General features: G+C 71.2%; 46 protein-coding genes, 1 pseudogene and 1 riboswitch (2 of these 48 cut by a window edge). Of the genes and pseudogenes, 26 read left to right on the forward strand and 21 right to left on the reverse strand.

All coding sequences use genetic code 11. From position 1 onward, the window contains the following. Positions 1–526, forward strand: partial view of a deoxyribonuclease IV gene (locus JIG36_RS06530; protein WP_203375139.1) — the 3' portion only. The gene continues 323 nt to the left of window position 1, outside the view; 526 of the gene's 849 nt are visible here — the last part of the coding sequence; its start codon lies off the left edge, out of view; it ends in the stop codon at positions 524–526. Here JIG36_RS06530 and JIG36_RS06535 read toward each other — a convergent pair. Next, the gene (locus JIG36_RS06535) at positions 510–1103 is read right to left on the reverse strand and encodes a TetR/AcrR family transcriptional regulator (protein ID WP_203375140.1); all 594 of its coding nucleotides are present in this window, start codon (positions 1101–1103) and stop codon (positions 510–512) included. The genes JIG36_RS06530 and JIG36_RS06535 overlap by 17 nt on opposite strands. Before the next feature lie 68 nt (positions 1104–1171). Between JIG36_RS06535 and JIG36_RS06540 the strand changes: the two genes are divergently transcribed. From JIG36_RS06540 to JIG36_RS06550, 3 genes are read left to right on the forward strand one after another with little or no spacing between them, the layout of a single operon-like run. After that, positions 1172–1528: a cupin domain-containing protein gene (locus JIG36_RS06540; RefSeq protein ID WP_203375141.1), complete on the forward strand. Its 357-nt coding sequence runs from the start codon at positions 1172–1174 to the stop codon at positions 1526–1528. Positions 1529–1549: 21 nt separating this feature from the next. Next, entirely contained in the window at positions 1550–2026 is a 477-nt protein-coding gene (locus tag JIG36_RS06545; RefSeq protein WP_203375142.1) for a hypothetical protein, read from the forward strand. A gap of 60 nt (positions 2027–2086) precedes the next feature. After that, positions 2087–3283, forward strand: a complete 1197-nt coding sequence (locus JIG36_RS06550; RefSeq protein WP_203375143.1) for an MFS transporter — start codon at positions 2087–2089, stop codon at positions 3281–3283. On the opposite strand, the gene JIG36_RS06555 is transcribed toward JIG36_RS06550, so the two are convergent. Continuing rightward, positions 3270–4871, reverse strand: coding sequence for a tetratricopeptide repeat-containing protein (locus JIG36_RS06555; protein WP_203375144.1), 1602 nt, complete (start codon positions 4869–4871; stop codon positions 3270–3272). The two genes, JIG36_RS06550 and JIG36_RS06555, sit on opposite strands and share 14 nt — an antisense overlap. 55 nt (positions 4872–4926) lie before the next feature. Beyond that, complete coding sequence (locus tag JIG36_RS06560; protein WP_203375145.1) at positions 4927–6279, reverse strand: FAD-dependent monooxygenase; 1353 nt, start codon at positions 6277–6279, stop codon at positions 4927–4929. 36 nt (positions 6280–6315) lie between these two features. On the opposite strand from JIG36_RS06560, the gene JIG36_RS06565 reads away from it, so the two are divergent. Next, a complete protein-coding gene (locus JIG36_RS06565) occupies positions 6316–6885 on the forward strand; it encodes a TetR/AcrR family transcriptional regulator (RefSeq protein ID WP_307872594.1) in 570 nt (189 codons plus the stop codon). A 22-nt stretch (positions 6886–6907) separates the two neighbouring features. Here the strand turns inward: JIG36_RS06565 and JIG36_RS06570 are convergent, their stop codons facing one another. The 3 genes from JIG36_RS06570 to JIG36_RS06580 are packed head-to-tail and all read right to left on the reverse strand — an operon-like array spanning position 6908 to position 10331. Continuing rightward, positions 6908–7654: a succinate dehydrogenase/fumarate reductase iron-sulfur subunit gene (locus JIG36_RS06570; RefSeq protein ID WP_203375146.1), complete on the reverse strand. Its 747-nt coding sequence runs from the start codon at positions 7652–7654 to the stop codon at positions 6908–6910. Next, positions 7654–9600, reverse strand: a complete 1947-nt coding sequence (locus JIG36_RS06575; protein ID WP_203375147.1) for a fumarate reductase/succinate dehydrogenase flavoprotein subunit — start codon at positions 9598–9600, stop codon at positions 7654–7656. Before JIG36_RS06575 ends, JIG36_RS06570 begins: the two co-directional genes overlap by 1 nt. Positions 9601–9602: 2 nt before the next feature. After that, entirely contained in the window at positions 9603–10331 is a 729-nt protein-coding gene (locus JIG36_RS06580; RefSeq protein ID WP_438870701.1) for a succinate dehydrogenase cytochrome b subunit, read from the reverse strand. 71 nt (positions 10332–10402) lie between these two features. Here JIG36_RS06580 and JIG36_RS06585 point away from each other — a divergent pair, with 71 nt between their 5' ends. Beyond that, complete coding sequence (locus JIG36_RS06585; RefSeq protein ID WP_438870706.1) at positions 10403–11326, forward strand: LysR family transcriptional regulator; 924 nt, start codon at positions 10403–10405, stop codon at positions 11324–11326. Here the strand turns inward: JIG36_RS06585 and JIG36_RS06590 are convergent, their stop codons facing one another. Next, positions 11327–12043 (reverse strand): maleylpyruvate isomerase family mycothiol-dependent enzyme, encoded by a 717-nt coding sequence (locus tag JIG36_RS06590; protein WP_203375150.1) that lies wholly within the window; start codon positions 12041–12043, stop codon positions 11327–11329. Positions 12044–12251: 208 nt separating this feature from the next. On the opposite strand from JIG36_RS06590, the gene JIG36_RS06595 reads away from it, so the two are divergent. Both JIG36_RS06595 and JIG36_RS06600 read left to right on the forward strand, forming a co-directional pair. Continuing rightward, complete coding sequence (locus JIG36_RS06595) at positions 12252–13004, forward strand: class I SAM-dependent methyltransferase (protein WP_203375151.1); 753 nt, start codon at positions 12252–12254, stop codon at positions 13002–13004. A gap of 175 nt (positions 13005–13179) precedes the next feature. Next, positions 13180–14898 carry a substrate-binding domain-containing protein gene (locus JIG36_RS06600; RefSeq protein WP_203375152.1) on the forward strand — a complete coding sequence of 573 codons (1719 nt, stop codon included), beginning with the start codon at positions 13180–13182 and terminating at the stop codon, positions 14896–14898. Between the two features lie 13 nt (positions 14899–14911). Here the strand turns inward: JIG36_RS06600 and JIG36_RS06605 are convergent, their stop codons facing one another. From JIG36_RS06605 to JIG36_RS06640, 8 genes are all read right to left on the reverse strand, one after another. Beyond that, a complete protein-coding gene (locus JIG36_RS06605) occupies positions 14912–16342 on the reverse strand; it encodes a phytoene desaturase family protein (protein WP_203375153.1) in 1431 nt (476 codons plus the stop codon). Positions 16343–16382: 40 nt separating this feature from the next. Continuing rightward, positions 16383–17477: a glycosyltransferase family 2 protein gene (locus JIG36_RS06610; protein ID WP_203375154.1), complete on the reverse strand. Its 1095-nt coding sequence runs from the start codon at positions 17475–17477 to the stop codon at positions 16383–16385. Continuing rightward, entirely contained in the window at positions 17474–18346 is an 873-nt protein-coding gene (locus tag JIG36_RS06615; protein ID WP_203375155.1) for a carotenoid biosynthesis protein, read from the reverse strand. Before JIG36_RS06615 ends, JIG36_RS06610 begins: the two co-directional genes overlap by 4 nt. Before the next feature lie 142 nt (positions 18347–18488). Beyond that, positions 18489–19067 carry a GNAT family N-acetyltransferase gene (locus JIG36_RS06620; RefSeq protein WP_203375156.1) on the reverse strand — a complete coding sequence of 193 codons (579 nt, stop codon included), beginning with the start codon at positions 19065–19067 and terminating at the stop codon, positions 18489–18491. A 16-nt stretch (positions 19068–19083) separates the two neighbouring features. Then, positions 19084–19749: a monooxygenase gene (locus JIG36_RS06625; RefSeq protein WP_203375157.1), complete on the reverse strand. Its 666-nt coding sequence runs from the start codon at positions 19747–19749 to the stop codon at positions 19084–19086. Further along, positions 19749–20237 carry a YbaK/EbsC family protein gene (locus JIG36_RS06630; RefSeq protein WP_203375158.1) on the reverse strand — a complete coding sequence of 163 codons (489 nt, stop codon included), beginning with the start codon at positions 20235–20237 and terminating at the stop codon, positions 19749–19751. Before JIG36_RS06630 ends, JIG36_RS06625 begins: the two co-directional genes overlap by 1 nt. A gap of 10 nt (positions 20238–20247) precedes the next feature. Continuing rightward, complete coding sequence (locus JIG36_RS06635; RefSeq protein ID WP_203375159.1) at positions 20248–21510, reverse strand: ferredoxin reductase family protein; 1263 nt, start codon at positions 21508–21510, stop codon at positions 20248–20250. A gap of 75 nt (positions 21511–21585) precedes the next feature. Beyond that, positions 21586–22380 (reverse strand): SDR family NAD(P)-dependent oxidoreductase, encoded by a 795-nt coding sequence (locus tag JIG36_RS06640; protein WP_203375160.1) that lies wholly within the window; start codon positions 22378–22380, stop codon positions 21586–21588. 42 nt (positions 22381–22422) lie between these two features. On the opposite strand from JIG36_RS06640, the gene JIG36_RS06645 reads away from it, so the two are divergent. The 13 genes and pseudogenes from JIG36_RS06645 (at position 22423) to JIG36_RS06710 (ending at position 39741) form a co-directional block, all read left to right on the forward strand. Further along, entirely contained in the window at positions 22423–23352 is a 930-nt protein-coding gene (locus tag JIG36_RS06645) for a bifunctional helix-turn-helix transcriptional regulator/GNAT family N-acetyltransferase (RefSeq protein WP_307872595.1), read from the forward strand. 39 nt (positions 23353–23391) lie between these two features. Further along, positions 23392–24501, forward strand: a complete 1110-nt coding sequence (locus tag JIG36_RS53920; protein ID WP_203375161.1) for a sensor histidine kinase — start codon at positions 23392–23394, stop codon at positions 24499–24501. Further along, on the forward strand, positions 24501–25169 hold the full coding sequence (locus JIG36_RS06655) for a response regulator (RefSeq protein WP_203375162.1): 669 nt from the start codon (positions 24501–24503) through the stop codon (positions 25167–25169). Before JIG36_RS53920 ends, JIG36_RS06655 begins: the two co-directional genes overlap by 1 nt. A gap of 103 nt (positions 25170–25272) precedes the next feature. Further along, positions 25273–26250: an NAD(P)-dependent alcohol dehydrogenase gene (locus tag JIG36_RS06660; protein WP_203375163.1), complete on the forward strand. Its 978-nt coding sequence runs from the start codon at positions 25273–25275 to the stop codon at positions 26248–26250. Positions 26251–27173: 923 nt separating this feature from the next. Then, the gene (locus JIG36_RS06665) at positions 27174–27575 is read left to right on the forward strand and encodes an SAV_6107 family HEPN domain-containing protein (RefSeq protein WP_203375773.1); all 402 of its coding nucleotides are present in this window, start codon (positions 27174–27176) and stop codon (positions 27573–27575) included. 342 nt (positions 27576–27917) lie between these two features. Further along, positions 27918–28559, forward strand: a pseudogene (imuA', locus tag JIG36_RS06670) (DnaE2-dependent mutagenesis accessory factor ImuA'); the annotation flags it as partial. 388 nt (positions 28560–28947) lie between these two features. Continuing rightward, positions 28948–31638: a DNA polymerase Y family protein gene (locus JIG36_RS51615; RefSeq protein WP_236046288.1), complete on the forward strand. Its 2691-nt coding sequence runs from the start codon at positions 28948–28950 to the stop codon at positions 31636–31638. A 134-nt stretch (positions 31639–31772) separates the two neighbouring features. After that, positions 31773–35138 carry an error-prone DNA polymerase gene (locus tag JIG36_RS06685; RefSeq protein ID WP_203375164.1) on the forward strand — a complete coding sequence of 1122 codons (3366 nt, stop codon included), beginning with the start codon at positions 31773–31775 and terminating at the stop codon, positions 35136–35138. Positions 35139–35170: 32 nt separating this feature from the next. Continuing rightward, a complete protein-coding gene (locus JIG36_RS06690) occupies positions 35171–35560 on the forward strand; it encodes an SSI family serine proteinase inhibitor (RefSeq protein WP_203375165.1) in 390 nt (129 codons plus the stop codon). A gap of 32 nt (positions 35561–35592) precedes the next feature. Continuing rightward, positions 35593–36339, forward strand: coding sequence for a methyltransferase domain-containing protein (locus tag JIG36_RS06695; RefSeq protein ID WP_203375166.1), 747 nt, complete (start codon positions 35593–35595; stop codon positions 36337–36339). Positions 36340–36402: 63 nt separating this feature from the next. Continuing rightward, positions 36403–37563 carry an alkaline phosphatase family protein gene (locus JIG36_RS06700; RefSeq protein WP_438870707.1) on the forward strand — a complete coding sequence of 387 codons (1161 nt, stop codon included), beginning with the start codon at positions 36403–36405 and terminating at the stop codon, positions 37561–37563. A gap of 392 nt (positions 37564–37955) precedes the next feature. Then, positions 37956–39251 (forward strand): DNA polymerase IV, encoded by a 1296-nt coding sequence (gene dinB, locus JIG36_RS06705; RefSeq protein WP_203375167.1) that lies wholly within the window; start codon positions 37956–37958, stop codon positions 39249–39251. 100 nt (positions 39252–39351) lie between these two features. After that, the gene (locus tag JIG36_RS06710; protein WP_203375168.1) at positions 39352–39741 is read left to right on the forward strand and encodes an SCO2097 family morphological protein; all 390 of its coding nucleotides are present in this window, start codon (positions 39352–39354) and stop codon (positions 39739–39741) included. A 415-nt stretch (positions 39742–40156) separates the two neighbouring features. Here JIG36_RS06710 and JIG36_RS06715 read toward each other — a convergent pair whose 3' ends face one another. The 3 genes from JIG36_RS06715 to JIG36_RS06725 are packed head-to-tail and all read right to left on the reverse strand — an operon-like array spanning position 40157 to position 44942. Next, a complete protein-coding gene (locus tag JIG36_RS06715) occupies positions 40157–42595 on the reverse strand; it encodes a transglutaminase TgpA family protein (RefSeq protein ID WP_203375169.1) in 2439 nt (812 codons plus the stop codon). After that, entirely contained in the window at positions 42592–43890 is a 1299-nt protein-coding gene (locus JIG36_RS06720; RefSeq protein ID WP_203375170.1) for a DUF58 domain-containing protein, read from the reverse strand. Before JIG36_RS06720 ends, JIG36_RS06715 begins: the two co-directional genes overlap by 4 nt. Positions 43891–43892: 2 nt before the next feature. Further along, positions 43893–44942 carry an AAA family ATPase gene (locus JIG36_RS06725; RefSeq protein WP_203375171.1) on the reverse strand — a complete coding sequence of 350 codons (1050 nt, stop codon included), beginning with the start codon at positions 44940–44942 and terminating at the stop codon, positions 43893–43895. Between the two features lie 313 nt (positions 44943–45255). On the opposite strand from JIG36_RS06725, the gene JIG36_RS06730 reads away from it, so the two are divergent. Beyond that, positions 45256–48129: a M36 family metallopeptidase gene (locus JIG36_RS06730; protein WP_203375172.1), complete on the forward strand. Its 2874-nt coding sequence runs from the start codon at positions 45256–45258 to the stop codon at positions 48127–48129. Between the two features lie 237 nt (positions 48130–48366). Continuing rightward, on the forward strand, positions 48367–51168 hold the full coding sequence (gene leuS / locus JIG36_RS06735; RefSeq protein WP_203375173.1) for a leucine--tRNA ligase: 2802 nt from the start codon (positions 48367–48369) through the stop codon (positions 51166–51168). Positions 51169–51271: 103 nt separating this feature from the next. Here leuS and JIG36_RS06740 read toward each other — a convergent pair whose 3' ends face one another. The 3 genes from JIG36_RS06740 to JIG36_RS06750 all read right to left on the reverse strand — a co-directional run bounded on the left by JIG36_RS06740 (position 51272) and on the right by JIG36_RS06750 (position 54083). Beyond that, entirely contained in the window at positions 51272–51964 is a 693-nt protein-coding gene (locus tag JIG36_RS06740; RefSeq protein ID WP_236046070.1) for a TVP38/TMEM64 family protein, read from the reverse strand. Positions 51965–52115: 151 nt separating this feature from the next. Next, positions 52116–52826 carry a type 1 glutamine amidotransferase gene (locus JIG36_RS06745; RefSeq protein WP_203375175.1) on the reverse strand — a complete coding sequence of 237 codons (711 nt, stop codon included), beginning with the start codon at positions 52824–52826 and terminating at the stop codon, positions 52116–52118. 36 nt (positions 52827–52862) lie between these two features. Continuing rightward, positions 52863–54083 (reverse strand): Mur ligase family protein, encoded by a 1221-nt coding sequence (locus tag JIG36_RS06750; protein WP_203375775.1) that lies wholly within the window; start codon positions 54081–54083, stop codon positions 52863–52865. A gap of 459 nt (positions 54084–54542) precedes the next feature. After that, positions 54543–54722, forward strand: a riboswitch (cyclic di-AMP (ydaO/yuaA leader). A gap of 6 nt (positions 54723–54728) precedes the next feature. Between JIG36_RS06750 and JIG36_RS06755 the strand changes: the two genes are divergently transcribed. The 3 genes from JIG36_RS06755 to rsmH all read left to right on the forward strand — a co-directional run. After that, a complete protein-coding gene (locus JIG36_RS06755) occupies positions 54729–55535 on the forward strand; it encodes a C40 family peptidase (protein WP_307872596.1) in 807 nt (268 codons plus the stop codon). Positions 55536–56250: 715 nt separating this feature from the next. After that, positions 56251–56682: a division/cell wall cluster transcriptional repressor MraZ gene (gene mraZ, locus JIG36_RS06760; protein ID WP_203375176.1), complete on the forward strand. Its 432-nt coding sequence runs from the start codon at positions 56251–56253 to the stop codon at positions 56680–56682. 285 nt (positions 56683–56967) lie between these two features. Next, positions 56968–57671, forward strand: partial view of a 16S rRNA (cytosine(1402)-N(4))-methyltransferase RsmH gene (gene rsmH, locus JIG36_RS06765; RefSeq protein ID WP_203375177.1) — the 5' portion only. Its footprint extends 370 nt past the window's final position; the window shows 704 of its 1074 coding nt (coding positions 1–704); it begins with the start codon at positions 56968–56970; its stop codon lies off the right edge, out of view.

The raw sequence follows: 57671 nt of genomic DNA on the forward strand, positions 1-57671 counted from the left end.
CTACCACGCCGGTAGCTCGGTCGACGAGGCCCACGACGACAAGGCGTTCCACCAGCTGCGCGAGGCCCTGCTGCCGCTGCTCGACCGGCCCGGCCTGCCGCAGCTGCTGGTCGAACCCAGCGCCGGGGGCGGCCGCAGCCTGGCCTCCAAGGTGCAGGACCTGGAGCGTTACCTCGACGCGGTCGACAACCACCCCGGCCTCGGTGTCTGCTTCGACACCTGCCACGCGTGGGCGGCCGGGCACGACCTGGCGACGCCCGGCGGCATGACCGAGACGCTGGACGCGCTGGTCGCGACCGTGGGGCGCGACCGCCTCAAGCTGATCCACGCGAACGACTCGAAGGATGCCTGCGGCTCCACCCGCGACCGCCACGAGACGATCGGGGCGGGCCAGATCGGCACGGCGGCGTTCGCCGAGCTGATGACCCACCCGGCAACGGCCGGCGTGCCGATCATCGTCGAGACGCCGTCGGTCGAGCACGAGGGCCACGCGGCCGACATCGCGCTGCTCAAGTCCCTGCGATAGCCGCTTCCAACAAAGCCCGGGCGGTCGCCCGCACGGTTGCGGCGGCCTCTTCCGGGGTCTGGCCGGCGATGTCTCGCAGCCAGATCAGCGACTCGATCCCGATCGCCGACCGCACGGCGACCGCCAGGGCGCGTCGGTCGACACCGGGGTGGCTGTCGCGCAGGGGCGCGAGGGCGTCCTCGATCCAGCCGATCGCGCGACCCCGGCGCAGCAGCGGCCGTTCCTGTCCCGGATCCTCCAGCGACAGCCGCAGTGCCGACCGCAGCTGAGGCTCCCACCGCAGGTTGTACTCGGTGAAGGCGGCCATGAACGCGTCGAGCCGGGCCCGTGGCTCGTCCGGCGCGTCCGGGCCGAGCAGGGTGTCGGGCTGCATCTGGGGCTGGGCGGCCAGCAGCAGCGAACGCTGGTTGGCGAAATAGCGGTACGCCGTCGTTCGTGAGATCTGAGCGCGGGCTGCCGCGTCTTCGACGCGCGGGGTCGAGCCCTCCGACAGCAGCTCGCGCGCGGCCTCGACCAGCGCCTTCCGCGTACGGGATTTCTGCTCGGTGCGTCCGCTCGCCTCATATGGTATCGGCATCGCCATAATGGTACCGTCGTCCCATGGTATTGGAGTCCCACGAAGGCGGATAGCCGGAGGTGACCACCATGAGCAGCGACGATCCCGTCGTCACCGACCCCGGTCTGTATCGGGTGATCTTCGAGAACGACCGCGTACGCGTCCTGGAATACCGCGACAAGCCCGGCGACCGCACCCATCGGCATCGCCACCCCGACACGGTCATGTACACCCTGACCGCCTTCCGGCGCCGGATCAGCGCCGGCGCGCAGTCGGTCGACGTGGAGCTTCCGGCCGGTGCCGTGCGGTGGGTGGGAGCCCAGGAGCACAGCGGCGAGAACACGGGCGACACCCCGTCGCACGGCATCTTCATCGAACTCAAGGACTCGGCTCCGGCTCCGGTTGGTGGCTCGCTGGGGCCGTCGCCGTTGTCAACAGATCATTGACACTTGGTCTAAGCTGAGGTCGTGGCTGACCTCAGTGACCTCCGGGCGGTTCCGGCCGCTCGGGCGCGGCTCGACGCGCAAGAACTCGACCTGATCGACCGGGCCCGGCGCGAGGGCGCCACCTGGGGGGAGATCGCCGACGCGCTCGGGCTGCGCAGCCGCCAGGCCGCCGAGCAGCGCCGGCTGCGCCTGGTCGCGGCCGTCGGTGCGGGTGAGCAGGGCCCCGACGCGTACGGGGAAAGCCTGGCCCGCCTGCGGAAAGCCGCGCTCGAACTGCATCGCCGGGTCGGAGCCGACCGACGCTGGGACCGGCGCTTCACCCGGGCCGTGCTGGTGCGCGAGACCCTGTCGGCCGTCCCGCACGCGGCCGGGGGAGCCCTGTTCGCGCTGGCCCAGGCGGTGATCGCCGACCTCGCGGAGGTGGTCTTGCCGGCACCGACCGCGGCCGCCGTCGAGCGGCTTCGGGTCGCGCTGGCCGAGGCGTCACCAAAAGATTGACAGATTGCCGCTCAACTCTGCAGGATGTGAGTCCTCGCGACTCAACCCTGGGGAGGCGCCATGCGGCGCAACGCGGTCCTCTTTGTGCTGATCTCGCTGCTGTCCGGCTTCGGCAGCATGATCATGACCCTGGCCGCCGGCCTCTGGGTGCTCGACCTGACCGGTTCGGTGAGCCTCGCGGCCCTGACCGCCGTCTGCATCTATGCGCCGACCCTGGCCGCGCCGTGGCTGGGCGCCCTGGTCGACCAGCTGCCCCGCCGCCCCCTGGTGATCGCCGTCGACCTGGGCCTGGCCGTGGTCATCCTGAGCCTGCTGGCCGTCCGCTCGGCCGCCGCGACCTGGCTGATCTTCGTGGTCCTGCTGGCCCGGGGCGCGAGCTACGTGCTGATCGAGGCCGGGGAGAGCGCCATCCTGCCGTCCGCCCTGCCGCCGTCGATGCTGGGCGACGTCAACGGTTGGCGGTCGAGCGCCCAGGAGGGCATGAAGCTGATCGCGCCGCTGGCCGGGGCGGCCCTCTACGCCTGGCGCGGACCCGACGCGGTGGTCCTCCTGAGTGCGGCCATGCCCCTGCTGACCGCCGTCTGCTACGCCCTGGTCCGCGTGGAACGGAGCGGCGACTGCGGCCCCGCGGAAGGCGGCGGGCGGAAGGCGGGCCGGCGGGGTCTCCGGGAAGGTCTGCGTGCCCTCTTCAGTGTCCCGGCCGTCCGTAATCCAGTGCTGCTGGCCGCCGTCGCCATCGGGATGTCGGGCTTCAAGGACGCCTCGGTGTTGTCGCACCTCGTGCATGATCTGGGCCGGCCCGCCACGCACCTGGGCTACCTGGGTTCGGCCCAGGGCGCGGGTTCGATCGCCGGCGGACTGATCGTGGGCCGCGTCCTGGCCCGCCGGTCACCGCTCCGGGTGGCGGCGATCGGCGCCGTCGTGTTCGCCGCCGGTTGCGTCGCCCAGGCGCTGCCCTGGTGGCCGGCCATGGTCACCGGCAGCGTGCTGATCGGCCTCGGCCTGCCCTGGACGCTGATCGCCGCCATCACCGCCGTGCAGACCCGGACCCCGGACCACCTGCTGGGCCGGGTCTCGGCCACCGCCAGCACGGTCATGTTCGGCCCGGTCGCGATCGGCATCCCGCTGGGCGCGGCCGTGATCCATCTGGGCGCCACGATCCCCCTGGTCATCGCGGCCGTCGCGTCGGTGACGGCCACAGTGGTGGCTCTCCGGGCCTCGCGAGCACACACCGGCGACCGGGTCAGAGCCGCCTGACCGGCAGGTCGTCGAGCTCGCTGTATCCGTACTCGTACTCGTATTCATATGCGGGCGTCCGCCGGGGTTCGGGCTCCGTGACCACCACGGTGCGCGCGCCGCCGGTGGGGCCGGTCGGCCGCGGCTTCGGCCGGGGCGGGCGCACCGTCATGCCGGGATCGTCCGGGTCCGGCCCGCCGAACCGCTCGTTCAGCCGGCCGAGCCAGGTCGGGCGGGACTGTTTGCGCGGCGGAACCTCGATCGCCGTCGCCCACCGGACGGCCGGGCGGAGAGCCGGCGGCGCCAGCCTCTCGGGGAAGTCCTTGAGAACGCGGACGAGGCGGCGGATCGGCCCGGCCTGACGACGGGCCTCGGCCTGGTTCCGGTTGAGCTGCTGGATCACCGGGTGCACGGTGATGAGCTGCTTGTCGCCGTCCCCGTCGAGATGGAGCAGGCCGAAGTCGGCGAGGCGCCCGAGGGCGCGGTCGACCGGGAAGGTCTTCGCGACCAGGCCCGATCCCGTCAGCTTGCCGGGATCGAGGAGGACGCGGGGGATCGCCACGGTGGTGACGTTGCAGAGCACCCCGAGGAACATCCGGGAGCCGGGAAGCTCCGCCTCGATCACGTCGAGCGAGCGGTCCCACGCCTCCCGCAGCTTTCGCGACTCCTCGGGCATGACCATGGCCAGGAGCGCATCCCACGGCCGGCGGCGGCGCAGCCCTCGCCGGTAGGCGCGGAAGGTCATCGGCGTGCCGGTGCGCCCGGCGGTCGCCCTCAGGTAGTCACCGGCGAGCGTCAGCGACAGGGTGTGCCCGCCCAGCCGCTCGCTCAACAGTTCCGCCTCCCGGGCGTCCCCGGCCTCGGGCACCACGTCGAGGAGCAGCCGCCCGCCGGCCGCCGGGCTCAGGCAGCTGATCTCTCTGGTCTCGGCGGACGGGATCCTTCGCGCGCCCCCGTCGGCGGTCGTGACCAGGACGGTGGAGTTGCCCGGTGGCCGCCGGATCCAGCGGGTCAGCTGCTTGTCCCCGAGGACCCTCAGGTCGTCCACGTTGTCGACGACGAGCAGCCACGGCCGGCCATAGCCGTTCAAGGCGTCCCACAACTCGTTCGCCCGGTCGCTGTACCCGCCCTCGCCCCGGCTGCCCACCAGCGACAGGCGCAGGTCGTTCAGGCAGCCGTGGAAGGTCTCGGGCTGCTCGCCGTCGACCCGCCACACCTTGATGCCGTGCTGCTCGGCCTGCGTCGTGATCGCGTAGGCGACCGCGCTGGTGCCGACCCCGTCGATACCGTGCAGCACGAGCACCGGACCGGGGGCCGGCGGTGCTGCCGCGGCCCGGGCGACGAGGTCGTCCCGGATGTCCTTGAGAAGAGCGCCACGGTCGTAGAGCAGGCCCAGATAGCGCCGCGGCTCGATGCTGTAGCTGGCGGTGGGCGGTGGGGTGGCGGGAACCCGGTCGGCCAGGAGGGGCGCGGCGACCGACAGGGCGAGCAGGAGGACGAGGGCGACCGTGAGCCACCAGTTCCAGCCGCTCGTGATCAGGTTGATGACGATGGCGAGGGCAGTCGCGATGCACACGTTGACAGTTATCGACAGCAGCCGCCGTGGCATCCGCTCATTGTGGGGCCGGGCGGGGCTGTCCCGGAAGGAGCTGCCGGGCGTGCGTTCAGCGGAGGGCGTCCACGTAACGGGTGACATCGTCCATGTCGGACGTGACGCAGCCGATGTAGTTGTCCGGGCGTACGAGGAAAAGGGTGGGCTCCTGGACGTCGTAGGTCTCGGCCGCGAGCGGGTCAGTGATGCGGTGGACGTGCTGCGTGGGGGAGGAAACCGGCAGGTCGCCCGTCCAGTGGAAGGCCAGCAACGTGAACTGGGGGCCCCGCAGCAGGTCGAGGATCGGGCCCGGGGCGCGGTCTCCGGCCCGTACGGCTCCGGGGGCCGCGCGGTGTTCGGCCGACAGCGGGCCGCCACGGTAGTTCAGGGACAGCTGCTTCAGGGCGGGATCGTCGCGGCGCATCGCGTCCTCCTCGGCGTCGGCCGCGCGGCGGTGCAGGCGGGTGCTGATGCCCAGCACGCCGGCCGCGACCGGCAGGCGCTCGGCCTCATAGGTGTCGAGCAGGCGGTCGCCGCCGTACGCGAGCTTCCAGCCCAGGTTGTAGGCGTCCTGCACGCCGGTGTTGAGACCCTGGCCGCCGGCCGGTGAGTGCACGTGGGCGGCGTCCCCGGCCAGGAAGACGTTGCCCGCGCGGTACCGCGACACCATGCGCATGTTGGCCCGGTAGTGCGACGTCCAGCCCACGTGCGTGACCCGCAGGCCGGCCGACGCCACCAGGTCCTCGATGGACTCGCCGGTCGGCGGCGCGGTCAGCTGGAACTCGTCGGTGCCGGGCATCGGGCACAGGCCCAGGCGGAACGAGCGGCCGTCGTCGCCGGGCCAGATGTGCCAGGCGTCGCGGGACAGGCCGGGGATCCGGACGTCGGCGATGGTCAGCTGCTCCTCGGCCGTCGCGCCCTCGAAGGAAACAGAGAGCGATTTCCGTACGGTGCTACGCCCGCCGTCACACCCGACGACGTGACGCGGCGTCACCGTCTCGCCGGTCGACAGCGTCACGGCACCGTCGGTGATGGCCGTGACGCCGACGCCGTACTCGACCGGAACGCCCGCGGCCAGCAGCTCGACGGTGCGCCACTGGGGAAGCATCAGCATGTTCGGGTAGGGCGCGGCCGCCGTGGGCTCGTGCTGCTCGTCCATGCGCTGCGCGAGCGTGCCGCCGCCGGGCCGGTGGATCAGCAGCTCGGGGTAGGGGGCGCCGGCGTCGCGGAACGCGGGGAGCAGGCCCAGGTCGTCGAGGACCTCCTGCGTACGGGGCTGGATGCCTTTGCCCCTCGAACCCGTCTGCGGCGCCGGGGCCTGCTCGATGATCCGGAACGGGGCGCCGTGCCGCTGGAGCACGCGGGCCAGGGTGAGGCCGGTGGGACCGGCGCCGACGATCAAGGTGAATTTAGATTCAGTGAACATGAATTCACCGTACGGAAGGCTGATAACCTGCGTCAAGTGGCAGGGGTGCGGAAGCAGCAGGCGGCACAGACCGGGGCGGAGCTCAAAGCGGCCGCCGTACGGGTTTTTGCGCGCACCGGCTATCTCAACGCCAAGATCACGGACATCACGGCGGAGGCGGGACGGGCCACGGGCTCGTTCTACAAACACTTCGCGAGCAAGGAACAACTGCTCGAGGCGCTGCTGGAAGACCTGCTGGCCGAGGGCGACGAGTCAGCCGCGGCGGCCGGGCACAGCGACGACTTCCGCGATCGGGAAGCGGTGCGTTACCACGTCGCCGCCTACTGGAGCTTCTATCGCCGGCATCGCACGGTGGTCGACGCGTTGCGCCAGGCCGCCATCGTCGACGAGGGATTCGCCGAGCGGTCCCGGCAGATGATGGAGCCCGACGTGGGGCACATCGCGCAACACATCGCCAAGGCCGGCCCGACCGGGGATCCGTACGTGCTGGCCTCGATCTTCACCACGCTGGTGTCGGCGTGTGCCGAGCGGTGGGCGACGGACGACGATGCCGTCGAGACGCTCACGACGTTCATCCACAACGGAATCGGGGTCGGCCGTCGATGACGACCGGCCCCGGAACCAACCGTCAGACCTGCTTGCGGATCGCCTTGCGGTAATCGCTGTTCAGGCGGCCGATCAGGGTGAGCGGAATGCCCTTGGGGCAGACCTGCGAACACTCGCCCATGTTGGTGCAGCCGCCGAAGCCGGCGTCGTCCTGCGCCTGCAGCATGTCGATCACACGGGTGTCGCGCTCGGGCTGGCCCTGCGGCATCAGACCGAGGTGCGCGACCTTGGCCGCGGTGAACAGCATGGCCGACCCGTTCGGGCAGGCCGCCACGCAGGCGCCGCAACCGATGCAGGTGGCCGCCTCGAACGCCAGGTCGGCGTCCTTCTTGGGCACCGGCGTGGCGTGCGCCTCGGGGGCGGCGCCGGTCGGGGCGGTGATGTAGCCACCGGCCTGGATGATCGTGTCGAACGCGGTCCGGTCGACCACCAGATCCTTGATCACCGGGAAGGCGGCCGCCCGCCACGGCTCCACGTCGATCGTGTCGCCCTGCTTGAAGTGCCGCATGTGCAGCTGGCAGGTGGTGGTGGCCTTCTCGGGGCCGTGCGCCGTGCCGTCGATGACCATGCTGCACGCGCCGCAGATGCCCTCGCGGCAGTCGTGGTCGAAGGCGATCGGGTCGTCGCCGTCGAGGATCAGCTTCTCGTTCAGCACATCGAGCATCTCGAGGAAGCTCGCGTCGGGGGAGATGTCCTTGACGTCGTACGTCACCATCCGGCCCTTGTCCGTGGGGCCGGACTGGCGCCAGACGCGTACCTGGATGTCCATTACTTGTAGCTCCGGGTGCTCGGGTGGACGTACTCGAATTCGAGCTGTTCCTTGTGCAGGGTCGGCTTGGCGCTCTCGCCGGTGGCGTACTCCCAGGCCGCGACGTAGCTGAACTCGTCGTCGTGGCGCAGCGCCTCACCGTCGGGGGTCTGCGACTCGGCGCGGAAGTGGCCGCCGCACGACTCGCGGCGGTGCAGGGCGTCGATGCACATCAGCTCGCCCAGCTCGAAGAAGTCGGCGACACGGCCGGCCTTCTCCAGGTTCTGGTTCAGCTGCTCGCCGGTGCCGGGCACCTTGACGCGCTGCCAGAACTCCTCCTTGAGCGCGCGGATGAGCCCGATCGCCTTGGTCAGGCCCTCCTCGGTGCGCTCCATGCCGCAGTACTCCCACATGATGTGGCCGAGCTCGCGGTGGAAGCTGTCGACCGTACGGTCGCCGTCGATCTCCAGGAGCCGCTTGATGCGGTTCTCGACCTCGGCGCGCGCCGCTACGACCTCTTCGTGATCTTCGGAGATCTTCTCGTACGGGCCGTTGGCCAGGTAGTTGCCCAGCGTGGTCGGCAGCACGAAGTAGCCGTCGCCCAGACCCTGCATCAGCGCCGAGGCGCCGAGGCGGTTGGCGCCGTGGTCGGAGAAGTTGGCCTCACCGACCACGAACAGGCCGGGGATGGTCGACTGCAGGTCGTAGTCGACCCAGAGGCCACCCATCGTGTAGTGCACCGCGGGATAGATACGCATCGGGACCTCGTACGGGTCCTCGCCGGTGATCCGCTGGTACATCTCGAACAGGTTGCCGTACTTGGCCTCGACCGCCTTCTTGCCGAGCCGCTTGATCGCGTCGGCGAAGTCGAGGTAGACGCCCAGCCCACCCGGGCCCACACCGCGGCCCTCGTCGCAGACGTTCTTGGCCGCCCGCGAGGCGATGTCGCGGGGGACCAGGTTGCCGAACGACGGGTAGATCCGCTCGAGGTAGTAGTCGCGGTCCTCCTCGGCGATCTGCGCGGCCGGCTTCTGGCAGTCCTCGGCCCGCTTCGGCACCCACACCCGGCCGTCGTTGCGCAGCGACTCGCTCATCAGCGTGAGCTTGCTCTGGTGCGTGCCCGACTCGGGGATGCAGGTCGGGTGGATCTGCGTGTAGCAGGGGTTCGCGAACAGCGCGCCCTTGCGGTGGGCCCGCCACGACGCCGTGACGTTGCAGCCCTTGGCGTTGGTGGAGAGGAAGAAGACGTTGCCGTAGCCGCCCGAGGCGAGCACGACCGCGTCGGCCATCTCGGTGGTGATCTCGCCGGTGACCATGTCGCGCACCACGATGCCGCGGGCCTTGCCCTCGACGATGATCAGCTCGAGCATCTCGTGCCGGGCGTTCATCTCGATGTTGCCCAGGCCGATCTGCCGCTCCATCGCCTGGTAGGCGCCGAGCAGCAGCTGCTGACCGGTCTGGCCCCGGGCATAGAACGTGCGCGACACCTGGGTGCCGCCGAACGAGCGGTTGTCGAGCAGGCCGCCGTACTCGCGGGCGAACGGGACGCCCTGCGCGACGCACTGGTCGATGATGTTCACCGAGACCGTGGCCAGCCGGTAGACGTTCGACTCGCGGGCGCGGAAGTCGCCGCCCTTCACAGTGTCGTAGAACAGCCGGTAGATCGAGTCGCCGTCGTTGCGGTAGTTCTTGGCGGCGTTGATGCCACCCTGCGCGGCGATCGAGTGCGCGCGGCGCGGGCTGTCCTGATAGCAGTACGACTTGACGTGGTAACCGGCCTCGGCCAGCGTCGCCGCCGCCGAGCCGCCGGCCAGGCCGGTGCCCACCACGATCACGGTCAGCTTGCGGCGGTTGGCCGGGTTGACCAGCTTGGCCGAGAACTTGCGGCGCTCCCAGCGGGTCTCGATGTCGCCCTCGGGGGCGGCGGTGTCGACGATCGCCTCGCCGTCGTTCCAGAAGTCAGCCATGATCAGTCCACCAATCCGACAAGAACCGCGAACGGCACCGAGAGGTAGCCGACGACCAGCACCACGGACAGCACCAGGGCCGTCGCCCGGGCGTAGATCTCGCCCCGGGGGCTCTGCAGGCCCAGCGTGCGTACGGCGCTCCAGAGCCCGTGCCGCAGGTGGAAGCCGACGGCCACGATCGACAGCGTGTAGAACAGCGTCACGTACCAGCGGGACGGCGCGAAGTCCTCCGCCACGTTGCGGTACACCTCACCGGTGACGCCGTGCGGGTTCAGCGTGAGCGTGGTCAGGTCGAGGATGTGGTAGATCACGAAGAGCAGGACGATGACGCCACCCCACCGCATCGTGCGGGCCGCGTAGCTGCCCTGCACCTTGGGCCGGTGCGCGTATTTGACCGGTCGCGCCAACCGGGCCCGGCGGGCCAGGATCACCGCTGCCACGATGTGCCCGATCACCGCCACGGTCAGCACGCCGCGCTGGATGTAGAGGTACCACGCCTCCGGCAGCAGCGGGGTGCCGATGCTGCGCAGCCAGTGCGCGTAGTGGTCGAAGGTCTCCTCGCCGAAGAAGATCTTCAAGTTCCCGATCATGTGTACGTAAAGGAAGGCGACCAGCAGGAAGCCGGTCACCGCCATGAAAATCTTGAGAGCGACCGAGGAGCGCCGCTTCGCTGGTCTGCCCGGAGCGGGCGCAACCGCCGCCGACTTCCGGGTCGAAGTATCTACCGCCACACCCTGGACGGTAGAAAGCTGTATGCGATTCGTCTAATGCATGATCGACGCAGTCATCATAGAGATAGGCTATCGAGGTGCAGCTCCAGCAGCTTCGCTACTTCCTTGCCGTGGAGAGAACCCGACATTTCACCCAAGCAGCGGACATTCTGGGCGTCTCCCAGCCAACTCTCAGTAAGCAAATTCACACGCTCGAAGCCACCCTCGGAGCACCGCTGTTCGAACGCATCCGTGGCGGTGTGACCCTCACGGCGGCCGGTCAGACGCTGCTCCCGCTCGCCCAGCGCATGATCGCCGACGCCGACGCGGCCCAGGAAGCGGTCTCCGACATCGTCGGCCTGCGCCGCGGCGAGGTCCGCCTGGGCGCCACCCCCAGCCTGTGCTCGTCGCTGGTGCCCGAGGTGCTGCGCACCTACCGCTCGGCCCACCCCGACATCCAGCTGTACGTCAACGAGGGCGGCTCGCAGGACCTGATCGAGAACCTGCAGGCCCACGCGCTCGACCTGGCCCTGATCGTGCAGCCCGACGAGGGCGTCGACGACTCGCTGGAGACCATCCCCGTGCTGCGCGAGAGCCTGGTCGTGGCGTCGGTCGCCGATCGCCCGCCGCCCACCCCGCACGCGCAGATCGCGCTGTCCGAGCTCGAACACACCCCGCTGGTCATGTTCCGGGCCGGCTACGACATCCGCGGCGTCACACTCGACGCCTGCGAGAAAGCGGGATTCACCCCGAAGTTCGCCGTCGAGGGCGGCGAGATGGACGCGGTGCTGGCCTTCGTCGAGGCCGGCCTGGGGGTGGCGCTGGTGCCGAGCATGGTGCTGGCCAACCGCCCCCTGCTCCGGGCGACTCCGCTGGCCCCACCCGGCATGCGCCGCACCATCGCGCTGGCGCATCGCCGGCGTTCGGTGCTCCCGCACGCGGCCTCAGCGCTGCGCGCAACCCTCCTGCAGCACGTCGCCACCCAGAAGCTCCCGCTCGGCGTGCGTCCTCTCTAGCTAGAAGCGGGTGCCCGCATGCCACCGTTCCCACAAGGCCGCGTCCCCCTGGACGGTCGGCGCCGGCACCCGGCGGTTGAGGAGAAGCAGCAGTGAGCGCACCGGAGCCTCAACCGTGACGTCGGCCCCGGCCGTGGCGGCGTCCTCGGTCCACGTGATGCCGCTGTCCGTGAGCGTGACGTGCCAACTTCGCGGCAGGTCGGTGGCTCGGAAGCGCAGGGTCCCGCCGTCGCCCGGGAGATCCTTGCCGATCGCCTCGAAGGTCAGCAGGAAGTCGGCCACCCCGTCGGCGGCCAGGTCGGGGGCGAGATCGCCGGCCGGGTCGGCGTCGAACCGGTGGATCACCTCGTCGTGCACCATGCGGCGCAGCCAGAAGCCGGCCGTCTGATGCCGCGGGTGCCAGGTCCAGACCTCGCTGGTGAATCCGTGCGAGCTCACCGCCTCGTTCAGTGCGCGGGCGCCTTCGAGCAGCCAGGGCGTCCAGGCGTTCTGATCGGTGGGCGCCTCGATCCGGCGATATTCCACATGGCCGCCCGTGGCGATGACCTCGGTGGCGAAACGGTGGCCCGTGCCGACGTGGGTGACCAGGTCGCGGACCGTCCACTCCGGGCAGTTGGGCACCATCGCCTCCACCGCCTGCGCGGTTGCTGCCGTGCCGAGCCGACCGGCCTCCGCCTCGAGTTCGGCCGCGTAGCGTTCCGGTGCCAGCCACTTCATACGGCCGAGCCTAGGGTCTGTCCTGCCATTTCGCGCGGGCGGTCCACTTCGCGCGGGTGGGCTCGGGGAGCGGGGGTGCCGTCGGCCCACGTGGTGCGGGCGGGGTGTGGCGTCCGGGGGCTTCGGCTGTCCACTTCGCGCGGCCGAAGGCGGTGGGGGCAACTCTCGAAGCAGTTGCGTACCGGAAAGCGGACTTAGCATCGTCGCTGTGCGACACGCTGAGTTCGAGGATCCGCGCCTCGTCGAGGTCTATGACGCGGAGTACGTGTGGGGCTGGGACGACGACCTGTTCATGGCGTTGCTGGCCGAGCGCAACGCGCCCCGCGTGCTCGACTTCGGCTGCGGCACGGGGCGGCTCGCGCTCGCCCTGGCCGACGCGGGGCATGAGGTGACCGGGGTCGACCCGGCGCGGGCCTCGCTCGACGCCGCGCGGCGCAAGGCGGGCGCCGACCGGATCGAGTGGATCGAGGGCTCGACCGGGGTGCTGCCGCATCGGACGTTCGATGCGGTGTTACTCACAAGTCACGTCGCGCAGTTCGTCGTCAGTGACGAGCAGTGGTTGTCGACGCTGCGGGCGCTGCGCCGCTCGCTCGTCACCGGCGGCCGGTTGATCTTCGACAGCCGCGATCCGGACGACCGCCGGTGGGAACGCTGGAACCCTGTCGACTCACGTCGGCCCGTCGTCCTGCCCGGCGGTGACCAAATCGAGACATGGACCGAGGTAGATTCCGTGGCGGATGGGGTAGTCGCCTTCACCCGCCATTACGTGTTTACGGAGGGTGACGAGCTGACGAGCTCGGCCACGCTGCGTTTTCGCTCCGAAAGCGAGATCAGGACGACCGTCGAGGCCGCCGGTTTCGACGTCGACCGGGTCTACGGCGGGTGGTCCCGTGAGCCTGTTGGCACAGGTGAAGATGGGGAATTGATCGTGGTGGCGGTGGCCCGGCCGCAGGGTAGGTGATCGATCTCCTGCTGTCTATCGGCAACGTGCCAACAGGGGGCCGACCGTTGTCAGCCGCCGAGATGTGATTACTATTCGCTCACGTTCGAGCGAGACCGCTCGATGTTGGGATCCGGGTCGGAGAGGCTGATCCGGGTCGCGGGAACGCCGGAGACTTCAGGGAGAGGTGGGTGCGATGTCGGATCTGACGGGGCGCAATCAGCCGCCGATGGACGAGCCGGTGACCCACCACGGCCCGCCGGGCGGCGGCGCCGGACGGGTCCTGCTGGCCGTCGGCATCGTGCTGCTGCTGGTGGTTGTGGCGGGCGGCACGACCTGGTGGATGTACACCCGGGACCCGGCGCCCACCACGAACACGGCCCCCGTCCGTACGACCGCACCCACCGCCTGCCCCTCGGTGAAGCTCCGTGTCGCCGCCGCCCCCGAGATCGCGCCGGTGGTGCGTGCCGCGGCCAAGAAGCTCGACGACAACCCGGCCGACCCCTGCGACCCGGTCGAGGTCGTCGCCGAGGAGCCCGGCGCCACCGTGGCCGCCGCCGCCAAGCCCGACGTGTGGATCCCCTCCAGCAGCGCCTGGCTGGGCATCGCCAACGCCGGCGGCGCCGCGTTCACCGCCCAGGGCCAACCCCTGGCCCACTCGCCGATCATGCTGGCCGCTCCGGCCGCCGTGACCGACTCGCTCTCCAAGGGTGGCCAGACCTCCTGGGCCCAGCTGACCGGGGCGGTGGCCGCCGGCAAGATCCCCGCGGTGACCATGCCCGACGCCCAGGCCACCACGGTCGGCCTGCTCTCGGTCTATGCGATCAACGCGGCCATGGCCCGCACCACCCCCGACAGCGGCATCGCCCAGCTGCGCGCGCTGACCCTGCGCAGCCGCCTCAAGGACGCCTCGGCCGACCCGACCGCGCTGGTCGCGCGGGTCGCCGGGCAGTGGAACACCAACGGTGTGATCTACGACGTCGGCATCTTCCCGATCCTCGAGCAGCAGCTGAAGGTCTACCAGCACGGCAAGCACACCGTTCAGCTCAAGGGCGCCTACCCGGCCGACGGCCTGGTCGAGGCCGACTACCCGTTCGCGGTGGCGAAGAACAACCAGGACGAGGCGCTGACCAAGAAGCTGCGCGCGGCCATCACCGGTACGGCGATCACGCAGGCCGGCTTCCGGGCCGCGCCGACGCCGAGGGCCCTTCCGCTGCCCGCGCAACCGGCCGGGCTGCTCGCTCCGGCCACGATGTGGAGCCAGTACAAGTCGCTCGCGACCCAGGTGCTGCTGCTCATCGACGCGTCCGGCTCGATGAACCAGAAGATCAAGGCCCCCGGCGGCCGTGAGGTCACCCGGGCCGCGCTGCTGCGGGAGTCGGGCAAGTTCGCGGCCGAGTTGTTCGCCGAGGACACCACCATCGGCATGTGGTATTTCGGTCAGCCCACGCCGACCAGCCCGGCCCATCAGGAGGTCGTCTCCTATGGACCGATCACCGGGCAGCTCGACGACGGGACCAGCCGTCGCGCCGCGCTGGGCAAGGCGATGGACAACTACCGGGCCGCCGACGACTCCGGCACCCCGCTGTATCAGAGCGTGCTCGACGGCGTGACAGAGATGCGCGACAAGGTCTCGCCCGGCACGGTGACGCTGGTCGTGGTGCTCACCGACGGCGTGGACGGCGAGTCGACCTTCAAGATGACACAGGCCCAGTTCATGACGAAGCTGGCCGGCGAGCAGGACCCGAGCCGCCCGGTGCCGGTGCTGTCGGTGGGCTACGGGCCCGACGTCGACATGAAGGCGCTCAACGAGATGTCGGAGGCGACCGGCGGCAAGGCGTTCGCGGCGACCAACCCGGCCGACCTGTCGTCCGCCATCGCGAAGGCGTTCCTGGCAGCCCACGCGCCCCGGTAAGCAGCGCGCGGACTCAAGCGGGGCCGATGCGGTCGGCCACCATCTGGGCCGACAGCGTCACCATGGGCAGGCCGCCACCCGGGTGCACCGAGCCGCCCACCAGGTGCAGCCCCTCGACGGCGCCGCGGTTGACCGGCCGCATCAGGCCGCCCGCGGTTCCGTAGATGGCGCCGCCCGGCGCGCCCGTCGCCGCGGCCAGGTCGGCGGGCGTGCGGGTCTCGCGGAACACCAGCCGGTCACGCACGTCGAGGCCGCGCCGGGCGAGCACGCCGAGCACGTGATCCCCGTACGCGTCGGCCAGCCCGGCCCGCCGCCAGTCGGTCTCGCGCCACCCGGTGCCGTGGCGTGGCGCGTTGACCAGCACGAACCACGCCTCGCAGCCCGAGGGGTGCACGCGCGGGTCGGCGGCCCGGGTGACGAACACGGTCGGATCGGCGGCCGGCCGTGCCCGCCGCGTCGCCGACCCGAAAACGGTGTCGAACTCACTGTCGTAATAGGAGGGGAAGAAGACAGTGTGGTGGGCCAGCGACGGGGTCTCGCCGCGCACACCCATCAGCAGCACGAACCCGGCCAGGCTGCGGTCGGCGAGCCCGGTCAGTCGTCGCGGTTCGGGCAGCAGATCGCGGTAGACCGTCAGCGCGTCCACATTCGACACCACGGTCTCGGTCCGTACGAGGGAACCGTCTCCCAGCCGTACGCCGGTGACCCGCCCCGCCGCCGTCTCGATGTGCTCGACCGGCGTGTTCAGCTCGATCCGCACCCCGGCCGAGGCGCAGGCGGAAGCGAGCACGGTCGCCAGGGTGCCCAGCCCGCCCGGCACATACCAGCCACCGAACGCCAGCTCGGCGTAGGGCACCGCGGCCAGAGCGGCCGGCGCGCGCCGCGGATCGGCACCGGTGTAGGTCGCATAGCGGTCGAGCATCATCCGCAGCCGGGGGTCGCGCAGATAGTGCCGGCCCAGCGACCGCAGCGTGCGGCCCGGGGCGATCGCGGCCAGGTCGCCGACCCGCCACGACAGCGCCGCCAGCGAGGCCGGGGTGACCGGTTTACGCAGCACCGAACGCCAGGACGCGGTCCAGATGCGCCGCGCGCGATGCCAGAACCGGTCCCAGTCGTGCGCCGCCTCGTCGCCCATCGCGGCCGCGATGCGTTCGAGGAACTCGGCGTGCACGGGCGACGAGTCGAGCACCGTGCCGTCGGGGAACACGTGCCGCAACACCGGGTCGAGCGGTTCCAGGTCGAGGGCGGCCTCGGTGAAGACCTGCGGCAGCGTCAGCAGGCTGGGGCCGGTGTCGAAACGGAAGCCGTCGCGCTCGTAGACGCCGAGCTTGCCGCCCAGGTGGTCGGAGCGTTCGAACACCGTCACCGCGTGGCCGGCCCGGGCCAGGCGGACGGCCGCGGTCAGCCCGCCGACCCCGGCCCCGACCACGACGACCCGGCTCACGACGACCACCCCTCACCCGTTGTCCGGGGCGCGGTTCTGCTCATACCGGCCGTCCCCGCCAGGTCAGGGAGCCGCGGCGGCGCAGGCGGAACGAGCGGGCCACCAGCCAGGCGAACAGCACGACCGAGACCGGGTGCGCGAGGGCGTCCGGCCACACGCGTCCGCCCGTCGCGGCCGCGGACACCGCACGACCCAGAACCCCGAGCCCGTACGCGGTGAGGGCGACCCCGGCCCACGCGAACTCCCCGGCCGCGGCGAGGGCTGCGGTAGCGAGGGGTGGGAACGCGTACAGGAGAAGCAGCAGGACCACGACGGCGCCGGCGCCGGACGACGTGCCGAACGAGGCCCAGAGCGACTTGCTGTAACCCGCGGTGAGCTCGCGCCATGAGTCGTACATGCGGCAGGTCGCCCAGGGGGAGCCGTCGGCCAGCGCGATCCGGCCGCCGGAGCGTTTGACCGCGCGGGCCAGGGCGATGTCTTCGAGGATGTCGGTGCGGACCGCCGCATGCCCGCCGGCCCGGTGGTAGGCCTCGGCGTCGATCACCAGCCACTGGCCGCCGGCCGCGGCGAGGGACGGGCGGGGGGAGCGTTCCATCGCGCGCAGCGGCAGGAACGTCAGCCACGACCACTGCAGGAGCGGTTGGACCAGGCGGCCGGCGCCGACGATCTTCGGATACGGGGAGAGGAGGTCGATCTGTGCGCGGCGCATTTCGGACACGGCCGACGCGATGGCGCCTTCCGCCAGGACGACGTCGGCGTCCACGAAGGACAAAACGGCCGCATCGCTCGCGGCGCGTGCCAGTTGGTCGCAGGCGTGCGGTTTGCCCAGCCGGCCCGGCGGCAGCGGTTCGCCGGTGAGCAGCACGACCTTGTCACCCGCGACCGACCGGACGATCTCGGCCGTGCCGTCGGTCGAGCCGTCGTCCAGCACATAGATCGTCAGCCGCTCGACGCCGCGTTGGGCCAGCAGCGACTCGAGGCAGGCACCGACCCGCTCGGCCTCGTCACGCACCGGCAGCAGAACCGCGACCCGCTCCCCGGTCGTGGCGGCGGTCGGCAGCCGGCGCAGCAGGAACGCGTTGACGACGGTGTGCGCGGTCAGGGCCAGCCAGGGCAGGAGCGCGAGCCAGATCATGGCTGTCGCCGCAGGTGGGGGAGGACCGGGAGGACGGCCGCGCCCATCAGCACGCCACCCCAGACCGCCGAGGCGGGCAGGTCGAGGAAGACGGCGTGGGCGAGCACGGAGGAAGCGTACGTCCAGAGCCAGAGCGCGAGCAGGGGAGCGTCGCGATCTGTGGACAACCGCCCGAGGCGGCCGGCACCGGCTGTGGACAACCGGGCGGTTCCGGCTTGACAGGCTGTAGCGTCGGCCTCTCCTTCTTCCCCAGGGCGGGTGGGGGTTAGGGATGGCCGAACAGCGATCTTGGAGAGAAGACGATCAAGGGTCGTCATCAGGACCACGGCGAAACCCAGCCAGCCCAGGTAATTGCCGACCGGGATGCCGGGAACGCCAGGGAGCGCGGGCGTAGGCGACAGCCACCGCCAATACCCCTCGGCCACCATCTGCGGGTCGAGGAACAGGTCCCACGCGGCCAGGCCGAACGCGGCCACCGCGACCCGCGCCCAGCGCCCGACCGGCAGGCGCCGCGCGGCCAGCCAGGCCGGCCACGCCATCCACGTCCAGGCCAGCGGGATGATCAGCGGGACGCCGAGCAGCTTCGGGCCGAGCTGGCCGGAATAGTCGTACGTGCCGAACGGGAAGCCGGTGGCCACGCCGACCGCCTCGACCGCGAAACCGCCCAGCGTGGCCGTCCCGACCAGGGCCAGGGCCGCGCGCGGGCCGCGGGTGAGCAGCGCGTGCGAGACCGAGAGCACGTAGCCGAGCACGACCGTCGCCACGGTGAACGCGGCCCGGGTCTCGCCGGAGGTCAGGGGGTAGCAGATCTGGGCCAGGACGAGCAGTCCGAGCAGGGCCCAGGGAATAGGGTCTGTCCTGCCGATCACGAGGGGCTGCGGCGTGGCTCAGGCGGCGCCTGACGGCGTCCGCGAAGCGCCCACATACAACCCCGGTATGCGGCCGCTTCGCGGCCGACGCCAGCCACCACCTGAACCTCGCCTCGCTCCTTCGTGATCGACAGGACAGACCCTAGAGACCGACAATGCCGGGGGCGTCTTCGGCGGGGCGCTCGGCGAGCGGGAGGTCACGGCCGAGGATCGCGAACGCGCGCTCGTCGCCGGGGAACAGGAAGTGGCGCAGCACGTCGGAGAAACCGAAGCGGCGGTAGAGCCGCCAGGCCCGGGACTTCTGCTCGTCGGCCTCGGGGGTGGAGAGCAGCACGGTCTCGCCCTCGGCCATCGCCAGCAGGGCGCGCAGCTGGCGGGCGCCGACGCCGTGGCCCTGGGCGGCCGGGCGCACGTGCAGTTCGACGACCTCGAAGCAGCTGCTCAGCCAGCGCAGCCGGGACGGGTCGTCGAGGCTGGAACGCACCTGGTCGTGCCACCACTGGCCGGGGCCGGAGGTGTAGCCGTAGCCGAAACCGGCGAGCCGCCCGTCGGTGGTGAGGGTGGCGACCGCCCGGAATCCGGGCCGGCGCACGTGGGCGCCGATGTAGCCGCGGCGGGTCTGCAGCAGTTCCTGGCGATAGCCCATCGCCTCGCCGTAGACGCCCACCACGTCGTCGAGCCGCCGCAGCAGATCGTCCGGCTGCCACGCCACGAGCCTCATCGTCGAGTCACGCCCCTTAGTCCGCCGGGGCCGGGTCGTCCGGCGCCCAACCGAGCACTGCCCGGTCACCGCTGATCTCACGCACCGCGAACCGGGCGAAAAGCTCCTCGGCGTACCACCGATCGGCCGGCGTCCGTGCGATGACCGCGCGATGCTCCGGCTGACGGTACGCGAATCGGGCCAGGTCCGCCGCATTGCGCCACACGCTGATCGTGCCCTGGAAGCCGATCGGCGCCTCACCGACCCCGAAGTGGGCCAGCAGCCCGGGCGCCTTCAGGGCTTCCCGGGCCACGGCCGGCACGGCCCGGTAGAACGTGATCATCTTGCTGGGGCGCAGCCGGGCCCGGGTCAGCGCCAGAACCATCCCGTCGCCCGGCGACTCCGTTTGGGGCGACACCGTGAAGGGCGACACACCCGACCACGCGCCCCGGCTGAGCAGCGGCTCCAGGTCGATCCGGGCCGCCGCCACCGCCAGTTTGTCCCATTTGGGCAGGTGGACGGGGGAATCACTCACGGTCAGGGCCGCGTATCTGGTCAGATCGGCATCCGACGGCAGGAACCCCCGCGACGTACCGAGGAACTTCGCGAAGGACGCCTGGAACCGGCCGGGGAAGGCGACCCGGAACATGGCCGCACCGACCAGGCGCCCCGGCACCCGCCAGACGTGCAGCGTGACCGGCATCAGGCCACGTCGGTGGGGGTGCCGTCGGTGACGCGCACCAGTTCCGCGTACGTGATGGGGAACACGGCCTGGGGCACCCCGCCCGCCGCCCAGACGTCGCGGAACCCGGCCAGGGCGGTGTCGACCAGGGTGCGTACGGGCTTGGGGTGCCCCAGCGGCGCCACCCCGCCGATCGCCTGACCGGTGTGGGTGCGGACGAACTCGGGCGTGGCCCGGCGCAGCTTCGTGATGCCCAGCGCGGCCGCGACCTTGGCCGTGTCGACCCGGTGGGCCCCCGAGGTGAGCACGAGCAGCGGTTCGCCGTCGGCGTCGAAGATGAGCGAGTTGGCGATCTGGCCGACCTCGATGCAGAGCGCCTCGGCCGCCGCGGCCGCGGTGTGCGCGCCCTCGTCCAGGATGACGACCAGCGACGGCGCGTCGTCGGCGGTGTGCGCGCCCGCGGCGTCCAGGGCGTCCTGCACGGCGATGACGTTGGGGTGTTCCCTCATCAGCCCATTCTCACCACCCGAACCGCTCCCGGTGCAGGCGGGCCGGGGGTACGCCGACCTGGCGGGCGGCTCGGAACACCGAAGCGGTCCAGGCGTCGGGCCCGCAGACGTACACATCGTGGCCGGCGATGTCGGGGGACAGCAGCCGCAGCGCCTCGGCGTCGTCGTGGTCGGCATACTCGGCGGGCAGCCACGACCCGGCCTCGGCGCGCGGCCCGACCAGCGGCACCAGCCGCACCCCGCGATGCTCGGCCAGCCACTCGAGCTCGTTCAGGAACGCCACCTCGTGCGGATGGCGGGTGCGATAGACGAGGGTGGCCTTCCCGTTTCCGTACGGGAGGTCCCACAGCAACGCCAGCAGCGGCGTCACCCCGACCCCGCAGGCGAGCATGGTCACCGGTCCACCGCCGTACGTGGCCGCGGTCATCCGCCCGTACGGGCCCTCGATCAGCACTTTTGTCCCGGGGCGCAGCGTCGCCACCCGGGAGCTGCCGTCGCCCACCACCTTGACCGTGATCCGCAGGGCGTCGCTGCGCGGCGGTCCGGACAGCGAGAACGGGTTGCCGCGCATCGCCCCCTTGCCGTCGAGGAAACGCCACACGAAGAACTGGCCGGCCCGTACGGGAAGCCGGTCGAGACGCCGCCCGCTCAGATAGACCGACACCAGGCCGGGTGCCTCGGGGTCGACGTGATCGACGGTGAGCCGGTGCCGCAGCGTGCGCAACACCGGCAGGCCGAGCCGGAACACCAGCACTGAACCGGCCGCGACCGCGTAGAGGCCCCACCAGTAGGCCCGGGCCGCCGGGGAACGGAAGTCACTGCCCAGCAGCAGCATGTGCGGCAGGGCCAGTCCGACGCCCAGATAGGCGTACAGGTGCAGCAGATGCCACGACTCGTAACGCATCCTCCGGCGCAGACGGCGCACCGAGGTGACCACGACGAGGACCAGCGCGACAAAAGCCACATAGGCCCACAGCATTCCCGGGTCGGAGGCCCTCATCCCGTACGCGATCAGGGCGAGCACCACGTGGGTCAGCAGCAGTTGGAACGAGGCGAAACCCGTCCACCGGTGCCATCGGGCGAGCGTGTCCTGCCCGTACGCCCGCTCGATCCACGGGATCCGGGCCATGAGCACGACCTGCAGGAGCAGCAGATCGGCCGACCACAACGCCGCCAGCCGCCCCCACGCGGCGACTCCGGCGGGCGCGTCGTCCAGGCCCACCGTACACAGTGCCGTGACGATGAGCAGGGAGAGGACGAGCACGATCCGCACGAGTCGTGACCGTACGTTTCCGCAGGCCGCAGCGGCAGGGCCGGGTGAACAACCCCTCGGTTTCCGCGTTTTCCGTTATTTCCGTACGCCGGTGGCCTCTTCACTGGCGTCCCACAGGCGCGCGGCCAGCGCCGGATCACTGGCGTGCGGAGCCGGCCGGGCCACCTCGTGCCCCACGTAGTAGGCGCCGTCGACCAGGTTCTCGTTGTTCGCCAGCCACACCAGCAGCGCGCCCGCCTTCTCGGGCGTGACCAGCCCCGGCGCGTACTTGTAGAAGAAGCGGACGGCCCGGCCCGCGCCGAAGTTGGTGCGGACGACGCCCGGGTGGAACGAGACGCTGGTGATCTCGGGCCAGCGGCGGGCGGCCTCGGCCGCGAAGAGGATGTTGGCCGCCTTGGCCGCGCCGTACCGCGGGAACGGGGAGAAACGTGCGGGGTCGCCGGCGAAGTCGTCCGGGTCGACGGCGGCGCGCATGTGGGCCCGCGACGCCGTGCTGATCACCTTGCCGCCGGCCAGCCGGTCGCGCAGCAGGTGGGTGAGCAGGAACGGCGCCAGGTGGTTGCCCTGGATCGTGGCCTCGAACCCGTCCCGCGTACGGCGGTAGCGCTCGACCATGCCGCCCGCGTTGCCGGCCAGGACGTCGATCTTCGGGTACGCGTCGCGGAGCTGGGCGGCCAGGTCGCGTACCTGGTCGAGGTCTTCGAAGTCGGCTCGGAAGGCGCGGGCGTTCGGTACCTTCCGCGCGGCCGCTTCCAGGCGTGACGGGGTGCGGCCGACCAGCACCACCTCGTCGCCCTGAGCCGCGATTTGTTCGGCCGCGGCCAGGCCCACACCCGAGCTGGCGCCGGTGATCACGACGGTCCGGGGCATGCGGGCCTCCTTTTTCCTTTTCTCTGACTAGAGTCAGAGATTGTGGATCAGATCGAGCTGGTACGCGACTTCAACCGGTACTACACGCAACGCCTCGGCGTCCTCAACGATCATTACCTGGGACAGGGACGCCCGCTGAGTGAGGCGCGTCTGCTGTTCGAGATCGGCGGCGCCGGCGCCGGCCTGCGCGACCTGCGGACCCGGATGGGGCTCGACTCGGGCTACCTCAGCCGGTTGCTGCGCTCGCTGAGCGACCAGGGGCTCGTCTCGGTCGACCCGCACCCGGGCGACGGCCGCAGCCGGATCGCCACCCTCACCCGGGCCGGGCGCCGCGAGCTCGACGACCTGAACTCGCGGTCGCGCGACAGCATCGCGGCGCTGCTCGAGCCGCTCACCGAGGCGCAGCGGTCGAAGCTGGTCGGGGCGCAGGAGCAGATCCGGCGTCTGCTGCGACTGGCTGCCGTCACCCTCTCGCCCGTGGCCGATGACGATCCGTCCGTACGGGGCTGCCTCACCTCGTACGGGAAGGAACTGGCTCTTCGCTTTCCCGAGGGATACGACCCGGCCACTTTGATCGCGCCGGGGACGCTCGGCACCGGGACTGTCCTGCTGGCTCGCGAGGAAGGCGTGCCGGTGGGCTGCGGGTTGTGGCAGTTGCTCTCACCGGGCGTCTCTTCGGGCGTTGCTTCGGGTGTCTCTTCAGGCGTTGCTTCGGGCGCCGCTTCGGGTGTCGCTGAGATCCGGCACCTCTGGGTGGCCGCCGACGCGCGCGGGTACGGGTTGGGGCGGCGGCTGCTGAGCGCGCTCGAGCAGGATGCTTTGTCGCACGGGATCGGGGTCGTGCGGCTGGGGACGCATCCGTCGCTGGGCGAGGCGATCGCGCTCTACCGGGCGGCGGGATACCGCGAGATTCCCTCGTACGACTCGTCGCCGTACAACCAGCTCGCTTTCGAGAAGGCTCTAGTACTTTAGGCCGGTCCGTCGCGGCCGCATCCTTCGTACGATCGGAGCGTGCGCGAGCTTGTCCGCTCGGTGTGGCGGGAACCCCGGTCTCCCGGCGCGCCCGTCCGCGTCCGGCGTGACTGGGTGCTCCTGGGCCTCGTCGTGGTGCTCACTGTCCTCGAAGGAGTGCTGACCGGCGCCTACCCGGGCATGGTCCTCGGCCTCCTGCTGGCCCCGGCCGTGCTCTGGCGGCGCACCCACCCGCTGCCCGTGGTCGCGGTCGCGTTCGTGGCCTGCGGCGCGATCCCGTTCGTGCTCGGCTACGAGCCGAAGAACAACGCGCTGGCCTACCTTCTGATCCTCCCGTTCGCGCTGTTCCGCTGGGGCTCCGGGCGCGACGCGGTGATCGGCGGCCTGCTCATCCTCACCAAGATCACGGTGGCCGCGGTGTTCGGCCACATCGGCTACGACGACATGCTGCTCGGGTTCGTCGCGATGATCGCGGCGCTCGCGCTGGCCACCACGTTCCGCTACCGCGCCCGGCTCCTCGAACGCCGGCTCGACGAGGCGAAACTGCTCGAACGCGAACGGCTCGCCCGCGACCTGCACGACACCGTGGCCCATCACGTCTCGGCGATGGCGATCCGGGCCCAGGCCGGCATCGCGGTGGCGCAGCGACGGCCCGAGGCCGCGGTCGAGGCGCTGCGGCTCATCGAGACCGAGGCGAAGAACGCGCTGGCCGAGATGCGCACGATGGTGCGCGCGTTGCGTCATGCCGACCTCGCACCCAACCCCGGCCTCACCGACCTACGGGCCCTGGCCGGGGCGTCGTCGTCCGGCCCGCCCGTCGAGGTCGAGCTGGCCGGTGATCTCGACGACGTGCCCGCCACCGTCGGCACGGCCATCTACCGGCTGGCGCAGGAATCGGTGACCAACGCCCGGCGGCACGCGAAGGAGGCCACCCGCATCGAGGTGCGCGTCGCGGCCGACGACGGTTATGTGCGGCTGCGGGTCAGTGACGACGGCGTTTCCGCCCATGCTTCCGGCTCGTCCGGTTTCGGCCTGGTCGGCATGAGCGAACGCGCGGGCCTGCTCGGCGGCACGTGCGAGGCCGGTCCCGCGCCCGGCCGCGGCTGGGTCGTGACCGCCGCCCTGCCCCGCACGGGTGCGGCCGCCTGATGGACAGACCCGTCCGCGTGGTCGTCGCCGACGACCAGGAGATCGTGCGCACCGGCCTCACCATGATCCTCAACGCCGAGCCCGACATCCAGGTGGTGGGCGAGGCCCCCGACGGCCGCCGCGCAGTCGAGCTGGCCCAGCGCCTGCGCCCCGACGTGTGCCTGTTCGACATCCGCATGCCCGGCATGGACGGCATCGAGGCCACCCGCCGCCTGGCCGGCCCCGCGGTCACCGACCCGCTCGCGGTGGTCGTCATCACCACGTTCGACCTCGACGAATACGTCTACGCGGCGCTGCGCGCGGGAGCCCGGGGCTTCCTGCTGAAAGACGCCGGCACGGCGATGCTGAGCCAGGCCGTCCACGCCGCGGCCCGGGGCGACGCGATGATCGCCCCCAGCATCACCACGCGGTTGCTCAAGGCGTTCGCCGACGCGGGCCCGGCCGGTCCGCCGGCCCAGCCGATCGACGCGCTGACCGACCGCGAGGAAGAGGTGCTGGTGGCGGTGGCGCGGGGCCGCACGAACGCCGAGATAGCCGCCGACCTGCACATCAGCCTGAGCACGGTGAAGACCCACGTGACCGCCCTGATGGCCAAGCTGGTCGTGCGTAACCGCGTCGAGATAGCCATGTGGGCCTACGAGACAGGCCGCACCATTCGCCGCGCTTGATCTTTCTCGTACTTCCGGCCGGGCCGGGCTCCTGCCTCGGACCGGGAAGGATCGGGCCTCCGTGCCGATCCGGTGGGCACTGTCCGATGGCGACCATGGCGACATGAAAGCCATCGCTCAGGAAAAATACGGTGAAATGGGGCTGGTGGACGTGGCTCAGCCCGTCTGCGGTCCGGGAACTGTGCTGGTACGGGTGCACGCGGCCTCGATCAACGCGCGGGACTGGCACATGATGCGCGGCGACCCCTACCTGGCCCGGCTGACGATGATGGGCCCGCGGCGGCCGCGGACGAAGATCCGGGGCACGGACTTCGCGGGAACCGTCGAGGCGGTCGGGGCCGGCGTCGAACAGTTCCAGGTGGGGGACGAGGTGTTCGGCGATCTGGGCGACGCCCACGGGGCCTTCGCGTCCTATGTGTGCGCTCCGGCCGCCACGATCGAGTTCAAGCCGGCCGGGATCGGCTTCCCCGAGGCCGCGGCCCTGCCCCTGGCCGGCAGCACGGCGCTGATGGGTTTGCGGGACGTGGGCCGTGTGCGTCCCGGTTCGCGCGTTCTCATCAATGGCGCGTCCGGTGGGGTGGGCACCTACGCCGTCCAGATCGCCAAGGCGCTGGACGCTCACGTGACGGCCGTATGCAGCACCCGCAACGTCGACCTGGTCCGTTCCCTGGGGGCCGACGAGGTGGTCGATTACCGGAAGCAGGACTTCCCCACTTCCCCTTCGTACGACGTGGTGTTCGACCTCGTGGGCAACCGGTCGCTGCGTGATCTGCGGCAGGTGCTGGCCCCCGGCGGGACGCTCGTGCTCTCGGGCGGCGGCACGTTCGGTGGGCGGCCCTCGCTGGTCGGGCCCATGAGGCTGATCATCGAGGCGCAGCTCGCGGCCCGGTTCAGCCGGCTGCGGATGGTCGTCCTGTCGGTGCCGCCCAGCCGGTCCCTGCTCGCCGGCCTGCGGGAACTCGTCGAGGCGGGGCGTCTGACCTCGGTCATCGACCGCACGTATCCGCTGGACCAGGTGCCCGAGGCGGTCAACTACATGGAGACCGAGCACGTACGGGCCAAGGTCGTCATCACAGTGTGAACTCTTCCGGCGGGGCTCGGCCGCGCCGTCTTGCGTTTTTGTCGTACGTCAGTGCTAGTCTTCTCCGTAGTTAGAACGGATGTTCGAAAGCCTCGTACGTCGAGGTGCTGAACGTCCGGGCTGACTACGGGAGCGGTGTTTCGCGGCGCGGCTCCCACAGTGCGGCACCCGCGAAGTGCCGCACGTGAGGCTCCGGGCATTCGCGGGTCCGGGCCTTCAGACAAGGCAGGACCGTCGTCCGCCGCCCCCGACCCCCGGGTGGCGGGCGACGGACCCGCCGGCAGGTCCGGCCGGGTGTGGTGTGGGGAAGCTTCACACCCGGCCGGTTACCACCACGGGCTGCTGCGCCTTCCTCCGCAGCGACTCGGTTCGACCACGTCGGATGCGAGACACGCGAGGAGAAACCCATGGCGAGCCACACGGCGCCAAGCCTTTTGCCGGCTCCCGACCTGGCTCATGCCGGCCGGCCCACCAGCCACCCGGCAACCGCCGGCCCGGCCCCCGTCGGAGCGCACACGCGCGGCTCGGCGTCCGCCGGCCCCCGCGGCTCGGCGTCCGCTGTGCCCGCTCCTCGCGGTTCGGGCTACGCCCATCCGGCGATCCCGGGCCTGGCCGCCCCCGGCGTAACCACCCGCCCGGGTTCCACCGGTCCCGCTGCTCCCGGCCCGCTCTCCGTTCGTGCGGCTGCCCCGGGGGTGGCTTCGGCGGATCCGGTGCCGGCGCACGGTCGCAGTGCTGCTCCTCGTTCCGCTCCCATCGACCCGTCGGCGTTCGAGGCCGCTTTTGGTGAGCCGGCCCGGCCCCGTCCGGCGGAGCCGGTTGAGCGGCGTTCCTCCGATACCGACTTTCCCAGCGTCCCCGGGCTGGCCCACGCCCCGACCGCGGCTGCGGCCCGGGCCGAGGCCCCGACCGTCCCGGCACACATGCTGCCGCAGCGCACGCCCGCCCAGTTGCTGGCGATCGCCCGCGAGGGGCTGGCCGAGGCGGCTCGCACCGGCCCCGACGGCATCCGCTATGCGACGGCCCATCTGGCCGCGCTGCGCGCCGCGGCGGCCGTGCTCGCCGCTCGGGCCCGTCCCGCTCCCGCCAGCCGCCGCAGCCGGGTGACCAGCGTCTGGTCGCTGCTGGTGCTGGTGGCGCCCGACTTCGGCGAGTGGGCCAACTATTTCGCGCTCGGCGCTTCCAAGCGCGCCGCGGCCGAGGCCGGCATCCCCCGCGTGGTGACACCCCGGGAGGCCGACGACCTCTTGCGGGCCGCCGAGCAGTTCGTGGTCGTGGTCGAGTCCGCCCTGGGTCTCACCTACCAGCCCCCGCTGGCCGCCTGACCTTCCCCGGCGCCTCGCGGAACAACCCGGCAAGCCCGTGGCCCCGCCGGACGCTCGCCGGCCCTTCCGGCGAGCGTCGCATCGTCGTCCGCAGAGCCGCTCCCCGCAGCGCCGCGTCCTGGTGTGGTGCGGCGGTTGAGTCGGGTTCCGGCTGGTCGGCGGGTGGGTGTCGCCAAGGCCGGCCGGCGCCGGGGCGAGATGAGCGGAGTCCGGAGGTGGTGCGTCTGAGGGGCCGTCGCTCTTGAGCGCCGCGCCGGGGGCGTTGGTCGTTCGGGGGCGTTCCTGTGACGCGTGGAAAGGCCCTGGGACGGGCGGAAACTGAGTAACAGAGCGAGGCAACACATGGCGGGACGCATGATCAGCGGTGCGGCCGCCCTTGCTGAACTGGTTCGGGCGGCGGGTGAGACCGAGACGGCCGGGGTGGACCGGACGCTTCCGGTGGCGCCGGAGCTCAGTTCTCTGCTGCCCGGCCACGGGTTGCGCCGGGGAAGCACGGTTGCGGTGGCGGCCGGGCGGTCGGCCACTGCCGCGGGCGGGACTTCGCTGCTGCTGGCGCTGGTGGCCGAAGCCTCGCGTCAAGGGTCCTGGTGTGCGGTGGTCGGTGTGCCCTCGCTGGGGGCGATCGCCGCCGCCGAGAGTGGGGTCGCCCTGGAGCGGCTGGCGCTGGTTCCCGACCCGGGGCCCGAATGGCCCACCGTGGTCGCCGCCCTGATCGACGGGGTCGACGTCATCGTGCTGGCCGTGCCGGGTGGCGTGCCCGCTTCGATCGCCTCCCGCCTGGTGGCCCGGGCTCGCCAGCGGGGGAGTGTGCTGGTCCCGTACGGGGAATGGGCCGGCGCCGATGTGACCCTGCGCGTGCTGGAAGGCCGTTGGGAAGGGCTCGACGAGGGCCACGGTCGCCTGCGCCGCCGCGAGGTGACCGTGCTGGCCCGCGGCCGTGGTGCCGCGGCCCGCCCCAAAGAGGTCACCATGTGGATGCCCGGCGTCACGATCCGCCCGTTCCCTCTGCCGCCCGCACCGTCCCGGCCCACCTCCAAGCAGTCCACGGTGGACCACACCGCCGAGCCCGCGCCCACCCCACAGGCAGCCGGCGCCGAACGGTCGCCACGTCTTTCCCTCGTGCCGGACGGGGAAAGTCAGGGCGCCACCTGCTCCGGAACGGCGGAGGCGGCACCGGTCCGCGCGATCTCACCGCAGTCTGATGTGGACGCGAGGACGGCGGCCCGGGTGCTGGCGTTCCGGAACGAGAGGAAGACCGGGTCGAGGGCCGGGAAGAAAGCGGAGCACCACCCTCCGGTGCCGGCGGTGATGTGACGTGGCGGCTCAGGAAGCCGGCAGCCGGGCCGTGGCGGGGACGGTCGGGGCCCGGACCATGCTGCTCTGGTGTCCGGACTGGCCGGTCATCGCGGCCGAGATCGTGCTCGGGGTGCCGGCCGTGAAACCGGTCATCGTGCTGCACGGCAACCGCGTGATCGCCTGCTCGGAGGCGGCGCGGCAGGAGGGCGTACGGCGTGGGTTGCGTCGCCGGGAAGCTCAGAGCCGGTGCCCCCAGGTCGAAGCCGTCGAGCATGATCCGGGCCGGGACGCGCGCGCGTTCGAACCGGTTGTCGCGGCCGTCGAAGAAGTCGCGGTCGGCGTCGAAGTGATCCGGCCGGGCGCGTGTGCGGTCGCCGCGCGGGGGCCGTCCCGCTACTTCGGCGGGGAGGAGGCCGCCGCCGAGCGGATCGTCGAACAGGTCGCCGAGGCCTGCGCGGTGGAGAGTCAGGTCGGCATCGCCGAAGGCGGGTTCGCGGCCGGGCTCGCGGCCCGGGCCGGCCGGGTGATTCCGCCCGGGGAGACGGCCGCTTTCCTGCGGGAACAGCCGATCGAAGCAATCGAACGCCCCGAACTGACCGACCTCCTCAAGCGGCTCGGCATCAAGACGCTGGGCGAGTTCGCGGCGCTGCCGGCCGGTGACGTCATGACCCGCTTCGGCTTCGACGGCGCCCTCGCGCACCGGCTGGCGGCGGGTTTCGACCATCGGCCGCTCGCCGTGCGCCGGCCCCCGCCCGACCTGGAGGTCACGGAGACCTACGACGAGCCGCTGGAACGGGTGGACGTGGCCGCCTTCGCCGGGCGCGCGCTCGCCGAGAGACTGCATGACAGGCTTTCCGCGTACGGGCTGGCCTGCACCCGCCTCGGCATCGAAGCGGTCACCGCGAACGGTCAGGAGCTGCACCGCGTCTGGCGTCACGACGGCACCCTGACGTCGGCCGCCATCGCCGAACGGGTCCGCTGGCAACTCGACGGCTGGCTCACCGGCGCCCGTCGCGGAGCGCCCGCCCGTCCCACCGCCGGCCTGGTGCGGCTGCGCCTGATCCCCGACGGCGTGCTGGTCCACCTGGGACTCCAGCCCGGCCTGTGGGGCGACGCCGGCGCCGACCGCGATCGTGCCCACCGCGCGTTCAGCCGGGTGCAGGGCCTGCTTGGCCCCGAATCCGTGGTGACTCCCGTACTGACCGGCGGCCGCAACGCCGACGACCAGATCCGCCTGATCCCCTGGGGCGACGAACGCGACCCCCACCGCCCCGCGGCCCCCCACACCGACCCGGTCCCCGGAATCAAAACCGTCCCCCTCCTGTCCCACGACGTCCAGCCCTCTTTGTCGCTGACCCAGGATCAAGACCCGTTTCCCGTACGTCCGGAGCTGGTCTCCACCCCGCAAGTTCCCACTTCACCGGTACGTCCGGAGCTGGTCTCCACCCCGCAAGTTCCCACCCCGCCCCTACGTCCGGAGCTGGTCTCCACCCCGCAAGTTCCCACCCCGCCCCTACGTCCGGAGCCGGTCTCCACCCCGCAAGTTCCCACCCCGCCCCTACGTCCGGAGCCGGTCCCCGACCCGCAAGTTCCCACCCCGCCCGTACGTCCGGAGCCGGTCCCCGACCCGCAAGTTCCCACCCCGCCCGTGCGTCCGGAGCCGGTCTCCGTCCCGCAAGCGCCCGCCTCGCTGGTTCCCGTTTCGCCCGTGCGTCCGGAGCCGGTCCCCGATTCGGAGGCACCGGTTCCACTTACGCATCCTGAGCCGGTTTCCGATGTGGAGGCACCTACTCCGCTTGCGCGCACCGGGTCGGTCGCCGATGTGGAGGAGACTGCTCCGCTTGAGTCTCGGTCGGCCCTCCGCGGCGGCGACTCCGATCTGTCCGGTGGTGCCGCGGTACTCGCCATGGCGGACCATCGATCCCGCCGCTCGCCCGATAAGAGGGGCAGGGGGTCTATTTCGGATTTGTCCCGTGCGAAAGAGGGGAGAGGGCCGGAGAAAGAGGAGGAAGCGTCGAGCCGGGCGCGTGCGGATGCCGGGTCGTCAAACGTAGGGACGGCCGCGCGAGCGGAGGCAACGCCGTTCCCCGCCCCCGACGCGGCCGCACGTGTGGAGGCAACGCCGTTCCCCGTCCCCGATGCGGCCGCCCGAGCGGACGCAAAGCTGGTCCCCGCCCCCGACGCGGCCGCGCGCGTGGAGGCAGCGCCGTTCCCCGTCCCTGATGCGGCCGCCCGAGCGGACGCAAAGCTGGTCCCCGCCCGCGATACAGCCGCACGTGTGGAGGCAGCGCCGTTTCCCGTCCCTGATGCGGCCGCCCGAGCGGACGCAAAGCCGGTCCCCGCCCGCGATACAGCCGCACGTGTGGAAGCGAAGCCGGTCCCAGCCGCGCGAGCGGAGGCCAAGCCCACTCAAGGGCGGCGCGCGAAGAAGGCCGTGCTGCCGCCGTGGCCGGGGCGGCTTCCCAAGCCGGCGCCCGCGTTGGTGCTGGCCCGGGGGCTTCCGGCGGTGGTGATCGACCGGGACGGGAATCCGGTCGGGGTCAGTGCCCGGCTCGAGCTCACCGGTGCGCCGGCCGCGCTGGTCATCGAGCGGGGACGGCCGGTTGCCGTGACGGGATGGGCCGGGCCGTGGCCGGTGGACGAGCGCTGGTGGGCCACGGACGAATCGCGGCGGCGGGCCCGGTTCCAGATGGTTCTGGAGGACGGGCGGGCCTTTCTGCTCAGCCTCTCCGGCGGTCACTGGTCCGTGGAGGCGATCTATGACTGAGCACCGGCCACAGAGGCGATCCGAGCAGCGGGCGCGGAGGCGATCCGAGCACCGGCCACGGAGGCGACCCGAACAGCGGGCGCGGAAGCGACCCGACCAGCGGGCGCAGCGACCCGAACACCGAGGAGTGGTCAGTGGGCTTTCATAACCCCAGGATGTCGTGGAGCGACCTGGAGAAGAGCCTCTCCGGAAACAAGCGGGTCGAGACCAGGGACCAGCGTCACCTGCACCCGGTTGTCGACCCGCTCGCCGTCGACGCCGACGGCGGGGACTCGCCGGCCTGGTCGCGCAAACGTCAGGCGTACGAGGCGCCCGCCTTTGTGCGGCAGCGCAACCTCACCCCGTACGCGGAACTGCACTGTCACACGAATTTCAGTTTCCTCGACGGGGCCAGTCACCCCGAGGAACTGGCCGAGGAGGCGGCCCGGCTCGGGTTGCACGGGCTGGCCGTCACCGATCATGACGGCTTCTACGGTGTGGTCCGGTTCTCGCAGGCCGCGCGCGAGCTCGACCTGCCCACGATTTTCGGGGCCGAACTCTCGCTCGACCTGAGCAAACCGCAGAACGGCGAACCCGACCCGGAGGGCCGGCACCTGCTCGCCCTGGCGCACGGGCACGAGGGGTACGCGCGTCTGGCCGCCACCCTGTCCCGCGGCCAGCTCGCCGGTGGGGAGAAGGGCAAACCGGAGTACGGGGATCTGGAGGACATCGCGGCCACCCTGCGCGATCACGTGCTGGTTCTCACCGGCTGCCGCAAGGGCCCGGTCCCGTTGGCGCTGGCCACCGACGGCATCGAGGCCGCCGCGTACGAGCTGGATCGTCTGGTCTCGTTGTTCGGTCGTGAAGGCGTCGCCGTCGAGCTGACCTCGCACGGCGACCCGTACGACGACGACCGCAACGACGCCCTCTACGCGCTCGCCCAGAGTCGTGGGCTGCACGTCGTCGCCACCAACAACGTGCACTACGCCACCCCGGGCCGCCGTCGTCTGGCGACCGCGCTGGCCGCCGTCCGCTCCCGGCGCAGCCTCGACGAGATCGAGGGCTGGCTGCCCGCGGCCGGCGCCGCCCACCTGCGCAGCGGCGACGAGATGGCCCGCCGGTTCGCCGCCTGGCCGGGTGCGGTGGCCAACGCCGCCATGTTCGGTGAGGACCTCGCGTTCGACCTCAACCTGGTCGCGCCGCGGCTGCCCGACTTCCCGATCCCGCCCGGCCACACCGAGATGAGCTGGCTGCGTGAGCTGACCATGATGGGCGCCCGCGACCGGTACGGCCCGCCCCAGGCGCACCCGAAGGCGTACGAGCAGATCGAGTACGAGCTCCGGATGATCGAGGAGCTGGGGTTCCCGGGCTACTTCCTGGTCGTGTACGACATCGTCGAGTTCTGCCGTGACCAGGGCATCTATGCCCAGGGGCGGGGCAGCGCGGCCAACTCCGCCGTCTGTTACGCGCTGCGGATCACCAATGTGGACGCCGTGGCGCACAACCTGCTGTTCGAGCGGTTCCTGGCCCCGGAACGCGACGGCCCGCCCGACATCGACGTCGACATCGAGTCGGACCGCCGCGAGGAGGTCATCCAGCACGTCTACCAGCTGCACGGCCGCGAGCACACGGCCCAGGTCGCGAACGTCATCTCGTACCGGCCGCGGTCGGCGGTGCGGGACATGGCCAAGGCGTTCGGCTTCTCGCCGGGGCAGCAGGACGCGTGGAGCAAACAGATCGACCGGTGGGGGAGCGTGGCCACGGTCGACGTCGAGGACATCCCGGAGCAGGTGGTCGAGTTCGCCAACCAGGTGCAGAACTTCCCCCGCCACCTGGGCATCCACTCGGGCGGCATGGTGATCTGCGACCGCCCGATCATCGAGGTGTGCCCGGTCGAGTGGGGGCGTATGCCGGGCCGCACGGTGCTGCAGTGGGACAAGGACGACTGCGCGGCGATCGAGCTCGTCAAGTTCGACCTGCTGGGACTCGGCATGCTGTCGGCGCTGCGGTACGCGTACGAAATGATCGAATCTGATCTGGACATCTCCACCATGGACCTGACCGACGACCAGGTCTACGAAATGCTCTGCCGCGCCGATTCGGTGGGCGTTTTCCAGGTGGAGAGCCGGGCCCAGATGGCGACGCTGCCGCGACTCAAACCGCGCGTCTTCTACGACCTGGTGGTCGAGGTCGCGCTCATTCGCCCGGGCCCGATCCAGGGCGGTTCGGTGCACCCGTTCATCCGGCGCAAGAACGGTCTGGAAGAGGTCACCTATCCGCATCCGCTGATGCGCAACGCGCTCGAGAAGACGCTCGGTGTGCCGCTCTTCCAGGAGCAGCTCATGCAGCTCGCGATCGACGTGGCGGGTTTCGCGCCGTCCGAGGCCGACCAGTTGCGCCGGGCCATGGGATCAAAAAGGTCGGTCGAGAAGATGGAGCAGATCAAGGGCCGCCTGTACGAGGGAATGGCCGCCAACGGCATCACCGGCGAGCTGGCCGACGACCTGTTCGTGAAGCTTTCCGCGTTCGCCAGTTACGGCTTTCCGGAAAGCCATTCGATGAGCTTCGCCTATCTCGTGTACGCCAGCGCGTGGCTGAAGCGGTACCACCCGGCGGCCTTCTGCGCGGCGCTGCTCAACGCCCAGCCGATGGGTTTCTATTCGCCGCAGTCGCTGGTCGACGACGCCCGCCGGCACGGGGTCGAGGTGCGGCGGCCCGACATCAACCTGAGCGACGCCAAGGCCACCCTCGAGTCGACGCCGCAGACCCGCTGGGGCGCCGGCGTGGACGAGCCCCCGCACGCGTGGGGTCTGGGTGGCCCGGCCGTCCGGCAGGGACTCGCCAGCATCCGCACCCTGGGCGACGACCTGGCCGAGCGGATCGAGGAGGAGAGGCGCGCCAACGGTCCGTACGGGGGAATGACCGACCTGGCCCGCCGCACCGGATGTTCCACCGCTCACCTGGAGGCCCTGGCCACCGCCGACGCGTTCGCGGGTTTCGGGCTCTCCCGCCGGGAAGCCCTGTGGGCCGCCGGGGCCGCCGCGCAGGACCGCCCCGACCGCCTGCCCGGAACCGTGACCGGCACCGACGCGCCGATGCTGCCCGGCATGAGCGCGGTCGACGAACTGGTCGCCGACGTCTGGGCCACCGGGTTGTCGCCGGACTCGCACCCGGCCCAGTTCATCCGGGCCGACCTCGACCGGGCCGGCGCGATCCCGATCAACCGGCTGGGCCGGGTCGAGGCCGGCACCCGCATCCGGGTCGGCGGCATCGTCACCCACCGGCAGCGGCCGGCCACCGCGGGCGGCGTGACCTTCGTGAACCTGGAGGACGAGACCGGCATGCTCAACGTGACCTGCTCGCCCGGTCTGTGGCAGCGCTACCGGCGGGTGGGGCGGACCAGCACGGCGCTGATCGTGCGCGGCCGCTTGGAGAAGGCGGAGGGTGTGCTCAACCTGGTCGCCGACCGGCTCGAAGCGGTCACGCCGCCGGTGTCGCCGGCCTCCCGGGACTTCCGCTGATCGGACTTGCCCGATTTTATACCTTTAGTGGCATGCTTCCGCTTCTGCTTGCTGCCTCACTCACGGCCGTCCTCGGCCCGCTTCCCGACCCCAAGCCCACGTACGGGTCGGCCCCGCGCCCAACCGGTAGCGAGGTGAAGCTCAGTTACGTCGCTGACGCCGGTTTCGCGACGGCGGTCGAGCTCAGCTGCGACCCGCCCGGTGGCGGCCACCCCAAGCCGGTCGAGGCCTGCGCGACGCTGGCCCGGGTGGACGCCGACCCGGACCGGATCAAGCCCGCCACGACCGCCTGCATCCTGCTCTACAAGCCGGTGACGGCCGAGCTCAGCGGCGTCTGGCAGGGCCGCGTGGTGAGCTGGAAGCACCGCTACGGCAACACCTGCGAGATGCGCCGCGCCACCGGGGAGCTGTTCCGGTTCTGAGTGCCGCACCGACCTGCCGTTACGCTGCCCGTGTGGAAATCGCATCGACGCGGACCTCGCGCCCGCTCGTCTCCGCCCGCACCGCCGCCGTCTGGGCGGTGCTGCGCCGCGAGCTGGAGCGGCAGAACGGCCGCGAGCTGACCGTGCTGGACGTCGGCGGGGGCACCGGCGGGTTCGCCGTGCCGCTGGCCGAGGCGGGACACACCGTCACCGTGGTCGACGCCAGCCCCGACGCGCTCGCCGCGCTGACCCGCCGGGCCGCCGACGCCGGGGTTGCCGACCGGGTCCGCGCCGTGCAGGGCGACGGCGACGCGCTGGCCGGCCTGGTCGAACCCGGAAGCGCCGACCTCATCCTCTGCCACGCCGTGCTCGAGGTCGTCGACGACCCGGCCGGGGTGGTCGCCGCCATCGCCGCCGCGCTGCGCCCCGGCGGGGCCGCGAGTGTGCTGGTGGCGAGCAAGGCGGCCGCGATCCTGGGCCGGGCGATCAACGGTCACCTGCGCGCGGCGGCGGCGGTCGCGGCCGATCCCGAGGGCCGCGCCGGAGCTCGCGACACCCTGCGCCGGCGCTACGACGCCGAGAGCGCGACGGCGCTGCTCAGCTCGGCCGGGCTGGGGGTGGAGCAGACCCATGGCGTACGTGTCCTGGCCGACCTGCTGCCCGCGGCCGTCGTCGAGGAGGACCCGCAGGCGTTGCTCGACCTCGAGATCGAACTGTCCTCGCAGCCGCCGTTCCGCGACATCGCCTCGCAGTTGCACCTGTTCGCCCGCAAGCCCTGACCGTTCGTCTCGCGTGGTCGCGCGTGGCGTGATCGGATATCCGACGTGACTGCTCAGCCGCTCGTGGTGCCCGACGACCGCCTGCCCGCGTCGGCGTTCGAGCCGGTCCGTCCCGCGTACGGCACCGCCAGCCTGGCCGACGTGCTGCCCAGCGTGTCCGCGTTGCTCGGCGTGCCCGGAGCAACGGACGTGCTGGGCCTGCGGGAGCGCCTGGAGGGTGTCGACCGCATCGGGGTGCTGCTGGTCGACGGGCTCGGTGCCCATCAGATCCCGGTCATTTCCCCGTACGCACCCCTGACCGCCCAACTCGCGGCCGGCGCCCGTACGGTGACCGCCGGTTTCCCCTCAACCACACCGGTCAGCCTGACCACCTTGGGGGCCGGGACACCGCCGGGCGCCCACGGCATCCTCGGCTTCACCGTGCGGCGGCCCGACGGCCGGGTGCTCAACCACATCCACTGGGCCGACGACCCGGACCCGCGATCCTGGCAGCCGGTACCGACCCGTTTCGAGACCGCCGCCGCGGCCGGGGTCGCCGTGACCGAGGTGAGCCGCCCCGAGTTCGAGGGCAGCGGCCTGACCGAGGCCGGCTTCCGCGGCGTCCGTTACATAGGCGCGTCCGAGGGCGCCGAGACCGCCGACCTGATGCTGTCGGCCCTGGCCGCCACGCCTCGGTCCCTGGTCTTCGGCTACCACGGCGAACTCGACAAACGCGGTCACGAGGACGGCGTCGACTCCCCGTCCTGGCGTGAGGCCGCCCGCGGGGTCGACGCCCTGGTCGACCGCCTGGTCCACGGCCTGCCGCCCCGCTCGGCCCTGCTGGTGATCGCCGACCACGGCCAGCTGAATGTCCCGCCCGACGAACGAATCGACATGGCCGACATTCCGGATCTGCAGGCCGGAGTGGCCGGGGTGGCCGGCGAGCCCCGGGTCCGTTACCTCTACACGGCCCCCGGCGCCCGCGACGACGTGGTGGCGGCTTGGCGTTCCGTCTTCGCCGACCGCGCCTGGGTGCTGACTCGCGAGGAGGCGATCGACGGCGGCTGGTTCGGCCCGGTGCCCGCCGCCCACCGCTCCCGGATCGGCGAGGTGGTGGTCATCTGCCAGGGCCGCACGATCAGCCTGGCCGGCGGCTGGGAGCCACCCTCGGTCGGCCGTCTGATCGCCTACCACGGCTCAGTTACGGCCGCCGAGATGCAGATCCCGTTGTTGATCGCCCGTTGACCTCGCGAGTCGCACGGTGATCGTGTCCGCCCGCGGGCCGGCACGGTGGTCACGTGTTGTCCTGCGGGTCTGCGTCGTGGTCACGTGCTGTTCTGCGCCTGCATCGTGAACACGTGCTGTCCTGGGGGTCTCGCATGGTGACCGCCGCTGATCTGGGGGCCTTTCTGCTGGCGGCCCACTGACCTGTGGACAACCCGTGATCCGGACATCCCGCCACTGTGGATGAAGCGGGCCCCGGCCCTTGACAAGCGCGTACTCTCACCCCACCAGTCCCCGAGGTGGGTGGGGGTTAGGGATGGCCGTACAGGCGATCTTGACCTTTCGCGGCTTACGGCTGTTTTGTCCGGGCCGGCTGGGCGATCTTGTCGGAGGGTGCGGCTAGCCTCCTGGGCGTGGGACGTAGCCAGGCTGTGCCGAGGGGGCGTGACCCGCGATTCGGGCCGGGGGCCGACGACGCGGGCTGCACGATCCTGCACGTCGACATGGACGCGTTCTTCGCCTCGGTCGCCGTCCGGGCCCGGCCCGAGCTGCGCGGCCGACCCGTGATCGTCGGCGGGGTCGGGCCCCGTGGGGTGGTCAGCTCGGCCAGCTATGAGGCCCGGCGCTTCGGCGTACGCAGTGCGATGCCCACCGCCCGGGCCCGCGCGCTCTGCCCGCGGGGCATCTTCCTGCCCGTCGACGGCCCGGCCATCGGCGAGGCGTCCGAGGCCGTCATGGCGATCTTCCGTGACGTCACACCGCTGGTCGAGCCGCTCTCGTCCGACGAGGCGTTCCTCGATGTGGCGGGCGCCCAGCGGCTTCTCGGCCGCCCGGTCGAGATCGCCCGGCTGATCCGTCGCCGCATGCAGGCCGAGCAGCGGCTCACCTGCTCGGTGGGGGTCGCGCCGACCAAGTTCGTGGCCAAGCTCGGCTCGACCCGGGCCAAGCCCGACGGGCTGATCGTCGTTCCGGCCGGGCTCGTGCTCGACTTCCTGCATCCGCTGCCGGTCGACGCCCTGTGGGGAGTCGGCGAGCGCGCGGCCGAGACCCTGCGGCGCCTCGGGCTGACCACGGTCGGCGAGATCGCGCACGCCCCGGCCGGCATGCTGCGCGGCGCTTTGGGCGAGGCCGCCGCCACCCACCTGCACGAGCTGTCGTGGGGCCGCGACTCCCGCCGGGTCAGTCCCGAGCGGGAGGAGAAGTCGATCGGCGCCGAGATGACCTTCGACGTCGACGTGGCCGACCCCGAGGTGCTGCGCAAGAGCATGCTCGCGCTGGCCGACAAGGTCGGGGCGCGGCTGCGGGCGAGCGGCTTCGTCGGACGTACGGTGGCGATCAAGGTGCGCCTGGCCGACTTCCGCACGGTCAACCGGTCACGCACGATGCCCACGAGCACCGATGTGTCCCATGAGATTTTTGAGATCTCCTGGTCGCTGTTCCGTGCCCTCGGGGCGAGCGACCACATCCGGCTCGTCGGGGTCCGGGTCGAGGGCCTGACTCCCGCCGCCACCACGTCTCGGCAGCTCAGCCTGGGTGAACCGGAGCATGGCTGGCGCGAGGCGGAAGCGGCCAGGGACGCCGTAATCGCCCGTTTCGGTCATACGAGCGTCGGTCCGGCCAGTCTTTTGGGACGAAGCGATCTGCGAAGAACCGAAAATCACCCGCACTCGACGGTCGTCCCGCTTTCCGACCCGCCAACCCCCTCGTAGACTTGCTCGGTAAGGCAGCCGACGGCTGTCCCGCGCCACTTACCTTAGTGACACCCCGACCCCGCCTGGGGGGTTGGATTTGCGCCCGGGGAGGAATGCCGTGCCGCTCTCGGAGCACGAGCAGCGGCTGTTCGATCAGATCGAGCGGTCGCTTGCCGAGGACCCTAAGTTCGCCTCGGCTGTGCGGGCCAGCGACCCGCGTTTTCACGCACGGCGCCGGCTGCTGGTCGCCGCGTTCGTCATCGTCCTTGGCCTAGCGCTGGTCGTCTATGGCACGGTCAGCAGCAACACACCGTTGGGTGTCGCGGGCTTCGTGGTCATGCTGGGCTCGGCCGCGTTCGCGATGCAGTCCCGCCGCAAGGGTTCGGCCCCGGCCGACCTGCACGCCGTGGGCGGCACAGCGACGCGTCGCACCCGTCAGACCCGCAAGGCCGGTTTCATTGACCGCCTCGAGGACCGCTGGCGCCAGCGTCCCGAAGGACACCGCTGACGAACCCGCAGACCCGCGGCTGAACATCGCTGTCAGCCGCGGTCTCGGCACAACCGAGTCCCGGCCCGCCGGGGAGACCACCGATGATGGCGGCCGCCGGCCGCCATCGGTCATTCCTGCGCCCGAAAGCGGGGCGGGAGTGCACCAGACCGGGCGGGAACGCAGCGGCGGGAGCGCGGCGGCGGGAGCGCAGTAGGCCGGGCGGGAACGCAGCGGCGGGAGCGCAGTAGGCCGGGCACCACGCAGCGCTCCGCGCTGGACACCGAGCGGCCCGGGCGAGAGAGCAGCAGGCAGGGCACCGCGGCCCAGGCGGGAGCGCAGCGCACCGGACCGGGCGGCCGCGAGGCACTGCCGGCCGGGGTATGAAAAATGCCGCCCCCACCAGGGGAGCGGCATTTCTCGTCAAGGGAGCGGGTCAGCGCCCCCGGTGCGGGAGCAACCGCCGCGGACTGGCCTTCGCCAGAACCTCGCGCAGGCGACCTCCGACCCCGACCATGCGGGCCGACGCCTCGGCCAGCCCGAGCCGCCAGCGCATCAGCACCGACGGCGGCAGCAGGACCGCGTTGATACGGGTACGCCGGTTGGCCGACCGGGCCAGCCCCTTGCGCACCTGCCCCAGCGCCGTCGTCAGCTCGCCACCCACCAGCGGCTTGCGGGCATAGCGCGCCCGCTCTTCCGCCGTGCCGAGCAGCGTCGCCGCCGAGGCGGGCTCGTCGAGCAGCACCGCGTCCTTGATCAGGCGTTGCGCCGTCACCCGGGGCGTCTCGGTCGGGTCGATCGGGATCCGGAAGTCGACCATCGTGTCCATCAGCTCGTCCCAGGCCGCGTGCGCGTCGGCCCGCGCCTTCACGGTCTCGGTCGTGACCACGATGTCGTCGGGGCCGCTGAGCTTGGTGACCTTCGGATCCCTGGGGACCGTGGCCGCGTGCCGGTGACGCCGCAGCAGCACCCGGCGCAACGCCGGCACCAGCAGCAACGCCAGCAACAGGGCGGCCAGACCGATGATCAGCAGGGCCGTGCCGGACGTGCCGCCGGTCTCGTCGCCGAGCGCGCCGGCTGTGCCGGAGTCGTTGAAGTCGGGCCGGTCGGGCCGCTCCAGGCCACCACCCGACGCGGACGGGTCCACGCCCGGCGCCGCCGCCGACTCCGTTGACGTCGGGGCCTGCGTGGGCAGGTCGACGTCGGGCGCGTAGTCGGAGCGGGCCGCGCCGGTCACGCTCGCCGCCGGGGTGGCGTCGAACGGGATCCAGCCGAAGCCGCGCAGGTAGATCTCGGTCCAGGCGTGGGCGTTGCGGTTGGTGATCACGTACGTGTCGCCGTCGCGCTGGCCCCGGGTGAAGCCGAACGCCACCCGGGCCGGGATCCCGGCCTCGCGCGCCATCCAGGCCAGCGCCGCCGCGTACTGCTGGCAGTAGCCGACCTTGGTGTTGAGGAACGCCGCGATCTCGGAGCTGGCGCCGACGGGCTGCGTCGACAGCCGGTAGGTGAAGCCGTTCTTCGCCGAGAAGTGCTCGTAGAGCGCCAGCGCCTTGTCGTACTCGGTCGTCTTGCCCGCCGTGAGCCGCCGCACCAGGTTGGTGACCGACTGGTCGTCGGGGTGCGCCGTGTTGAGCCGCACGATCGGGTCGTCCGGGTTGAGTGGTTCCGCCTGCCGCAGCTGGGCGGCGGTGGGCCGGGCCCGCACGTAGTCGAACGTGTAGGTCAGACCCCGGGTGGACCGCCGGTTCGAGAAGACGACCTGCTGGTTGTCGTCGAAGTTCCAGCCGCTCTGCAGGCCGTCGACGCCCACCGTGTTCTGGTAGAGCGGCAGCATGCCCTGCTGGAGACTCTCGGTGACCTGCACCTCGGCGCGGTACTGCCGGAGGTTGGTGGTGGCTGTCCCGTTCCGTGGGTCGGGCAGGCCCTGGGTGATGCTCTCCCCGTTGGGCGTACGGCTTCCGAACCCGTTGTTGGTGAGCTGGTCGGCCACGCCGAACCGCAGGTAGTACGGGGTCTGCTCGTCGGTCTTGAGCCGCACCAGCTCGACCTGGTCGGTGCGGGTCAGCTGGCCGCTCAGCGAGGCGAACAGGTTGATCCGCCCGCCGGTGCCGTTGCCCGGGCCGACGCCGACCCCGGTACCGGTCTGGGTGAGCCGCGAGAGCAGCCCGCCGCTGACCGTGGGGACGAGCAGGGGCAGCAGCACGGCCGCGACCACGCCGATCACGCCGAGGCGGCGGCCGGCGGCGGCGAGCGGGGAGGGCTCCCACACGTCGACGTCGCGCCCGTCGCCGGTGAAGCGGCGGCCGAACCGCCGTACGCGGTCGATGTTGTCGCTGACCAGAAGCCACAGGAAACCGAAGGCGCCGATGATGAACGGCAGCACCGGCACGCTCTCGACATAGACCGCGACCGGGACCGAGTAGATCGCCAGCATCGGCAGGCCGGCCAGCGCGGGTTTGCGCGCGACCACGGTCAGCAGGTCGACCACGATCGCCACCGCGCCGATGCCGAGCACCGTGACGAACAGCAGGCCGTCGCGGTCGGGCACGGGCACCCCGTACGACCGGGTGTCCTGCCCGGCCTGGGTGAACAGGTCGGCGAAGTGGCCGAACGTGGACGGCGTCGGGATCAGGAATTCCTCGCCGCTGGGGAACAGCCAGGTCAGGGTCAGCAGCAGCACCAGGATCATGCTGAGCGCCTGGGCCCACGACGGGAACCGCAGCGTGCGGGCGCCGACCGCGGCACCGGCGATGAGACCCACCGTGAGCAGGCACTGCATCAGCCACGTGTAGCTGTCGAAGATCGACACGATGGGCGCGGCCGCGAGCAGGGTGGAACCCGCCGCGACCAGCCCGAGACGACGACGGCCGCTCATCGGATCACCCCGCCCACCGTCTCGGCCATGGCCGCCCGCCACGCGAAGCCGCTGGAGCCGCGCGCGGCCGCCGGCCACAGCGCGGGCAGCGTCGACCCGTGCACGACCGGCACCGAGCGCCAGCCGCTGTGCACCAGGGCCAGCGCGGCCGCCGAGTGTTCACGGTCGGACTCCGACCGTTCGCCGGGGGAGAGGTTGACCCAGGTCGAGCTGTCGATGGCGAAGCCGATGCAGGTGGCGCCGTTGCCGCGTAGCTGGGCCAGCAGCTCGGCCTCGGGCACGGTGAGCGCGCCGAAGATGCCGATCACCAGGCCGCCGTCGGAGCGGCGGCGGACCTGCTCGACCAGCACCGAGATGTCGCCGTTCTGGGCGAGCTTGACGTCGGCCAGGGTGTCGAGGATGACGCCCTCGCCGGTCGCCTCGGCGGCGTCGATGTCGACGCCCGAGCCGGTGACCAGACGCAGCTTGTAGCCGGCGGCGCGCAGGTGCATGGCGATGCTGGCGGTGGCCGAGACGGCCCACTCGAAGCTGGCCGTGGGGCCCTCGCCGCGGTGGGCGTAGACCCGGGTGTCGAGCACCACGGTGGCCCGGCTCTCCCAGGGCTGCTCCTCGCGGCGCACCATCAGCTCGCCGGTGCGGGCCGTGGACCGCCAGTGCACCCGTCGCAGGTCGTCGCCGCGCCGATATTCGCGGGTGGCGGCGTCGTCCTCGCCGTGCACGGCCACCGACCGGGCGCGGCTCTCGCCGGTGCCCGCGTATTCGCCGGCCAGCCGTACGGAGGGGAGCGTGACCACCTGCGGGATGACGGTGAGCTTGTCGACGCTCGGGAACGAGCGGGTCAGCTCGCACAGGCCGAACGGGTCGGTCAGCCGGATCACCAGCGGGCCGATCGGGTAGCGGCCCCGCACGTCGGCCCGCACCGTGTAGGCCACGCTGCTGGCCTGGTGCGAGCCGAGCCGTTCCAGCACCACCCGGGGGCGGCTGCCCAGCGCGTACGGGAGCCGGTCCTCGAGGAGCAGGGTGCCGGTGGGCAGGCGGGACATGTTCTGCAGGCGCAGGATCACCCGCGCACTCGACCCGACCGGCGCGCGGCCGGGGTCGAGCGAGCGGGTGCAGGCCAGTTTGTAACGGCTGCGGCCGACGTAGGCCGCGGCCAGCAGCGGCAGCGCGGCGAGCAGGACCGCCACCCGCAGCAGGTCACGCTCGCCGAGGATGATCGCGGAGATGCCCGCCGCGGCGGCCGCCGCGAGAAACGATCGGCCGCGCGTGGTCAGACCTCGCAAGGCCTCCCGCATGGTCAGCGCCCCCGGGGCTCGTACTGGTTGTTGCCGCCGGCGTTGTTGCGGGTGTCGTACGGCGAGCGGTTGCGGTCGTGCGGCAGCGGCAGGCGGTGCACGATCTCGGACACGATCGCGTCGGTCGTCCGGCGGTTGAGCTGGGCGTCCGCGGTCGGGATGATGCGGTGCGCGAGAACGGGCACGGCCAGCGCCTGCAGGTCGTCGGGAAGCACGTAGTCACGGCCCTCGAGCGCGGCGACCGCCTTGGCGGTGCGGATCAGCTGCAGGGTCGACCGGGGCGACGCGCCGAGGCGGATCTCGGGCGCCTCACGGGTCGCGGTGACCAGGGCGATCGCGTATTGCTGGACGGCCTCGGCGGCGTGCACGTCGCGCGCGGTGGCGATCAGCCGGCGGACCATCGAGGCGTCGGCGACGGCCCGCAGGTCGGTCAGCGGGTCGTGGGCGCCGTGGCCGCCCAGCATGGCCAGCTCGGCCCGCGGGTCGGGGTAGCCCATCGCGATGCGGGCGGTGAACCGGTCGCGCTGCGCCTCGGGCAGAGGGTAGGTGCCCTCCATCTCGATCGGGTTCTGCGTCGCGATCACCATGAACGGCGCCTGCAGCTCGTACGTCGTGCCGTCGACGGTGACCTGCCGCTCCTCCATGCACTCGAGCAGAGCCGACTGGGTCTTGGGCGAGGCCCGGTTGATCTCGTCGCCGACCACCAGGTTGGCGAAGACCGCGCCCGGCTTGAACTCGAAGTCGCGCTGCTCCTGGTTGTAGACGCTGACGCCGGTGACGTCGCTGGGCAGCAGGTCGGGCGTGAACTGGATGCGGCGTACCGAACAGTCGATCGAGCGGGCCAGCGCCTTGGCGAGTTTGGTCTTGCCCACGCCGGGCACGTCCTCGATCAGCAGGTGGCCCTCGGCCAGCAGAACCGCCAGAGCGAGGCGGACCGTGGCGCTCTTGCCCTCGATGACCTGTTCGATATTGGCCATGATGGCTTGCGTCGCGGCGCGGAAGTCCTCGTTCGGCATCGGTCCACCGGGCTCGTCCCAGGTCGGGGTTGTCACGGGCCTCCTCCAAGTTGGTGTGCGTGCCCCATCTTGGGCAGCCGTTGCGAAAGGGCAGCGAAAGTCGGACGAGCCGCCCCGTCACCCACAGGTTAGCCCGATCACAGCAACTCGCCGAGGTCGGCCATCGGCCTGATTCGACAACCGTCAACCGGACATGAGTATCAGATAGGTAAAGAATCAGACATCGCTCTAGTTATATTTGCCGATGTTCAAGAGCATCAGCCATCGACGGGCCACACAAGTGAGGTGGGGCCGGCGGGGGGTTTGGCCTGCTCGCGGCCGCATCTGAGCCCGGCCGAGAGGGGCTGAATTGAGACCGTTATCCGTACCGTCCGCGACCCGGAGGGTCGGGGCGGCGGCCGCCGGTGTCGTCCTGCTGGCAGCGCTGCTGCCCGCGCAGGCGCAGGCCGCGCCACTACCCGGCGCAGTCACCGGCGCCACCGACAGCAAGCAGCAGCGACGCGCCGACTACGACAGCCGCCAGAACCTGGCCGCCCGCGCCGAGGCGCAGCCGACCGCGACCCTGAGCCGCGCCGTCGTTCCGGCGCCGTCGGGCAATGCTGTCAACACGCTGCGTGACTCCCTGGGCGTCCAGGGCATCGTCGACATCGACCGGGCGACCGGCACCCCGCGCCGGGTGGCGAAGCTGGACGGCTTCCTCACCGGGCCGAGCAGCAAGAAGCCGGTGAAGATCGCGCTCGACTACGTCCAGGCCCACCCCGAGGTCTTCGGCCTCACCGCGGCCGACCTGGCGACGCTCGAGCTGCGTCAGGACTACGTCGACATCGAGGGCACCCACCACCTCAGCTGGGTGCAGGTGGCCGACGGCGTGCCGGTCTTCGGCAACGGCCTCAAGGCGCACGTCGCCAAGGACGGCCGGCTGGTGCAGGTCGACGGCTCGCCGCTCAAGTCGCTGCCGTCGAGCGCCGGTGCCACCAAGCTGTCCGCCACCGCCGCGCGCGCCGCCGCCGTGAAGGACGTCTTCGGCACCTCCACCGCCAAGGTCACCAGCACCGCCGGCGGCAAGACCACCTTCAGCGACAAGGGCAACGTCAAGCAGGTCTGGTTCCAGACCGCTTCCGGCGTACGCCTGGCCTGGCAGACGATCGCCGTCGACGAGGGCTACGTGCACGTGGTCGACGCGGCCACCGGCGAGGTGCTCTACCGCAAGAGCACGATCGCCAACGACCGGGCCGACGTGTGGCAGAACTACCCGGGCGCGGCCAAGGGCGGCACCCAGCAGCCGGTCGACCTGGCTGCCAAGGGCTGGCTGCCGAACAACGCCCGCGTCCTGAGCGGCAACGTCGCGCACGTCTACTCGGACGTCAACGACAACGACCTGCCGGACGCCTCGGAAGAGGTCGGCCCCTCCGGCGTGCGCTCGTGGAACTACCCCTTCGTCGACTTCAACGACGAGGTCGGTGGCCTCTGCTCGGACGCCTACCCCTGCTCGTGGGACCCGGAGACGCCCAACTCGTGGCAGACCAACCGCAAGCAGAACGCGGTGCAGCTGTTCACGTTCCTGGGCACCTTCCACGACCACCTGAAGGCCGGCCCGATCGGCTTCACCCGGGCCGCCGGCAACTTCGAGGCGCAGGACGGCGACGCCGTGCAGGGCCAGGCGATGGACGGCGCGAACACCGCGAACGGCCTGCCCGACCCGAACCACGTCGACAACGCCAACATGAACACCCCGCCCGACGGCATCCCGCCGACCATGCAGATGTACCTGCTGAGCCCGGGCCCGCAGTCGGTCGCCGCCAACACCGGTGACGAGGCCGACGTGGTGTTCCACGAGTACACCCACGGCCTGTCCAACCGCCTGGTGGTCGACGCCGACGGCAACTCGACGCTGAGCAACCAGCAGGGCGGCTCGATGGGTGAGGCGTGGAGCGACTTCTACGCCTGGGACTACCTGGTCGCCAAGGGCCTGGAGAAGGACACCGCCAAGCCGGGCGAGGTGCTGGTCGGCAAGTACTGGACCGCGGGCAGCACGATCCGCTACGAGGCCCTGGACTGCCCCGTCGGCTCGACGTCGACGGCCTGCCCGGGCACCCCGGGTGCCGGTCCCGGCGGCTTCACCTACGGCGACTACGGCAAGATCTTCGCCGGTGGCCCCGAGGTGCACGCCGACGGTGAGATCTGGGCGCAGACCCTGTGGGATCTGCGTCAGGCGGTCGGCAGCAAGACCGCGCAGTCGATCGTGACGCGCGGTATGGAGCTCTCGCCGGCCAACCCGTCCTTCCTGGACATGCGCAACTCGATCCTCGCCGCCGACCTGGTCGTCAACAAGGGCAAGAACGCCAAGACGATCTGGAAGGTCTTCGCCAAGCGGGGCATGGGCTACTTCGCCGCCGCGATCGACGGTGACGACGCGCAGCCGGTCGAGGACTTCTCGATGCCGCCGTCGGCCAACACGCCGCGGGGCACGCTGAAGGGCAAGGCGACGGACTCGGACACGGGCGCCGCGGTGGCCGGTCTGACGGTCGCGTTCGGTGGTCACGCCTCGGGCTTCGCCGGTGACTACCGGGCCACCACCGCCGCCGACGGCAGCTACACGATCTCCGGGATCATCCCGGGCACGTACGCGAAGGTCTTCGCGCGCGGCGCCGGCTTCGACCAGGTCGTCAAGACGCTGTCGATCAACTCCGGGACCAAGACCGAGAACTGGTCGGTCCGCAAGGACTGGGCCGCCTCCTCGGGCGGCGCCGGGATCGTCAGCTTCACCGGGCCGGACTACACGCCGTACGGCTGTGGGCCGGCTCAGCTGATCGACCAGTCGCAGATCTCAGGCTGGGGCTCGGACGTGCCCGAGACCGACGCCGGACAGAACGCCGTGATCCGGCTCTCCGGCGCGGTCGACGTCTCCGAGCTCGTGGTCAACCCGTCCGCCACCTGTGGTGACGACGAGACCGCCTCGACCGGTGGCTACCGCGTCGAGACCTCGGTCGACGGCACGACCTGGGCGGTCGCCGCGAGCGGCACCTTCCCGGCCGGCACCGTCACGCCCACCCCGGTCACCCTGGCCGCGGGCACCGGCGACGGCATCCAGTTCGTCCGCTACACGATGCTGACCACGCAGGGCCAGGACGCGGGCCTCTGCCCGGCCGGCCAGCCGCCGACAGTCAGCGGCTGCGTGTTCCTCGACAGCACCGAGCTGTCGGTCTACGGACCGGCGGCGTAAGCAGCACGGCGATGCTGTCGGTTCACGGACCGGCGGTGTAAGGCAGCACGGGCGATACCGGTCGCCGCTCCTGGGCGGCGACCGGTATCATGCAAACCATGGCTCGGCGGTTCCTGCTTCTTAGCCGGCCGTGCTGATCCGTATCAGGCGGACACAGCACGGCGACCCCTCCTGCGTGAGGGGTTTTTTTGTGCCCGGACGCCCCGCCACCACCAAGACGAGAAGACGGATGCCGCGATGAGCGAGTCAGAGACCCCGAAGTTCCGTTACACGGCCGCGCTGGCCAATGAGATCGAGCCGCGCTGGCAGGCCTACTGGGCCGAGAACGGGACGTTCCACGCGCCCAACCCGTCCGGTGACCTGGCCGACCCCGGCCACCCGCGGGCCGGCGCGCCGAAGCTGCACGTGCAGGACATGTTCCCGTACCCGTCGGGGTCGGGTCTGCACGTCGGGCACCCGCTCGGCTACATCGGCACCGACAGCTACACCCGCTACAAGCGGATGGCCGGCCACAACGTTCTGCACCCGATGGGCTTCGACGCCTTCGGCCTGCCCGCCGAGCAGTACGCGGTGCAGACCGGCACCCACCCGGCGGTCACCACGGCGGCCAACGTCGAGCGGTACAAGGGGCAGCTGCGGCGTCTGGGACTGGCCTACGACGACCGGCGCTCGTTCGCGACCACCGACCCGGACTACTACCGGTGGACGCAGTGGATCTTCCTGCAGGTGTTCAACTCGTGGTTCGACCCGCAGGTGCGCAAGGCCCGTCCGATCGAGACGCTGATCGCGGCGTACGAGGAAGGGTCGAAGCCGACGCCGGACGGCCGGCCCTGGGCCGAGCTGTCACCGGTCGAGCGCCGCCAGCTGATCGACGACCACCGCCTGGCCTACGTCAGCGAGGCGCCGGTCAACTGGTGCCCGGGCCTGGGCACGGTGCTGGCCAACGAGGAGGTCACGCCCGAGGGCCGCAGCGAGCGCGGCAACTACCCGGTCTTCCAGCGCAGCCTGAAGCAGTGGATGATGCGGATCACCGCGTACGGGGATCGCCTGGTCGAAGACCTGGACACGCTGGACTGGCCCGAGCCCGTCAAGCTGATGCAGCGCAACTGGATCGGCCGGTCCCGCGGCGCCCACGTCGACTTCACGGTCGGCGCCGACACGATCACCGTCTTCACCACGCGGCCCGACACCCTGTTCGGCGCCACCTACATGGTGCTGGCCCCCGAGCACGAGCTGGTCGACAAGATCGCTCCGGCCGCGTGGCCCGGCTCGACGAATCCGAAGTGGTCGGGCGGTTACCCGACGCCGGCCGAGGCGATCCAGGCCTATCGGGCCGAGGCCGCCGCGAAGACGGAGGAACAGCGCACCGAGGGCAAGGAGAAGACGGGCGTCTTCACCGGCGCCTTCGCGACCAACCCGGTCAACGGCGCGAGCATCCCGGTGTTCATCGCCGACTACGTGCTGGCCGGCTACGGCACCGGCGCCATCATGGCGGTGCCCGGCCAGGACACCCGCGACTGGGAGTTCGCCGAGGTCTTCGAGCTGCCCATCATCCGTACGGTGCAGGCTCCGGAAGGTTTCGAGGGCGCCTTCACCGGCGAGGGTGTGGCCGTCAACAGCGACTGGCTGGACGGCAAGGGCGTCGTCGAGGCCAAGGCCGAGATGATCAGCTGGCTGGAGCAGCACGGCCACGGCCGGGGCGCCACCACGTTCCGCCTGCGCGACTGGCTGTTCAGCCGGCAGCGCTACTGGGGCGAGCCGTTCCCGATCGTCTACGACGAGACCGGCCTGCCGGTGGCGCTGCCCGAGTCGATGCTGCCGGTCGTGCTGCCCGACGTCGACGACTTCTCGCCGCGCACCTTCGACCCGGACGACGCCGGCAGCGAGCCCGAGACGCCGCTGTCGCGCAAGAAGGACTGGGTCAACGTCGAGCTGGACCTGGGCGACGGCCTGAAGTCGTACACCCGTGAGACCAACACCATGCCGCAGTGGGCCGGTTCCTGCTGGTACGAGCTGCGTTACCTGGACCCGGCGAACGACAAGGCCCTGGTCGACCCGGACAACGAGGCCTACTGGATGGGCCCGCAGCGCGACGGCGACTGCGGCGGCGTCGACCTGTACGTCGGTGGCGTCGAGCACGCCGTGCTGCACCTGCTGTACGCCCGGTTCTGGCACAAGGTGCTGTACGACCTGGGCCACGTCTCGTCGTTCGAGCCGTTCCGCCGGCTGTTCAACCAGGGCTACATCCAGGCGTACGCGTTCCGCGACTCCCGTGGCGTCATCGTGCCCGCCGAGGAGGTCACCGAGCGCGACGGCAAGTACTTCTTCGACGGCGTCGAGGTGATCCGCGAGTACGGCAAGATGGGCAAGTCCCTGAAGAACGTGGTCACCCCCGACGAGATGTGCGAGCAGTACGGCGCCGACACGTTCCGGGTGTACGAGATGGCGATGGGTCCGCTGGACGTCTCGCGCCCGTGGGAGACCCGGGCCGTCGTGGGGTCGCAGCGGTTCCTGCAGCGCGTGTGGCGTCTGGTGGTCGACGAGGAGACGGGTGCCGTCCGCACCGGCGACGAACCGCTGGCGCCGGCCGTGCGCAAGCAGGTGCACCGCACCATCGCGGGCGTCCGCGAGGACATGGACGAGCTGCGGTTCAACACGGCCATCGCCAAGCTGATCGAGCTGACGAACACGCTGACCCCGCTGCCGTCGGCTTCCCGCGAGGCGGTCGAGCCGCTGGTGCTGATGCTGTCGCCGTTCGCGCCGCACCTGGCCGAGGAGCTGTGGGGCAAGCTGGGCCACTCCGGCACGCTGGCCTACACCGGGTTCCCGGTGGCCGACCCGGCGCAGCTGGTGGCCGAGTCGATCACCTATCCGGTGCAGATCAACGGCAAGGTCAAGGCGCGCGTCGAGGTGTCGCCGTCGGCGCCCGAGGCCGAGGTGCGCGAGCAGGCGCTGGCCGCGGTGGCCGACGCTCTGGCCGGTCGCGAGCCCAAGAAGGTCATTGTCGTCGCCGGCCGCCTGGTCAGCGTCGTCGTCTGACCCGTCACGCCGCAGCAAAAACCCGCCGTGTCGCTCACGGCGGGTTTTTGCTTGCGCTTGCTTTTCCCGTACGGGGTCAGGCGGTTCGCGCCTTTCGCCCGGTTCAGGCGGCGGCGGTCGCGGCGGCCGCGGCCTTCTTCGCCGACCGCTTCCACCAGAAGACGATCGACGTGGTCAGCGTGAACCCGATCAGGGCCGGGGCCAGCGACAGCGGGCTCATCTCGCCCGGCTTGACCACGGCGGCGCCGATCACGGCGTACGACACCGCGGACGGGATCGAGGCGAGCGTGGTGCCGAGCAGGTAACGCTTGCGGCAGACGCTGGTCGTGCCGTAGGCGTAGCCGACCAGGCCGAACGGGGCCAGCGGCAGGAACCGGACCAGCAGCACGGCGGAGAGGCCGCGACGGTTGAGCCAGCCGTCGAGACGCTCGAGCTTGCCACCCGTGCGGGCCGCCAGGGCACCCCGGCCTACCCAGCGGCCGGCGTAGTAGGTGACAGCCGCAGCGATCACGGCGGCGGCCAGGGCCGTCGCCGCGCCGGTGGCCGCGCCCAGCAGGGCGCCGCAGGCCAGCGTGATCGCCGTGCGGGGGACCAGCACCGAGAGCAGCAGGCCGCCGAGCACCGCCAGCACGACCGCGGCGGCCGGGCCGAGCTGGGCGAACCCGTCGGCGATCTGCTGCAGCGGCAGCACCGCGGCCGCGGTGGCCACACCGGCCACAGCCACGCCGAGGATGCTGAACCGGACGAGACGGCGCTTCCACCCCATCGGGGAGGCCGCCGCGGTCTGAGTGCCCATCGGGGAGTTCGTGGGCTGCGTGGTCTGAGAAACCTGAGGGTCCGCCGCGAGGTTCACGCCCCGCGGGGCGATCAGGATGTCAGTCATGCAGTAATACCGCCCAGTGCTCGTCGGGTTCGGGACTCGTCGTGTCTGGTGCTCGTCGTGCTGGTCAGGCACCCGCTGCGGCCAGGCGTTCGGCGCGCAGTTTGTCGGGCCAGGTGTCGTCAACGGGGGCAAGACTATCCGCGCCGATGGCCCAACGCAGTAGCAGATCGGCTATAGCTGGGTTGCGAGCCAACGCCGGGCCGTGGGAGTAGGTGCCCAGGATCTTCCCGTGCCAGGCTCCCTCGGTCTGCCCGTCATTGCCAATTCCGGCGGTCACCCGGGCCAGCGGCGCGACGCCGGGACCGAGGTGCGTACGCCCGCCGTGGTTCTCGAACCCGGACAGCGGGGGCAGGCCCAGCCGCGGGTCGATGTCGCCCCGCAGCTCGCCCACCGCGCGGGTCTCGCCGCGGTCCGAGTGCAGGTCGAGAAGGCCCAGACCGGGGCACTTCTCTCCCTTGGCGAAGAACGAGTGACCGAACAACTGGTAACCGGCGCAGATGGCCAGCACGGCCGCGCCCTGGTTGACCGCGCGGTGCAGACCGCCGTCGCTGATCAGCCGCTGCGACGCCAGGGCCTGCGGGCCGTCCTCGCCGCCACCGATCAGATAGATGTCGGCGGTCGAGGGCATGGCCTGGTCGGAGCGCACCTGATAGGTCTCGACCGGGATGCCCCGGATGGCCGCGCGACGGGCCAGGATCAGCAGGTTGCCGCGGTCTCCATAGGTGGAGAGCAGGTCCGGATAGATCCAGACGATTCGCAGAACGCTCTCACTCATGCTTGCTCGTCCTTCTGTTCTCCGCCGCGGATGAGCTCAGTTGACACGGTCCAACTCCGCTCGGATGTCCTGGAAAGCCGTGTAGTTGGCGATCACCTCGAGGCGTCCGGGCGGAACCGACCGGATCGCCTCCTCGAAACTCAACACGTGCCGGAAGGCGATTCCGTTCACTTCGAGGCGCACCGCGAGGTCGAAGGCCCGGTCGCCGGTGATCAGAACCGGCCGGTCGTGCAGGGGCGAGAAGTCGACGTCGTAGAGCCACGAGGTGTCGAAACCGTCGGGGTCACGGGCGTTGATGGAGAGCAGCGTCGGGGCCTGCTCGGCCATGTCGAACGCCTCGAGCCAGCTCGCCGGGTTCTTGGCCAGCAGCAGCCGGATGTTGCGGCCGTCCCGGTCGACCTGGGCGTAGCGGCCGGCGATCGAGGCCACCGTCGAGAGCCGGGGGAGCGCCTCGATGGCCCGCACCCCGAACTCGGCCGCCACGGCCAGCGCGGTCGCCGCGTTGCCGATGTTGACCGAACCCGGCAGCTGCAGCTTGACCAGGTGCCAGTCGCCGCGCGGGTCGACGACACCCTCGTCCTCGACGCGCCACTGGGGCTGCGGGCGGCGCAGCGGGCACCCGGTGCACCACCAGTCGCCGCCGGCCCGCTCGATCGGGTGGCCGCTCTCGGGGCACACGAACGAGTCGTCGTGCCAGCGCTGCCCGGCGCTGAACCAGGTGATGTGGGAGGAGCCGCGAGCAGCCCAGACCACCATCGGGTCGTCGGCGTTGGCCACGACCGACACGTCGGGGTGACCGGCCAGCGCGGAGCGCCACATCTGGGCCATCATCGCGACCTCTTTGGCCCGGTCGAGCTGGTCGCGCGAGAGGTTGAGCAGCGCCACCACGCGCGGGTTGGTCTCGTCGATCACCCGGGCCAGGTAGTGCTCGTCGACCTCGAGCACCGCGAACGGCGTGGCCCCGGCCTTGGCCAGCGCCGACGTGTGCCCGGTGGGCATGTTGGCGCCGAACGAGTTGGTGGCGACCGGACCGAGCACGCCCAGCGCGGCCGCGGCCAGCCGGGTCGTGGTGGTCTTGCCGTTGGTGCCGGACACCAGCGCGATCGCGCGGCCGGCCGCGAGGTGGCCGAGCAGATCCGGGTCGATCTTGAGGCCGATCCATCCGCCGATGACCGAGCCGTCGCCGCGTCCCGCGGCCCTGGAGAGCGCGGCCGCGGTCTTCGACACGGAGGTCGCGACCTTGGCCCGCAGGGGCATTTTCCCGTCCGTCACGGGACACGAGGGTACCGGACCCGGCTGTTACGTCGAGTTGCCATGAGTCCGGTTCCGGGCACCCGCCCGGCCCGTCCGAACGGGGTATTGAGATCAAGCATTCGGCGGGCGCCGTTTTGGCCGGTGAGAACGGTAGGGAAGGCGTACGAGTGAAATTGCGGTGTGCATCACCCGAATGGTGCGGAGTAAATATGTGTTCTGATTCACCCGTAACTATCCACCCTCGGTAGTAGGTCCATTACGCGGGGCCATGGCATTTCTCAGCGCCTGGTAACAAATCGGACAGTGCCTCATGTGCCAAACACGCTCCGTCACGGAATCGCTTCCGGCGAACGTCCGCGAATTGGGGTAGCAAGGTCTGGCCGGCAGCACCCGCTGCCTGACTCGCGACGACCTGGTTCACGCCGAGCCCTGCCCCGGGCCGGTCGACGCGACCACCCGGTACTTGAACAACCACAAAGGCATACGGGGGCAGGGACGGGGGAACCACTTTTGGTCCGCTCCGCGCCATCCGCTCCGATGGCGATCACGGACGACCTCGGGGTGAAGTCGCCTTCCAGCGACCGGGCACACCTTCCCGCCCGAACCCGACAGCTAACCTCGCAGGCGTGCCGGAGGGATATCTCTACCGTGCACGAACACAGTTCGAGCCGGGGCCGCCGCATGGCCGGCGCCGGTGCCATCGCACTGTCTCTCGGTCTGTGCCTCTGCGCAGGTCAGCTGGTTGCCCCCTCGGCCGCCAGCGCCGCCCCGATCGTCACCGCGGCGGCTGCGTCCGCCAAGGTGAAGCCGTCGGTCCGCAGCTCGATCTCCACGCGGACGGTGGCCTACGGCGGCAAGGTGAAGCTCACCGCGAAGTACATCAACCCGGCCAACGGCAAGGTGATCACTTCGGGCACGGTCCGCCTCCAGGCCCTCCGTGGCAGCAAGTGGGTCAACTTCACCGCCAAGGCCCTCGGCTCGTCCGGCACCGTGACGCTCACTGGTGAGCCGCACGTCAGTGGCCGGATGCGCGCCTACTACGTGGGCACCCCGACCTACAAGGCCGTGGCCGGTGGCTCCTTCTCGGTGACCGTGAAGCAGCCCGGCGCGACCAAGATCATTAGCGAGGCCAAGAAGCACGTCGGGTCGCTGTACAAGTACGGCGCCGCCGGCCCCAGCCGCTTCGACTGCTCGGGCTACACGATGTGGGTCTACAAGAAGGCGGTCGGCAAGAGCCTGCCGCACAAGGCCAACTCGCAGCAGAAGTACGGCAAGTCCGTCGCCAAGGGTTCCAAGCAGGTCGGCGACCTGATCATCTTCCGTAACGGCTCGTACGGGTACCACGCCGGCATCTACGCCGGTGGTGGCTACATGTACGACTCCCCGCACACCGGCGCGCGGGTGTCGAAGCGCAAGATGATCGGCTCCAACTACGTCGTCCGCCGCCTGGTCTGACGACTGCGACTTCAGTGGGGCGCCTTCCGGTTCGGGGGCGCCCCGCTGTCGTCCACCCGCTTTCCCCGTACGGCCCCCGGCCGCGCTCCGCGTTCCCCGCGCGCTCGCCTTCCCCCGCCGGGCGGTTCCCCCCTGCGGCCCGTCCCCGTCGGCCGCGTTTCCCCGCACCGCACCCTCGTGTCACCCGCCCCGACGCCGGGCCGCTGCCTCCTCACGCCTGCGGCCCGGCGTCCCCATGTCCGGGGTGACTCTGCTGCTCCCGCGTCGAGCCGTCGCTCCGCCTATATGTGTCGAGCCGTCGGTCCGCCGCCGATGAGGCAGTTCGCTTCGCCGCCTATATATAAGGCCCCACGTCCTCCACTCCGCTCCCCACGGGCGTCTCCCGGTCCTCCACTTTCCTCCCCGCGGGGGTTGACAACGTGTGCGCGGGGGAGGTTTGGGCGTGTTTGGGAGGGTTCTTGACAGGCGGCCCGGCAGGATGTCGGAAACCGGACGAGGTTGATCATGGTCTGGCCCTCCACTTCCCTCCCATCGCGTTGAGCTGGGGTTTCGTGTGCGAATCAAGCTCGCGACCCCGCTCATTCGGCTTGCGAGTGGAGGGAAGTGGAGTAGAGTGGAGCACAGTGGCAGGGCCGAAGAGGAACAGTTCTGAGGGGCCTGCCGGCCCGAGTTGACAGGCGGACCGCGAAACCGCCCGGGGCAGGGGGTGAGGCCGATGTTTCTCGGCACGCACACTCCGCGCCTCGACGACAAGGGGCGGCTGATCCTTCCGGCGAAGTTCCGTGATGAGCTGGCGGGAGGTGTCGTGATCACCAAGGGGCAGGAACGCTGCTTGTACGTGTTCCCGATGCCGGAGTTCCAGCGCATCGCCGGTCAGCTGCGCGAGGCGCCGGTCACCAACAAGGCGGCCCGGGCCTACAGCCGGGTCTTCTTCGCCAGCGCGCACGACGAGGTCCCCGACAAGCAGGGGCGGGTCACCATCCCCGGCCACCTGCGGGAATACGCGGCCCTCGACCGTGAGCTCGTCGTCATCGGCGCGAGCACCCGGGTGGAGATCTGGGACAAGCAGTCCTGGGAGGACTACCTCTCGGCGAGCGAGGACGAGTTCGCCGACATCGAGGAGGGGGTGCTGCCCGGCGGACTGTAGGAACGGCACCCGCTCGGCCCGCATGGGCCGGACGCGGCCGCTTCCGTACTGCGAGATCTCCAGCCGCTCCCGCTCCTGGCGCCTCTTCCCCGGCGCCAGGCGCGTGTCCGGCCAAGGGCGAGCCCGAATGGCAACGGGCACGAGCGGATGGGGATCTGGCGGTACGGGCGGGCGTCCGGACGGGCCGCGGAACGGGTGACGTACGCGGGCGTTGGGGCTGACAGCCGGCAGGTCGGTGCCGGACCGGTGCCACAGCAGGACGCGCGTGACAGTCGGGGTGGGGCGATGGGGGTCGACATGGGGGAGCTTCGCGGCACGCACGTGCCGGTGCTGCTCGAGCGCTGCCTCGAGCTGCTCGCCCCCGCACTCCGGTTGCCGGGCGCCGTGCACGTCGACTTCACGCTGGGCCTGGGCGGTCACGCCGAGGCCGTGCTCGAGCGCTTTCCCGAGGTGACGCTGGTCGGGCTCGACCGCGACACCGAGGCGCTGACGCACTCGCGGCACCGGCTGGCCAAGTTCGGCGACCGGGCGAAGCTGGTGCACGCGGTCTACGACGAGTTGCCCCGGGTGCTCGACGAGCTCGACCTGGCCGAGTTCCACAGCGGACTGTTCGACCTGGGCGTCTCGTCCCTGCAGCTGGACGAGGCCGACCGCGGCTTCGCCTACGCCCAGGACGCGCCGCTCGACATGCGGATGGACCAGACCTCCGGCATCACCGCCGAGCAGGTCGTGAACGAGTACGAGCCGGGCGAGCTGGTCCGGATCCTGCGGACGTACGGCGAGGAGAAGTTCGCTCAGCGGATCGTCTCGTCGATCGTCCGGGAGCGGCAGAAGGGCCGGATCACTTCGACGGCGGTGCTGTCCGAGCTGGTCAAGACGTCGATCCCGGCCGCCGCGCGACGAACGGGTGGAAATCCCGCCAAAAGAACGTTTCAGGCGCTACGTATTGAGGTAAATGGCGAACTCGCCACGCTCGAAGCGGCCATGCC

This window comes from Paractinoplanes ovalisporus (assembly GCF_016834655.1).
GTDB classification, from domain to species: domain Bacteria; phylum Actinomycetota; class Actinomycetes; order Mycobacteriales; family Micromonosporaceae; genus Actinoplanes; species Actinoplanes ovalisporus.

Excerpts from the sequence above, each read along its gene's own strand:
- JIG36_RS06630 (WP_203375158.1), bottom strand. The coding sequence starts at position 20,237 with ATGAGGGAACACCCCAACGTCATCGCCGTGCAGGACGCCCTGGACGCC.
- JIG36_RS06745 (WP_203375175.1), bottom strand. The coding sequence starts at position 52,826 with ATGAGTGAGAGCGTTCTGCGAATCGTCTGGATCTATCCGGACCTGCTC.
- JIG36_RS06690 (WP_203375165.1), top strand. The coding sequence starts at position 35,171 with ATGCTTCCGCTTCTGCTTGCTGCCTCACTCACGGCCGTCCTCGGCCCG.
- JIG36_RS06720 (WP_203375170.1), bottom strand. The coding sequence starts at position 43,890 with ATGCGGGAGGCCTTGCGAGGTCTGACCACGCGCGGCCGATCGTTTCTC.
- JIG36_RS06600 (WP_203375152.1), top strand. The coding sequence starts at position 13,180 with ATGTCGGATCTGACGGGGCGCAATCAGCCGCCGATGGACGAGCCGGTG.
- mraZ (WP_203375176.1), top strand. The coding sequence starts at position 56,251 with ATGTTTCTCGGCACGCACACTCCGCGCCTCGACGACAAGGGGCGGCTG.
- JIG36_RS06550 (WP_203375143.1), top strand. The coding sequence starts at position 2,087 with ATGCGGCGCAACGCGGTCCTCTTTGTGCTGATCTCGCTGCTGTCCGGC.
- JIG36_RS06610 (WP_203375154.1), bottom strand. The coding sequence starts at position 17,477 with ATGATCTGGCTCGCGCTCCTGCCCTGGCTGGCCCTGACCGCGCACACC.
- JIG36_RS06715 (WP_203375169.1), bottom strand. The coding sequence starts at position 42,595 with ATGAGCGGCCGTCGTCGTCTCGGGCTGGTCGCGGCGGGTTCCACCCTG.
- JIG36_RS06570 (WP_203375146.1), bottom strand. The coding sequence starts at position 7,654 with ATGGACATCCAGGTACGCGTCTGGCGCCAGTCCGGCCCCACGGACAAG.
- JIG36_RS06625 (WP_203375157.1), bottom strand. The coding sequence starts at position 19,749 with ATGCCGGTCACGCTGCACGTCTGGCGGGTGCCGGGGCGCCTGGTCGGT.
- JIG36_RS06740 (WP_236046070.1), bottom strand. The coding sequence starts at position 51,964 with ATGGGCACTCAGACCGCGGCGGCCTCCCCGATGGGGTGGAAGCGCCGT.
- JIG36_RS06660 (WP_203375163.1), top strand. The coding sequence starts at position 25,273 with ATGAAAGCCATCGCTCAGGAAAAATACGGTGAAATGGGGCTGGTGGAC.
- JIG36_RS06535 (WP_203375140.1), bottom strand. The coding sequence starts at position 1,103 with ATGCCGATACCATATGAGGCGAGCGGACGCACCGAGCAGAAATCCCGT.
- JIG36_RS06540 (WP_203375141.1), top strand. The coding sequence starts at position 1,172 with ATGAGCAGCGACGATCCCGTCGTCACCGACCCCGGTCTGTATCGGGTG.
- JIG36_RS06655 (WP_203375162.1), top strand. The coding sequence starts at position 24,501 with ATGGACAGACCCGTCCGCGTGGTCGTCGCCGACGACCAGGAGATCGTG.
- JIG36_RS06640 (WP_203375160.1), bottom strand. The coding sequence starts at position 22,380 with ATGCCCCGGACCGTCGTGATCACCGGCGCCAGCTCGGGTGTGGGCCTG.
- JIG36_RS06555 (WP_203375144.1), bottom strand. The coding sequence starts at position 4,871 with ATGCCACGGCGGCTGCTGTCGATAACTGTCAACGTGTGCATCGCGACT.
- JIG36_RS06560 (WP_203375145.1), bottom strand. The coding sequence starts at position 6,279 with ATGTTCACTGAATCTAAATTCACCTTGATCGTCGGCGCCGGTCCCACC.
- JIG36_RS06575 (WP_203375147.1), bottom strand. The coding sequence starts at position 9,600 with ATGGCTGACTTCTGGAACGACGGCGAGGCGATCGTCGACACCGCCGCC.
- JIG36_RS06750 (WP_203375775.1), bottom strand. The coding sequence starts at position 54,083 with ATGCCCCTGCGGGCCAAGGTCGCGACCTCCGTGTCGAAGACCGCGGCC.
- JIG36_RS06620 (WP_203375156.1), bottom strand. The coding sequence starts at position 19,067 with ATGAGGCTCGTGGCGTGGCAGCCGGACGATCTGCTGCGGCGGCTCGAC.
- JIG36_RS06590 (WP_203375150.1), bottom strand. The coding sequence starts at position 12,043 with ATGAAGTGGCTGGCACCGGAACGCTACGCGGCCGAACTCGAGGCGGAG.
- leuS (WP_203375173.1), top strand. The coding sequence starts at position 48,367 with ATGAGCGAGTCAGAGACCCCGAAGTTCCGTTACACGGCCGCGCTGGCC.
- JIG36_RS06665 (WP_203375773.1), top strand. The coding sequence starts at position 27,174 with ATGCTGCCGCAGCGCACGCCCGCCCAGTTGCTGGCGATCGCCCGCGAG.
- JIG36_RS51615 (WP_236046288.1), top strand. The coding sequence starts at position 28,948 with ATGCTGCTCTGGTGTCCGGACTGGCCGGTCATCGCGGCCGAGATCGTG.